Source organism: Paenibacillus sp. FSL P4-0184 (assembly GCF_038004625.1).
Taxonomy (GTDB): Bacteria; Bacillota; Bacilli; order Paenibacillales; family Paenibacillaceae; genus Paenibacillus_AQ.
On the sequence record NZ_JBBORN010000001.1, the window covers coordinates 1 to 57,671 of the forward strand.

Genomic DNA, 57,671 nt, shown 5'->3' on the forward strand with positions numbered 1-57,671 from the left:
GCGCTCTCCCAGCTGAGCTATGGCCCCAAACGTAATTTTCAGATGTATGAAATCACACATTCTAAAATTTAGTTCGGTGTATTTAAGTCATTCTGACAAATCCAAGCGCCGTAGGCGACTCCTATATAATATAAAAAATCGCCTTCGCTGTCAACACTTTTTTTAGTCATTAGACTAGCCACAACCCTACAATCTGTCCAGATCCCCAGTGCTCTTAGATAACAGACCCTTCAGTTCCTTCATAAACATGTTAATATCCTTGAACTGGCGGTATACGGATGCAAAGCGAACGTAAGCGACCTCATCTACTGGATAGAGCTGCTCCATAACCAATTCACCGATCTGTTGGCTCTCTACCTCAGCTACGGCGATGCCGCGTAGGGATTTCTCCACCTCAGAGACGATCTTCTCTAGACGTTCTACAGAGACGGGGCGTTTCTCGCAAGCACGGATAAGACCACGCAGTATTTTATCACGGCTGAACTCCTCGCGGCTGCCGTCTTTTTTGATCACGATTAACGGTGTTTCCTCGATCATTTCAAAGGTTGTAAACCGTTTGCTGCAACGCTCACATTCACGCCTGCGGCGGATTGACTTATTCTCATTCGCTGGTCGCGAGTCGAGCACTTTAGTATTTGTGTGATCGCAGTAAGGGCATTTCATAAGCTTCATCACTTCCTATTACATAATGTTTTTAGTCCCGGTATGTTAAACATCCGGCTTTTAAAGGGCTATTTCATTTTTTCCAGAAATCACCGTTTTTTTATTGTAATGATTATGGCAAGTCCGGCACATAATACAGTTACCAACAGAGGAGGTGAACAGCAATGAGCCAAAACAACAGCTCCAATAACCTTGTAGCTCCAAATTCCCGTGGTGCTTTGGAACAACTTAAATATGAAGTTGCCCAAGAACTCGGAATCACGCTTTCCCCAGATGGTTACCAAGGCAATAAAACTTCTTATGAAAATGGTTCGATCGGTGGTTACATCACTAAACGTCTTGTAACCCTGGCAGAACAACAATTGGCAGGTCAATACAAATAACCTGTCCACATAAGCTTACTGAAGAAGTATTAAACGATCGCAAGATCGTTTAATGCTTCTTTTTATACATAACACGGTTTTAGAATTCGTTGTAAATATCCGTGTACTGATCATAGTAATAGTTGACGCGCTGTACATAATGGCGGGTTTCACCAAACGGAATATCCTTAATCGTAGCATCCGTTCCATCCCAGATCCCCTCATCCAGCCATTTTTGAACTTTACCCGGTCCAGCATTATATGCAGCGATAACCGCTGTACGTTTACCTTCGAATTGACGGGATAATGTTGAAAGATACCAGGTACCTAGTTCAATATTTGCTGATGGTTCATGCTTTAGCTCCTCCATAGAAACATCAGGAAGCTTGGCTTTTTCAAGGGCCCATTTGGCGGTATCCGGCATAAGCTGCATTAAACCTATAGCACCTTTTCTGGATTCTCGTCCAGTTTTGAAGTTCGTTTCCACTCGGATAATCGAAGCCACTAGAAATGGGTCAATATCGTACGTAACGCTGTGCTTACGGATCTCATCTTTATAATGGATCGGATAAAACCAGGACATCCAGTTCGTACTCAGAAACAATATCGCAGTAAAACCAATGAATAACAGAAGAAGGACTCTTTTTTTACGTAACCATTTCATGATAAGCCCAGCCTGTCCCAAAGAACAGCAACCTGTTGCTCAGTGTGCGCAAGTTCGCCACTGTTGTCAATGATATAGTCCGCTTTGTTACGCTTCGCTTCAATATCCATCTGTGCATTTAAGCGTGCTTCTGCTTGTTCTATAGAAAGTCCGTTACGTTCCATTAATCGAGCGATTTGCACTTCACGAGGCACGTAGACCACCAGTATTTCATGGAACATGTTCTCGAGTCCTGATTCGAAAAGAAGAGGGATATCCACAATGGTTAACTTCTTTGGATCTTCTTCCTCCATGCTGTTCATACGTTCTTTAATCTCCCGCCGGATTGCGGGATGCGTCAGATTGTTCAGGGCTTGCAGGGCCGCCGGGTCTTGAAATACAATGTCCCCCAGCTTGCCCCTATTCAGTGTGCCATCCGAAGAGAGGATCTCGCTTCCGAATTGTTTCACAGCCGCAGCCAGCACCTCATGACCGGGGAGCATAACTTCTCTGGCGATCACATCCGCGTCAACCAGCCTCGCTCCCTTGCTCACAAGCAGTGCGGACACCGTGCTTTTTCCGGATGCAATGCCTCCGGTTAAGCCAATAATCATGTACTCACCTCATAATAGCTTCAGTATTCCCATTGTAATTAATAATAACGCGGGTAGTGCAGCAGCATGCTTCATCCAGTAGTTCCCGGCGAATCTTAATCCAGTCTTCATGCCCAGCAATAGAAATGTACCACTAAACAGAGCAATTGTAAGTGATGTCCATATCGGATTGAACCCCAGCAATGCTGCGCCAAGTCCAGCTCCAAAAGCATCTAGAGAGAGGGCAATCCCGAGCAGCATAGCCTCCATCGAAGAAATACTCCCGGAATCATCCATATCTGCAGAAGACGGAGTACGTAAGATCTGTACAACAATCCCCAATCGTCGTAACTCAAGGGAAAAGACAGCCGACTTTGCCTGCTCAGGAGCCATGGTAACCTGTTCTACAACATCTTCAGTATCAACAGCTACCTCTGCCCGAGCTTCTGTGGATAGCACATTTTCTTCACTACCTACTTTACGCTCACCTGTCTGTTCCTTCTCTTTCTGCATTAACATCTGGACGAGCGACCAGCACCCCATTAGCACGAGTATAACAGCGCCAACCTCAGAAGCTGCATGTGGAGACACTACCTTGGCAAGCAGAACGCCCACTTGCATAGATACACAGATAACTACCCCCGAACAAAGCGAGATAATCAGAATGGAGAGCAATGGTATTTTCATTTTACGCAGTCCATATGTAATACCAACGCCAAAACCATCCAAACTCAAAGCAAAAGCTAGTAATATTAGTGAAAAAAATGGGCTGAGCACCCGCAATCCCTCCTGTGAAGAACCGGAACACTGAAGAATACACTTCATTCAGCTTCCGTTCTCTATTAAGCATTCTTCACACAGTATATGGGCGGGACAAGTAGTGGGTGCCAACCTAATTACTTCTTCAGTTTTCGACCTTACGCTGACAGCTTGGACAATAATGCGTGCCGCGGCCACCTACAACCGTTTTCTCAATCATCGTTCCACAGTGGTTACACGGCTGATCTTTACGACCGTAAATCAACAGCTGTTGCTGATAAGTGCCGCTCTCACCTTGACCGTTCACATATGATTTTACAGACGAACCACCAGCGTTTACCGCTTCCGTCAGCGTACTGACAATAGCGTGATGCAGCTGATCAAGTTGCTCATCCGAAAGATCTTTGGCGCTGACTTCAGGATGTATCCCTGCACGATGTAACGACTCATCTACATAAATATTACCTATGCCAACGATATATTCCTGATTCAGCAGCAGCGATTTAATTTTTGTGCTTTTGCCTGATACAATCTGCTTAAACCTCTCCGGCGTAAAGGATGGCTCCAGCGGCTCCTGTCCTAGCTTATTAAGAGGAGGCAGCTGGAGGTCTTCACCAATCTGAAAAAGATGCATTGTACCAAACTGACGAACATCCGTGTAACGCAGCTCAGTGCCATCGGTAAAATGGAATATTACATGCGTATGCTTGTCCAGTGGATCTTCGTTCGAAAAAAGTCCGTAACGGCCCTCCATCCGTAAATGAGATACCAGCACCAGACCGTCTAACACGATGCGCAAAAATTTCCCTCTTCGTTCAACATTAACAATGCTATGACCTGCGAGCAGGTTGGCAAAAGCCTGAATATCATCCGGCCGCTGAATAATCCGGGCCAGCCGGACGGTTACACTCTCTATCTGCTTTCCATTAACTAAATCATTCAGTGTTCTCTTGACTGTCTCTACTTCCGGTAATTCCGGCATGATGTCTTCACCTCAACTACATTATAGCTGATATGCACACCTTAAAGGGAGCCTATTTCGCTTCGTACCAGTTGCTGCCAAAACTTACCTCTGCTTTAAGCGGTACAGATAACTGCAATGCTCCACCCATTACTTCCGGCAAAAGCGTCTTCATGAGCTCCATTTCATCCTCTGGCACCTCGAATACAAGCTCATCGTGCACCTGAAGCAGCATACGGCTCTTTAGCCCACGCTCAAATAACGCCTTGTCCATATGCACCATCGCCAGCTTAATAATATCAGCGGCAGTACCTTGAATAGGTGTATTCATTGCCGTACGTTCCGCAAAAGAACGTAGATTAAAGTTCTTCGCATTAATCTCAGGCAAGTAACGACGGCGTTCCAGCAGCGTGGTTACATAACCATGTTTCCTTGCATCAACTACGATATCATCCATATATCGACGTACACCTTGGTATACCTCGAAATACTGCTCAATAAATTGAGCGGCTTCTTTGCGAGGAATATTCAAGTTCTGCGACAGACCATAATCACTGATTCCGTACACGATACCAAAGTTAACGGCTTTAGCAGCACGACGCATATTGCTATCAACCTGATCGGCGGTAACTCCAAATACATCCATCGCTGTCTTCGTGTGAATATCCATATCATGGAGAAAAGCTTCCTTCATCCGCTCATCACCGGAGATGTGCGCAAGTACCCGTAGTTCAATCTGCGAATAGTCCGCCGCCAGAATGGACCAGCCCGGTTCGGATGGAACAAACACTTTACGGATTTTACGTCCTTCTTCTAAGCGGATTGGAATGTTCTGCAGGTTCGGAAATTGGCTGCTAAGACGTCCTGTCGCAGCAATCGTCTGCCGATAGAAGGTATGCACCTTTCCTGTTTTCGGAGAGATTTCTTTAAGAAGTCCTTCTACGTATGTAGACTGGAGCTTCGCAATCGTGCGATATTGCAAAATCAAACGTACCACGTCATGATAAGGCGCTAGTTTCTCAAGCACCTCAGCATCGGTGGAATAGCCTGTCTTCGTCTTCTTAACAACAGGCAAACCTAGCTTAACGAATAAAATTTCACCCAGTTGCTTTGGTGAATTCAAATTGAACTCCGTGCCACTTAATTCGTATATTTCAGTGACCAGCTTAGAAATTTGAGCTTCGAATTCTTTACCTAGCTCTTTAAGATCCTCTTCGTTGACTGCGATTCCTTGTTTCTCCATATCCGCGAGAATACGTGATAAAGGCATCTCCAAATCTTCGAACAGTCCGGTCATCGCTGTCTCGACAAGCTCCTGCTGTTGCTTCTGAGCAATCCCAAGTACCGCAGCACTCTTACGTGCGACGTGATTTCCTAAGATTTCAAGCTCAGGAATCTTATATTTGGCGCCTTTACCAAATACATCTTCATCAGGTGACAATCTTGGCAAGCCGTATTTCGTAGCGAGATCGTTTAGGTTCTGATTAGCTTCCGTCGGATCCAGCAAATAAGCCGCCAGCTGCACATCATGGGCTGCACCTGCAAAAGCAATCCCCTGCCAATGCAGTGCCAAATCAGCACGGTGAAGATCATATCCGCTCTTCGGAGCCTTCTCATCTCCTAACCAGTCGCGTAGCTTCGCAGCCGCTGGTTTCTGTAGTAATTCAAACGGCACATAATAATGTCGCTCCAGAGTAGATAGCCCTACCCCGATCACCTCGGCACGATGCGGATTATCCCCATTGGATTCTACATGCAGCGCCGAAATACTAGGGAGCGCTTCATTTAGCGCCTCAAGTTCATCTTCACTCACGATCGAAATATCAAGTGTAGCAGCTTCTACTTCCGCTGCACCCTCTTCTCCATCAGCTACTGGAGCATAGGCACTAAGTGACAACCTTTCCAGAAGTGATTTGAATTCTAATTTTGCGAGAGCGGGTCCTGCTGTATCCGCAGAAATTCCGTTAAAGATCATATCTTCCCACGAATGCTCAAGAGGCACTTCACGATAGATGGTTGCCAGTTTCTTACTCATGACAGCGTCTTCCGCGTGAGCTTCCAGCTTTTCTTTCATTTTACCTTTAAGCTCACCGGTTCCTGCTAATACACCTTCAACCGATCCGAATTGATGCAACAGCTTGAGTGCTGTTTTCTCACCAACACCCGGAACGCCCGGAATGTTATCACTCGCATCACCCATCAGTCCCTTAAGGTCGATGATCTGCTCGGGTGTTAAATCATATTTCTCACGAATTTGTTCTGGTCCATAAAGCTCAACCTCAGTAACTCCTTTGCGGATCAACGCAACGGTCGTATGTTCGGAAGCCAATTGAAGCATATCCTTGTCTCCCGACACGATCATAACCTGCCGGCCTGCTTCATCTGCTTGGCGAGAAATGGTTCCAATAATATCATCGGCCTCATAATTGCCAATTTCAAACTGCGGTACACCCAGATTTCTGAGCAAATCTTTCAGCAGTGGAAACTGCTCGGAGAGCTCGGGAGGTGTCTTTTGCCGACCGCCTTTATAATCCTCATAACCTTCATGCCGAAATGTGACTTTCCCTGCATCGAAAGCAACAATCATATGTGTCGGCTTGTGTTCTTCAATTAAACGGAGCAGCATCGTTGTGAAACCGTACACCGCGTTCGTCTGTTGCCCTGCTGTATTCGTTAGCGGGGGCATCGCGAAGAATGCGCGGTAAATAATATTATTTCCATCTATAAGTATCAACTTGTCCATAGTGCACCTCGCCTTTTTCATGCTTACTTCTTACATCTTAACATATGGCCTGTCCAAGTAGAAACGGCTATACAACAAGTAGCCGTCCTAATATAAGGACGGCTACTCAATTTACCTAAAAATAAACAAAAGATGTGAAGGTGCAAGTAATGGAGGAGAGGTTTGGAACTGTAGGAGCAGAGCGCCCGCCTTTGTCTCTGGATTTACACCACTAAAGGTGGTTAAAATAAAATAAATCTGGAGACAACAGCGGCCGAAAGTCCAAACACTCTCTGTAATTACCAGCCACTGAACATCTTTTGCAAAACACTACTCATTCAAATCTGGACGACTACCGGTAACCAGGTAAACTACGCTTTCACCAATGTTAGTAGCGTGATCGCCAATCCGTTCGATATAACGGCCTACCAGTGTCAATAACATAGCTTGGGATACTGTCTCCGGCTTTGTTACCATATAAGAATACAACTCATTGATCATTGCACCATATAATTGATCGACCTGATCATCATCCTGTGCCATTTTATAAGCCAGATCAGTGTTCTCATCCAGGTAAGACTGGATCGCCTCATCGATCATAATTGTCACGATTTCAGCCATACGAGGAATGTCTACAAGGGGCTTAATCAGCTGTTGGCCTTGAAGACGCATGGTCGCCTTAGCTACATCAATCGCCAGATCCCCCATGCGTTCCAAATCGCTTGATATTTTGAAGGCAACGATAATGCGGCGCAAATCCTTAGCTACGGGCTGCTGCGTAATAATTAAGCGTGAGCCAATTTCCATGATTTTATCTTCCATGGCATTCAGCTGTAAATCCGCTTCAACGACTTCCTGTGCGAGCGTTGTATCTAGATTTTGTAATGCATTAATTGCACCTTCAAGAGCATCCTTAACATGCTCACCCATCTGCTGCAGCAGACTGCGCAGCTCTTCCAAGTCTTTATCAAATTCTTTTCTGCGAATCATAATAAGAGCGATCCTCCTCATTAACGTATGGTCAGCTTGCCATTTCCAGGGACGAACACCCTTTTAAATCTGATCAGCCGAAACGTCCGGAAATATAATCTTCAGTGCGGGAATCTTTAGGGTTCGAGAAAAGCACCTCTGTGTCCGCCGCCTCTACAATTACACCATTTAAGAAAAACACGGTTCGACCGGATACACGTGCGGCCTGATGCATGTTATGAGTTACCATAACAATGGTATACTCACTTCTTAGTTCCTGAACAAGCTCTTCTATCTTGAGAGTGGATACAGGGTCGAGCGCAGAGGTTGCCTCATCCATTAGCAGAATATCCGGCTGTACCGCTAGCGCTCTAGCAATACAAAGCCGCTGCTGCTGTCCACCAGACAAGCTAAGGGCAGATTTCTTCAGAAAATCTTTCACTTCCTCCCATAGGGCGGAGTGACGCAAGCTTTTTTCTACGATCTCATCCAGTTCACTTTTGGAACGGATGCCGTGTAAACGGGGACCGTAAGCTACATTGTCGTAAATCGACTTAGGAAAAGGATTCGGCTGTTGAAACACCATACCGACCTGCTTACGCAGGCTTTCCACCTCTACCTCATCACTATAAATATTTTTGCCACCGATGTTTACAGTTCCTTCTATACGTGTGCCAGGAATCATATCATTCATACGATTCAATGTGCGAAGCAACGTGGATTTCCCGCAACCGGAAGGTCCAATAAAAGCGGTAACCTGTTTCTCCGGGATTTGCAGATTCACATTCTTCAGTGCGTGGAACGACTCATAGTAGAGATCAAGATTCTCTATGTCAATGATGGATTTCATTAGTGTTTACGTCTCCTTCTCATCATCTTCGATCTCCATGATAAGCTTTTAGTGTAAATACAGTTGGAGAGAAATGTTAACGCAATGTAAAATCAGTGAGATGAATGGGTCCACATCACAGTATTTCCCCAGAAGCCAACTAGTACTCCGAGCATTTCTTATTTATGAAAAGTATAGAAAAAATAGAACTCCAGTCACTCTAAATGACCGGAGCTCTTTTTTTATTAACCACTAATTTATAGCCTACGCCTCGAATCGAATCGATATGAACGGATTCTGGATCCAGCTCAAGCTTTTTACGAAGTGAACTCACATGCACGTCCACCGTACGCTGCCCACCAATATAATCAAAGCCCCATACAGCATTCATGAGATCATCTCTCGTCAACACAACCCCTGGCTTACGAGCCAAATATAATAGCACTTCGAACTCTTTAGGCCGTAAGTTAATACTATGACCACCGAGGGAGACTTCATATCTCTCAGGGTAAATCTCTAATTGACCTAAAATAATGGTAGAAGCAGAGATAGGTGTTTCTGTCGGTGCTTCCTCAGCAAGCCCAGAAATCCTCCGAAGTACAGCACTTACTCTAGCGAGCAGTTCAGAGACGCCGAATGGTTTGGTTATATAATCATCAGCACCTGATTTCAGCCCTCTAACAACATCTTCTTCCGCATTTTTGGCGGTCAACACAATAATAGGTGTTCGGATACCTTGTCCACGCAATTTATCAAGGATGTCAATGCCATTCATACCTGGCAACATCAGATCTAATACGATCAAGTCAAAAGGTTCCCTCGTCGCACGATCATATCCTGCCGTACCATGATCCTCTACTGTTACCTCGTAACCTTCCTGCGTTAAGTTATAGGACAGCAGCCGGGCCAGTGTCGGTTCGTCTTCAATGACAAGCAATCGTTGAGCCATAGGTTCCCCCGTCTTCCATATAGTTTGATTTTTACAAAGCAACAACAAAACAATCATATCACCACAATGTTAACTTGGTGTAAAATCAATAAGATGAATTTACAAAAATCTAATCCACCTTTTCTTCCTGCAAGAGCGGCAACTCAATAATAAATGAACTTCCGATCCCCAGATCACTTTTAACCGAAATCACACCATGGTGCAGATCTATCAAGTGCTTCACAATAGACAGTCCCAGCCCCGTTCCACCGGAACTTCTTGATCTTGCTTTATCCACTCGATAAAAACGTTCGAAAATGCGCGGCAGATCCTTTTTGGGAATCCCCATCCCTGTATCGGTAACGGTAAATTGGACATTCTCTGAACCATCTGGCTTCAGTATATTCTTAACGTAGACTTTTACGCTACCCCCTTCATGCGTGTAATTAATCGCATTGGAGAGCAGATTCATAAAAATTTGACGTAGTTTATCTTCATCGGCCTCAATGAACAGCTCCTCAGGAACCTCTACGTTAAGACTAATACTTTTCTTCTCAGCCACTTTGCTAATGGTTCCCAGCACGGAATCAAAGAATTCAATGATATGAACAGGTGAGCAATCGAGCTGCACACGTTTAGATTCGATTTTAGATAATTCCAGAATATCTCCAATCAATCGATTTAAGCGTTCGTTCTCATCATAAATAATTTGCAAGAAGGAACGGGCTGTCTTCTCATCCTTAACCCCACCACCCAGCAAGGTCTCGGCAAATCCTTTAACAGCGGCAACCGGCGTCTTCAATTCATGGGATACGTTAGCGACAAATTCACTTCGCATCCGCTCCAGGCGACGAATCTCTGTTACTTCCTGCAGCAGGAAGAGCATGCCTCTATACGTCCCATCCTGGATCATAGGTACTGCGTCCATACGTACAATCCGCTCTCTCGGATTGTAAATACTTCGTTCTTCATGGAGCGGTTCTTTATTCGATACCCCTTCTTCAAGCAGACGTGTTAACTCATAATGACGCTTTAGCTCCTTGTACGAATGACCCGCCATTTCACTGTTGCTAACATCCAGCATCCGCTCTGAGGCTCGGTTCAGCAGGGCAATTTCTTCGTCCGCATTGATCATTATGATGCCGCCAGTCATATTGTCCAGTACGCTCTGCAGCAGATCCTCATTATCACGAATGGTCTTAAGCTGAGCTTGAAGACTGTCAGCCATGGCATTTATCGCTGTCGCCAGCTGCCCGACCTCATCTTTACGCTTCAAATGGACTCTTGCATCATAATCAAGATCTGTAATACGCCGCGCGACTCTCGTGATTTGTTCAAGCGGTGAAGTCATGCTCGATGCCACTTTGTAGCTGACAATAGTTGCTGCCAGGAACAAAACAACTAACCCCCCTGCCATAATCATCCAAGCACGGTTAAGCCCTTCCGTTACTGCATCCAGTCCCATTGAGACCCGAATGTAACCGTCAAAACCATGATCTGAGGTCACCCGCTCAGCTACATATAACATCTCGCGATCTAAAGTTTCGCTGTAACGAATGGCTCGTCCAGTCCCCTCTTTAGCCGCAACAATCTCCTCTTCACGATTGGCGTGATTATCCATCTCCAGAGGATTTTTCTCTGAATCCCCTAAAACTTCACCTGACTTACTGATAAAAGTAATCCGGGAATCTAGAAGCTCGGCGACATGCTCTGCCTGCTCCGTGTAATACGGAATGGCATTGGTGGCGTTCATATCTACAAATTCCAATGTGCCTGCAAGTAGATTTATTTCCCGGGACATGTTCTCTTCGAGAGCAGCTATATGGGAGCTCTTAAACAGATGAGCCATCGTAAATCCAGTGCCAATCATGGAAATACCGATTAAGGCCATAAGTATAAACGTAAGACGAGCGCGAAACGGTTTCATCTGAAGTGTGCCTCTCCCTTTTTCATTGTATCTTTTATCCTAACTTCATTTTCATCAAAAAACCAGGGCTACTATTTTCGTGACATAAATCCCTACTATAATAGATTATATAAAAATAACAGCCCAAGTTGATTATCTCTGGACTGTTACTTTGTATTACTTTTGTAAAATATCATGATTTCATTCTATACAGGTTGCAAGAAACCACTGATTGCCCTGTGTATCTCTAATACCCGCTCCTCTTTCTCCATAAGGCTTATCTAATGGTTCTTCAATGATGGATGCCCCGGCATCCAAGCACTTACGAAAGGTCTCATCCACATTTCTTACATATAGATGAATAGCGAGCTGTACTGGTGAATATTTCTCATTAGCCTCGGAAACCTCGATGATCGAATCTCCTATTCTAAGTTCTGCATGTCTAATCTTGCCTTCATCATTCCGCAGCATATCATTAATTCTTGCATCAAAGCAGTTCACAACAAAATCAATCAATTGATCTGCACCAGCCACGATAAAATACGGAGTAACGTTAAGAAGACCATTTCTAATATAATGTGGTACCATTCGTAAACCTCCTTTAGACAAGCATAAACACCTTCGGCGTCCCTATCTATATGGACGCTAAGTGATTATACGAGGAATATAAGGATAAATTATAGCGTGGAACATATAAATTCTTATATTTTCGATAAAACCGGAGAAAAAGCCATAGCAGCGGATGTCCCCACTTTATGACTAATTCACCGGACTGTACCCGACTTATTTAAATACAGGTTCTTTAAACTGAGTTAATTTTGCTGCGGAATCTTTCTCTACATCTGCGTGCAGACTGTTACCATGGGCATCCATCGTTACAATAGCAGCGAAACCATCCACATCCAAATGCCACATTGCTTCAGGAATGCCAAATTCCATAAAATCAACAGCATTTACCTTCTTGATGCATTCCGCATAATACTGTGCAGCGCCACCAATCGCATTGAGATATACGCCTCCGTGCTCCTGAAGTGCTTTTAACGTTTTTGGACCCATTCCACCTTTTCCGATAACGGCACGAATTCCAAATTTTTTGATAATATCGCCTTGATAGGGCTCTTCACGGATACTAGTAGTCGGACCCGCTGCTTTAACATGCCAGCCTTCCTCGTCCTTCATCATTACAGGACCACAGTGATAGATAACTGCACCGTTCAAATCCACCGGAGCCTCATGATCCATTAGATATTTATGAAGTGCGTCGCGGCCCGTATGCATTTCACCGGATAAAATCACTACATCCCCAACTCGTAAACTACGGATATCCTCTTCACTAATCGGTGTAGTCAGGTGGACTTCGCGAGATCCAGTAGCTGCATTGTCTTCACCTGCATCCTCCACTTCCGTTTCCGACGCCTGGTCCCGTCCATCATCAACCGAAATCCCTGTACCACTCTCGTACAACCAGTCCTCTATATTGCCTGTTGACGGATCAACCAGCACACCTTGGCGACGGAAAGCCCAACAGTTGTAGGCAACAGATACGAAAAAGCTGGCTGGCAAACGATTCATAACGCCAACCTTACAACCAAGCAGCGAAACTTCCCCACCAAAGCCCATCGTTCCAATACCCAACTTATTGGCATTCTCCATGATGTAGTCTTCCAGTTTGCTGAGATCCTCTATTGGATTAACATCCTCCACTTTGCGGAACAGCTGCTTCTTAGCCAGCTCATAGCCAGTTGTGCGGTCGCCGCCGATACCAACACCAATAAAACCAGCGCTACAGCCTTGCCCTTGTGCCTGATAAACAGCATGTAAAATACATTTACGAATTCCGTCCAGATCACGGCCTGCCTTGCCCAATCCTTCTAATTCTGCTGGAAGGCTGTATTGAATATTCTTATTCTCGCAGCCGCCACCCTTCAGAATCAGTCTGACATCTATTTTTTCCTCTTCCCATTGTTCAAAATGAATGACCGGTGTACCTGCTCCCAAATTATCTCCGCTGTTCTCACCTGTCAATGAATCTACAGAATTTGGACGAAGCTTACCATTCTTGGTCGCCCGTACAATGGCGTTGTGAATATCTTTTTTCATCTCAATCTGATTGATTCCCACAGGTGTGTGAATGATAAATGTAGGCATTCCCGTATCCTGACAGATTGGTGATACTTGCTGCTCAGCCATTCCGATATTTTGAGCAATAGTAGTTAACGCAAGACCTGACCGGGTAGCTCTGTCCTCTAGTGCGCGACCCTTGGCGACCGCCCGGCGTACATCACCCGGCAAGTTCGTGGACGTTTCAACAATTAGATTATAAATGCTGTCTTCAAAATGCTGCATATTCATTCAAGCTCCTCTCAGCAGATCCAGATTATCAAAAGTCTGATACAATTAGTATAATAATATCATACCTAGCAGCTCATGAAAGGGGTTACTTTAAAATTGAACTACCATTTTTCCGCCTATTTATATCGGCTTCAATATATTCAGCGCTGGAGCCTAATGCGCAGCACCGCACCTGAGAACGTTGCCGAGCATTCTTTCCATGTAGCTCTGCTCACACATATGCTCTGTTCCATTGGTAATATTCATTATGGACGTTCATTAAACGCTGAAAGAGCAGCAACTATGGCCCTGTTCCATGATGCCAGCGAAGTATTCACGGGTGACATTGCCACACCAGTGAAATACAATAATCCTCGGCTACTTACCAGCTTCCGCGAAATGGAAAGAATTGCTGCGGAACGCTTGACCGGTATGATTCCTCCCGAGCTTCAGGGCATTTACACGCAGCTCATGCAGCCAGAAGACAGTTCTCCCGATTCGGAGGACGTTCTGCTGCACAGCTATGTTAAGGCAGCCGATCGACTGGATGCTTACCTAAAGTGTGTCTGGGAGGTTGCTGCGGGCAACCGTGAATTCGCAGCGGCGAAAGAGCAGACAGGTGCGAAGCTACGCGGACTCGGCTTACAGGAAGTAGATTATTTCCTCACTCATATGGCTCCGAGCTTTGAAATGTCGCTCGATGAGCTGTCTGCTGGAAACTAAATCCCAAGATCAATACAAAAAGCTCTAATTCGGCTAACCCTGAATTAGAGCTTTTTAAATAAGTATCTAGGTTTGGTTGGCTGAGCGTCTACCCATTTACGACCTCGCCACCATTTACATGGATAACTTGTCCGGTCACATAACTCGAATCGTCGGAGGCTAGATATACATAAGCTGGGGCCAGCTCCTCCGGTTGTCCCGGTCGCTTCATAGGCTGCGTACCGCCGAACTCACTAACCTGCTTTGCATCAAAAGTAGATGGAATAAGCGGTGTCCAAATTGGTCCCGGAGCAACGCCATTTACCCGAATGCCTTTCTCTGCCAGATTTGTAGATAAGGAACGCGTGAAGCTCAGAATGGCTCCTTTCGTTGACGAATAGTCCAGTAATTGTGGACTACCACGATAAGCGGTAATCGAAGTCGTATTAATGATAGCTGATCCTGCTTTTAGATGAGGCATAGCCGCTTTGGTCAAATAAAACATTGCAAAAATATTCGTACGGAATGTACGCTCTAGCTGCTCGGACGTAATATCCTCGATCTTAGCTTGTGGATGTTGCTCCGCCGCGTTATTGATGAGAATATCCAGTTTCCCGAGGCCCTCTACCGTCTGTTTAATGAGATCTTTACAGAAGGTTTCTACACCAATATCTCCTGGAATCAGAATGCATTTGCGACCTTCCTGCTCCACCTGGCGTTTCGTTTCCTCTGCATCAGAGTGTTCATTCAGATATGAAATAACTACATCGGCGCCTTCTTTTGCAAAAAGAACAGCCACTGCCCGTCCGATCCCGCTGTCTCCTCCAGTAATAAGTGCCGCCTTGCCCTGCAATTTACCTGCCGCCTTATAATTAGCCGGTTCATATTTCGGCAACGGCTTCATTTCGCTCTCAATTCCTGGTTGATGATGCTGTTCTTGCGGGGGTAAGGTTTTCGTAGCTTGTTTGTCGTTTGACATAATCCTAGCTCCTCTCGTTAAGTAATTAATAGTTAACTGATCGTCTTAGGATGGCTCAAGCGTATACGTTTATACGCCGGCTTTATCATTTTTTTAAAATTACTGTATGAAAAGTTACTTACCACATGGCTGAGAGAATCAAACAATCCGAAGTTTTTTTGAACACAAAAAAACCCGCTCTCCATTACGGAAGCGGGCTCATAGTGCTACAGATTAAATAATATCGTTAAATACCATGAAGAATACCATCAGCAGCAATGACACGGACAGTAGCGCACTAAGCGTACGCAATTTGCCTGTTTCTGCTTTGACATCACGGTTCTCACGAATTCCAGCAGCAGCAAGACGCAAAGGCTTGCTCATAATACCACCAAGCGCAAACATTGCTAGCAACAATACAACGATAATGATCATCCATGCTACAGAATAATCACCTTTGGTCATCATGTAACCACCTGTAAGTAGTTGAATCACTAAACCGTACTGTGCAAAGCGGTTAAATCCAGTAACTGCACTTAACGTACCTTCTTTTGCTGCAGGCGACAATTTTTCAGCACGACCGATGATGAAAGGCAGTACAAGGTAAAATCCTAGTGCCAGCGTCCCGATCATATGTAAGAAAAACAAAACGTTCCAATCCATATCATATCTCCTCCAATTTAACTGTGATAATAGTTACATATAATTATACCCATAATATTAGAATAAGAAAAGCAACTTAGGTGTCCATTCTTTGAAGTTGTTGATATAAAAAAAGAGAGCGCCCTTAAGCCATTTCACAGCCTTAAGGACCCTCCTTTTTCATCTGACACAATCTACACAGATAATATTGCTGTTACGTTACGTACGGACTCTGCGGACTTATCTAAAGCCGCTTTCTCCTCAGCCGTAAGCTCCAGTTCAAAGATCTTCTCAATCCCATTCGCACCAAGAAGAGCTGGAACGCCTAGAAACAGATTGTCATAACCATATTCGCCTTCAAGCAAGGCAATAACCGGAATGATCCGTTTCTTATCCTTCAAGATCGCTTCCGTCATCTGAACTAAAGAGGCTGCAGGAGCATAATACGCACTACCATTTCCTAAAAGGTCAACGATTTCCCCGCCACCCACACGTGTACGCTTCACAATCTCCTCGATACGATCCGTAGGAATCAATGTATCGATTGGAATGCCTCCGACACTAGAATAACGAACGAGCGGTACCATATCATTGCCGTGTCCGCCTATTACGAAACCACGTACATCTTCAACGGATACGTTCAGCTCTTGTGCAATAAAAGTGCAGTAACGCGCTGTATCCAGCACGCCGGATTGTCCAATTACGCGGTTTTTCGGAAAGCCTAACGCTTCAAATGCAGCATAAGTCATCGCATCTACCGGATTACTCAAAATAATTACGATGGATTCCGGTGCTACATCTCTTACGTTCTCGCATACCGACTTTACAATCCCTGCATTGATATTCACAAGATCGTCGCGGCTCATCCCAGGTTTACGGGCAATCCCTGCAGTGATTATTACAATATCAGAATCTACAGCATCTTCATAACTTGAGGTTCCTATAATATGACTGTCGAATCTCTGCACAGGACCTGCTTCTTGCATGTCAAGCGCCTTACCCTTGGTTGGGTTTTCCATTTGTGGAATATCGAGCAGCACAACGTCTCCAAGTTCCTTTTGAGCTAACATAAGAGCTGTAGTAGCGCCGGTAAAACCGGCGCCTACCACTGTAATTTTATAACGCTTGATCGCCACAGATTCGCCTCCTAGAAATGATAAAGGTAAGGCTAATGTTATCTGGCTAATCTAACCTATAGGTGGTTAATAATTTCGTCTGCAAATGCGGAGCATTTCAGCTCAGTTGCACCTTCCATCAGACGGGCAAAGTCATAAGTCACGGTCTTATTGTTGATAGCAGTTTCCATACCTTTATAAATCAGGTCCGCTGCTTCCTGCCAGCCCAAGTGCTCCAAGAGCATTACGCCGGACAGAATAACAGAACCAGGATTCACAACGTCTTTGTCTGCATATTTAGGAGCTGTACCATGGGTAGCTTCAAAGATGGCGTGGCCAGTAATGTAGTTAATGTTCGCTCCAGGAGCGATGCCGATGCCGCCGATTTGTGCAGCCAGTGCGTCGGACAGGTAGTCCCCGTTCAGGTTCAACGTAGCAATAACATCGAAATCAGTTGGACGAGTCAGAACTTGTTGCAGTGCGATATCCGCAATTGCATCCTTGATAATGATTTTGCCAGCAGCTTCAGCATCCTTCTGAGCAGCATTAGCGGCAGCCTCACCGTCACGTTCCTTAATCACATCATATTGACTCCACGTGAAGACCTTATCTCCGAACTCTTGCTCAGCTACTTCATAACCCCAGTTTTTGAAGGCACCTTCAGTGAACTTCATGATGTTTCCTTTGTGAACAAGCGTTACGCTCTTACGTCCGTGCTTGATCGCATATTCAATTGCAGCGCGCACCAAGCGCTTCGAACCTTCGGAGGATACCGGTTTGATACCAATACCAGAAGTTTCAGGGAAACGGATTTTGTTAACTCCCATTTCTTTTTGCAGGAATTCGATGACTTTCTTCACTTCAGCAGAGCCTTCTTGATATTCAATCCCTGCATAGATATCCTCTGTATTCTCACGGAAAATAACCATATCCACCAGCTCAGGACGTTTAACAGGAGAAGGAACACCTTGGAAATAACGAACTGGACGCAGACATACGTACAAATCCAATTCTTGACGCAAAGCTACATTCAATGAACGAATACCGCCTCCGATTGGAGTAGTAAGTGGTCCCTTGATCGCCACAAAATATTCGCGGATTGCTTCCAACGTATCATTTGGCAACCATTCACCATATGTATTGAAAGCTTTTTCGCCAGCAAATACTTCGTACCAAGCGATTTGCTTAGTGCCACCATAAGCTTTAGTTACTGCTGCATCAAGTACGCGCTTGGAAGCTTTCCAAATATCACGGCCTGTGCCGTCACCCTCGATAAAAGGAATGATTGGATTATTCGGAACTTGTAGTTTTCCTTCTTTAATCGTGATTTGTTCGCCTTCTGTAGGTAGATCGAATTTTTCTAGTTTCAACATTTGAGTGTATTCCTCCTAAAGTTTTGTGGGATTTAAATAGCATTGACAAGCATCGAACAAAACTCTCATCATCATTAAAATCAAAAATTTAAAACACTATTGCTAGGGTTCATTCTACTAAACTTTAGGAGCAGCCCGCAAGGCTGCTCTTCTATCTTTCGTCTACTGGAACGTATTTCTGTTCAACCATACCCGTGTATTCTGCACGTGGACGAATAATGCGGTTATCTGTATATTGCTCCAGAATATGCGCAGTCCAACCTGAAGTCCGGCTAATTGCAAAAATAGGAGTGAACAGTTCACGATCTATGCCTAGCTGTGTATAAACAGAAGCCGAATAGAAATCAACATTCGGTCTTAATCCCTTTTGCCCGGTAATCAATTGTTCAATATTTACGGACATGTCGTAAAGGGTGGTGTCATTTTTCATCGTGCCAAGCTCCAGCGACATTTTCATCAAATGTTTTGCACGTGGATCACCATTCTTATATACTCGATGACCGAAGCCCATGATTTTCTCACGGTTATCCAGTTTCTTACGGATAAACGGTTCAACCGCTTCCAAACTTCCGATCTCCTCTAGCATCTTCATAACTGCTTCATTCGCCCCACCGTGAAGCGGGCCTTTGAGCGCACCAATAGCGGAGGTGACCCCAGAATAAATATCGGATAATGTCGCAACTGTAACCCGGCCAGCAAAAGTTGAAGCATTCAGCTCATGGTCCGCATGAAGAACAAGTGCGGTATCAAGTGCTTTGACAGATACGCTGTCCGGCTCTTTTCCCCACAGCATATACAGGAAGTTCTCAGCAATAGAAACGCCTTCTTTCGGAGCCACTGGTTCAAGCCCCTTGCGAATACGCGACAGTGCCGCCACAATTGTTGGGAGTTGTGCCTGCAGTTTTACCGCCTTAATCTCGTTCGCTTCTCTGCTCATATCGTCAGCCGCTTCATCATAGAGAGCAAGGCTTGATACAGCCGACCGCAATGCTGCCATGGTGTTGGCGTCTTTTGGATAGAGCTTCATTTGCTCGATTACCTGTTCAGGAATCTGTGCGAAGGCACTAAGATCCCGCTTGAGCGCTTCCAGCTCTGGCACCGTCGGCAGACTGCCGAACCATAACAAATAAGCTGTTTCTTCGAAGGTAGCATGTTCTGCAAGTTCATCAATATCATAACCGCGGTAAGTGAGTACACCATCCACAATAGAACTAATGGATGAAGTTGTTGCAACGATACCTTCCAAGCCTTTGGTAGCTGTCATAGCATATCTCTCCTTTGCCAACAAGGTATAAAAACAATCTTAGTTCCATGAAAACATTTCCAATTCAAAGCATTAAAAAATCTAATAAGTGCGTGTAAGAACATTTCCGTCAGGAATGCTGTATGACCAACATGCTTCGTATCTTTATTCATCATACTGGATTTTGTCGGTTATGTGAACAATGTGGAAGCTTTGGAGCGCATCAAATGATTTTATCAGAGAGATAGAAAAAAACTTCTAATCCTCTGATTCAATTTTTCCATTTCAGTTTAGAGATTCCGGCCCATTCTAATATTTATCCCGCATTCTAGTCTTTAAATCGATCCTATGAATATATATGAAGACGAGCTCTTATTCCCCTGTCTATGCAGGAATGAAGAAGGTGTGGTCTCGGTATGGATCGTTTGGTATTAAAAAGACTGCTGCGCGGCCTGTGGGTCGTTCTGGCAACTTCCATCCTCCTGCTCGCAATCTATTTATTACTTCCGCTGTTATACCCCCTGTTGCTCGCTTGGCTGCTCGCATATATCATGCATCCATTAGTACTTATTCTTAAAGGCTTTAAATTACCAAGCTGGCTTGCGGTATCACTCGCGCTGCTATTTTACATAGGCGGAATTACACTAGTCTTAACCGCGATGATTACAAGACTCGTAAAAGAATTGATCGTCTTGCTGCAAACCTTTAATCTCCACACCGACCAATGGAAGGATCTTCTGATGTCCTTAAGCCAGAATGCAAGCATTCAGAACATCATCAACCAGATTAATCAATTCTACCGAGATAATCCTGACTATCATGCTACGATTGACAGCAATATCAGCAGAACAACGGAAACTGTAGGTTACGCAGTCACGCAAGTGGTCACGGGATTTTTTAATGTAATATTGAAACTGATTTCCGCACTTCCTAGTATGGGTACGATTCTTATCGTGGTTGTCCTTGCTGCCTTTTTCATTAGTACGAGTTGGGAGCGTCATAATGATAAGCTTACAGGCTGGCTGCCGACAGTATTCCTAAAGCCTGTGTCAGATATCTGGAGAGATTTACGCAGGGCGCTCTTCGGTTATCTTCGCGCACAGGTCATCCTGATCTCCATCACAGCGATCATTGTAGTAATCGGGCTGCTGCTGCTGGGTGTGAAGTCTGCATTTGCTATCGGCTTAATGATTGGCTTTGTGGATCTATTGCCTTATCTCGGTGTGGGAATTGTGATGCTGCCTTGGGCGTTATATTCTTATATGACGGACAATCTGGCACTAGGGATAGGACTATCCATACTTTACGCTGTTATTCTTATTACCCGGCAGGTGCTTGAGCCGAAAGTGCTCGCCAGCAGCATCGGGCTCGATCCCCTTGCCATGTTGATTGGCATGTTCGCCGGTCTGCAGTTGTTCGGTATGCTGGGGCTGATCATCGGTCCCGTTGTCCTAGTAGTCCTTGTTGCCTTTAACCGAGCGGGCGTATTCCGAGCTTTGCACAGCTACATTGTTAGCGGCAGATTAAGGTAGGAACCGATAATCATCATTTCGTAAAATAGCAAACAGAGCGGGCCCTTCAGCAATGACAGGGGTCCGCTCTGTTATCGTTGTAAACAGGATACTAACGACGGTAAAAGGTGAAGGTGCCATTCTTCATCTTCTTCTCAATCCACTTCAGCAAAAATATACGGTACAAAGGCCGAGTTAATGGAAATACTAACGTGAAACCGACAATATCGGTTACGAAACCCGGCAATATCAGTAGCAATCCTCCGAAAAAAATACATAAACCATCCAGCATCGTCCGACCAGGAACGCGGCCCTCCTGCATATGTGTTCTGCTGTCCTGCAGCACTTTCTTACCTTCAAATCGCATCATTAGTAGACCGATTACTGAAGTGGTCAGCATAAGCAGCAACGTTTTAAATGCTCCAAGTTGATCTGCTACGTAGATAAAACCGAATAATTCCACAGCAGGAATAATAAATAGTCCAGCCCATAACCATTTGCTTCTAATCATACTGAACCCCCTTCTTCCCGCAGCGCCTCTTTTATTGCGTGAAAGAGCTCTGGAAGGGCTCTATCCAGCCTAGCAGGCCTCCATTCCTGGTTCACCCAAACATGACTTGTCGTGCCGGTAACCAGCAGCTCCCCAGGTGGATCCATCGACCGCAACTCCCCTAGAGTAGCCAATAAATCTTCTGAATTTCCACCTTCTTCTTCCGAAAGCCTCCGCACTTGATACTCAAATACGACTCGTAACGCTGAGAAGGTAGTCATTCGCGCATACACGGAGATAAGATCATCATATCGCGCCGGACTTTTAAATTGCAAATCTGCTGAGGTGACAGGAAGTAAGACGCCTTGTTTCTCAAGTTCGCGATAAGTAAAACCAACCTGACGAAACATCTCCGTACGACCAGACTCAAACCAGTTCAAATAATTCGCATGATACACGACACCCATCTGATCACTTTCCTGATAGCGAACACGCAGGGTCGACTTATACCATCGGCTGGGCAAGCCAGCTCGTTCTAATTCCATCTATAAATACTCCTTTCAGCATAGCAGCAAGGAAGCGTTAAGCCTGGGCCCCGCCTGAAGATAGCGGCGTCGATAATTTGCGCCGAGAGCTTCTGGCAACATAGAACAGCAGCATTGCTCCTGCGATAGAGCTCAACATACAAGACAGATTCATTACTTCTACCCCGCCTTGATTGAGCAAGAATCCATTCAGTAAATTACCGACAATGCCAGAAAAACCTGCAAACACCATATTAAATACACTTTGGCCAGTGGCCTGCATCTCGTTAGACGTGATCTGAGATACATATTCGACTGCAGCAATATAAAAGAACCCAAATGAAAGACCATGCAGCACTTGCACTCCGATCATTACCGTTGGATAAGGAAAGGCAACCTGAATACCCCACCGCAAAACATAAATAAGAGCCCCAAGGAGCAAGGTCCGCTCACGACCCAACCTCTTAATCACCTTAGAAGCAAACAGCATGGAAGGCACATTCGTCACCGATGCGAGAAAGAGCGCAATCCCTGCATAGCGTGTAGACCCTCCAACCGATTGAAAAGCGATTACAAAGTATGTACCAAAAGCTGCCATCGTCTGGTTCACAAGAAAGCTGCCACCCAAAAACGCAAGGAAGACCCGATTCCCCAGCAGTTGTCTTACCCCCTGAGTAAATGATTGCCTCATCATATGATTCTCTTCCGCCTGCTTCGGCAATGTAAACGCAATAAGGACTGCAATCAGATTAAAAAAGAGAAAAGGTAGCCATATCGTGGATACAGAGAAGGTAGATACGTATACCCCTCCTGCATAAGCTCCCAGAGCCGCTCCAATGCTCATCATAAGCCGGATGCTACCGTAAGTGGCTCCAGCTCTATTCGCCGCCGAGATCGCGTAAGAATCGGCTATAGGAGCCTGTGTAGAGGAGAAGATCGTTGAGCACGTATACACCAGAAGAAGTACAATGAAATATTCCGAACGATAAAAGACGGCTAGTAAGGCCGGAACCGCCACACTTAGGATTAGTACTAAACGCGTCTGATTATACCGATCAGAGATAATCCCCCACATCGGCTGAATGGTAATTGCAACTAGTGTGCCTGTTGCCATTAGTATACCTATCTGTCCACTATTAAGTCCATTATGGACCAGCAGCAGCGAAAGATAAGAGCCAAATGAACCGCCGGCCAATCCTAAAAATAGATAAAAGCCGCGCAGCTTCGATAATTTTTCCATTTGTACTATGAGTCCTCCAACTTTATATTTTTATATTTTAACAGAACACCCGTACTTCATATGTAATCATCGCATTTAATATAGCAGTACTATAAAGGCGGTGGACAAGTTGAGCATAAAATATAACTCTCTCATGGTAAATCATCCTTGTCTAACAGACAAATCTAATGCGAGCAATAGACAAAGCTCTGCCTTTGGCTGGTCATCTAAGAACTGGAGTGGCTACACTGTTACTGGTAGAAAAGGCGCTTTCAATCGCATTTCCGGCGAATGGACCGTCCCATACGTAAGACCAACCCATAAATCCACCTATTCCTCCGCATGGATTGGCATCGACGGCTTCAAGAACAGCAGCCTTATTCAGACGGGAACAGGTCATGAATTCGTAAATGGGATTGCCCGTTATTACGCCTGGTGGGAAATACTACCTGACGTCGAGACCGTAATCCCTTTTCCAGTATACCCCGGAGATCATATGAAGGGTACTATCACAAAAATAAGCCACACGAAGTGGTCTATCACACTCCTGAATTTAAGCCGAAATTGGACCTTCCGAACGCTTCAGCGATATACTGGTCCGCAGACCTCCGGCGAATGGATTATGGAGGCTCCTGAGGTCGATGGTTCCATCGCAAAGCTGGCCCGCGTGGGCACTACCTGCTTCAACTGCTGCCGAATCAATGGAAAACGACCTAGGTTAACTCTTTCTAATGGAGGGATCATGGTCCAGAATAGCACCACCGTTGCGGTTCCTTCCAGTCCAAGCCCTCGAGGGGACTCTTTTAGCGTCAAACGTATATACTAACAGCATAAATGGATTCAGCACAAAAAAAAGAGCTGCCTCATTTGTAGATTTTCACTACATCTGAGACAGCTCTTCTATTTTGCGTAAAATCTACGAATCAGGCAAAGCTCAGTCGAGTACTACTCGATTGTGCTTACTTTTACCAAGTTAGTGGAACCGGAACGTCCAAGTGGAATTCCTGCAGTAATCACAACTAGGTCGCCAGCTTGAACCAGACCGGAGTCCTTACCACCTTGGATTGCTGTTTCAAGCAATTCATCTGTGGAAGTAGCTACTTTACCGAATACTGGCGTTACGCCCCAAACGAGGGACAATTGACGCATAGTTCTTTCTTGTGTCGTAACAGCAATGATTGGTGCTTTAGGACGGTATTTGGAAACAACGCGTGCAGTATGACCTGTAACAGTCGAAGAAAGAATAGCCTTAGCGTTCAGATCCAAAGCGGAAATTGCAACGGATTGGCTGATAGCTTCTGTAACTGTAGTTTCTTGTAAAGTTTGTTGTTTTGAGAAAATTTCACGGTGGTCCAGAGCGGACTCCGCTTTCTCAGCAATACGGGACATTGTAAGAACGGATTCTACTGGATATTTACCAGCAGCAGTTTCTCCGGAAAGCATGATTGCATCTGTTCCGTCGAAAATAGCGTTTGCTACGTCACTTGCTTCAGCGCGAGTAGGACGTGGGTTACGTTGCATAGAATCCAGCATTTGTGTAGCTGTGATTACTGGTTTGCCAGCAACGTTACATTTTTGAATCATCAATTTTTGAGCCAAAGGTACATCTTCAGCTGGAATTTCAACACCAAGGTCACCACGAGCAACCATCAGGCCATCGGAAGCTTCTAAAATTTCATCAAGGTTGTCAACACCTTGTTGGTTTTCGATTTTGGAAATGATTTGAATGTGAGAAGCGTTGTTTTTCGAAAGCAGCTCACGAATTTCCTGAACGTCGCTAGCTTTGCGAACGAAGGAAGCGGCGATAAAATCGATGTCCTGTTCGATACCAAAAAGAATATCGTTGGTGTCTTTTTCCGTAATACCCGGCAAGGAGATGTTTACTCCTGGTACGTTAACGCCCTTCTTGCTCTTGATCGTACCACCGTTTACAATACGGGTCTTGATTTCAGTTCCTTGAATGTCGACAACTGTCAAACCAATCAGACCGTCATCAATAAGGATGGTGGAGCCTACTTGAACATCATTAGGAAGCTCGCTGTACGTGATGGAAATACGTTCTTGGGTGCCAAGGATTTCTTCCGTAGTTAGTGTCAGGTACTCGTCCTGAACTAGTTCAATCGGTTCTACTTCCAACTTGCCTGTGCGAATCTCCGGTCCTTTTGTATCGAGCAGGATAGCAACAGTTTTGTTCAGTTCCTTAGATGCTTGACGGATCGTTTTAATCCGAGCACCATGCTCTTCAAAATCGCCGTGGGAGAAATTCAAACGGGCCACATTCATACCAGCCAAAATCAATTTTTTGATATTCTCCAACGATTCACTCGCAGGTCCGATCGTACATACAATTTTACTTTTCCGCATTAGGTTTTCCTCCGTTTTTTCGTTCTCTCTGTCTCACTTTTTCCAACTACAAAATCTACTACAAGGCTAACTAATTAAATAGGAACTTTGTCACATGTGCCTTTAACTACGCCCTTATGAATATTACTGCAACTTAGACACAAAATCAATGTTGTAGGCTCTTTTAGATGTAATTTGAGCTCGAATTATCTGAACGCACAAAAAAAATTAAAATAATCCCGGCATAACGTCGAGATTATTTTAATTCCAATAAAATGTATAATTTACACTTAATTCAAAATGGTCTACTAAGTATGGTTATATGTCTTAAAGTGCAAATGGAAAGGCACGATTCACACTTCAGATTCCACTTCTTCTTCAAGGAAAATCTGCTCCTGCTGGACTTCAGCAAACTCACCTATTTTACGGAATTTACGATAACGATCTTCTTTCAATTCCGCTCTATCCAGAGGAATCAGCTCCTGCAAGTGACGCCATAATGCATCCTTAATTGCAGCTGCCGTAGCTTCATAATCACGATGAGCGCCACCTTTTGGCTCAGGAACAATCTCTTCGATGACTTCCATTTCAAGCAGATCAGATGCCGTTATCTTCATGGCCTCCGCGGCTTGATCAGCCTTCGAAGCATCCTTCCATAGAATTGATGCAGCACCGTTAGGAGATATCGCCGAATAAATGGCATGCTCCAGCATAAGCACTCTATTACCAACTGCCAATGCCAGTGCGCCACCACTTCCGCCTTCACCGATGACCACACAGATTACAGGGACACCAAACTGAGACATCTCGCGTAAATTACGTGCAATTGCTTCAGATTGTCCTCTTTCCTCAGCTGTATTGCCTGGATATGCACCTTTCGTATCTACAAAGGTTATAATGGGACGATTGAACTTGTCCGCTTGCTGCATCAGACGCAGTGACTTACGGAAGCCCTCAGGGTGTGCACTGCCGAAAAAGCGTAAAATATTCTCTTTCGTATCTTTACCGCGCTGCTGGCCAATGACCGTAACCGGGACGCCGTTAAGTTTGGCGATACCGCCTACAATAGCAAGATCATCCCCAAACATTCGATCCCCGTGAAGCTCGATAAAATCTGTGAAGATCTGCCCCATAAGATCAAGAGAAGTCGGACGTCCTTGATGTCTAGCTAGATGCATTTTTTGGGAAGGGGAGATATTAGAATACACTTCCTCCTCAAGTACACGGTACCGTTCTTCCAGTCTTGCTACCTCATCCGTAAAATCAATACTTTTCTCTTCGCCAAACTGCTTTAGCTCGGCAATTTTCTTTCGCATTTCAACCAGAGGCATTTCAAAAGGCAACTCTCCTGCCAACCTAAAATCCCCCTTTCACATCATGCAATTCCAAAATTTTGGTCAGTGTGGCGCGCATTTCTTTACGGTGCACAACCATATCAATCAAGCCATGTTGCAGATTAAATTCAGCCGTCTGGAAATCATCCGGAAGCTTCTGGCGAATTGTCTGTTCAATGACTATACGTCCTGCGAAACCGAATACCGCCCCAGGCTCAGCAATAATAATATCGCCAAGACTAGCAAAACTCGCAGATACTCCGCCAGTTGTCGGATCCGTAATTATAGAAATATAAAGGCCGCCCACTTCGTTGAAACGAGCAAGCGCTGCACTTGTCTTCGCCATTTGCATAAGACTTAGAATACTCTCCTGCATTCTCGCTCCGCCAGAAGTAGAGAAAATAAGGAGTGGAAGCTGCTTCTCCGTGGCTTCTTCAATCGCCCGGGTAATCTTCTCACCAACTACAGATCCCATACTGCCGGAGAAAAATTCGAAATTCATCACAGCTACGATCACTGGATGTCCGCCAATAGATCCCTGCCCCGTAATCACGGCATCAGTTTGTCCCGATTTTAGTTGCTGTTGCTCCAGTTTAGAGGCATAACCCGGGAATTTCAGCGGATCTATAGAATACATTTCACTATCAAACTCAATAAAGCCCTCTGGGTCTAACGTCATAGCAATACGCTCTACGGCGTTCAAGCGCAAATGATGACCACAAGTAGGACATACTTTTAGATTCTTTTCCAATTCCTTGCTATACTGGATCGTTCCGCATTTATTACATTTACTCATTAATCCTTCTGGAATTTCCCGTTTGGGGCGTTCGCCTTCTGCAGGCACGCCGCTTCGCTCCAGACGTTCTGAAGGAATAGTCGCGTACTTCCGTTTCTTCTGAAATAAATCTTTGAACACACCCGCACCTCTTCAGCCGTTTATTTGCGTTATGCAGCTTGCCGCTGTCATGACTTTTCTCTTGATAGAAATTCAGGGATGCAGAATAAGATTAAGGACTTCCTGTACTTCCTCCAGTTCACCCGAAGGAACCAATATCTCAAACTGCTGCTTGGACATATTGATTGGACGGCATTTTACTAAAAAACCTTCTTCAGTCAGCTTACTCTTAATCATATCCGCCACTTTGGCGGTCGGCGCGATATATATTACCGTCCACATGCCTTGCAAGGCCTCCCCAATCTTAATTCCCAGCCGTATCCCGTATAATGGAATTATGATAACACAGTTTTCTTTTTTCCCGCAACAGGCGTAGGGCAAAGGAAGCAAGACTGAGGAACTCGTTCAAACGAAATGAATCGGGTCATTTATTCCGTGTCCGTGACTAGAGGATATACTTTTGCCCCTTCCTGCCGATGAGCGATTCTAGCAGAAGCAGCTGCAGCGATACCCGCTACTAAGTCATCCAAGAACACGTGAATCCTTCCCTTATCATCGTTCAATTCACCAATGATTCCAAGCTTTATTTTGTCCAAGTACCCAAATCCTGTAAGTCCGATCATCCCATATACCCCTGTGATGCCAAGGGCTAGAGTCTCGTCCGCTCCATAAAGTGATTCATCCGCTTCCATTACTGCCTGGAGCGGCTGCGGAAGCAGTCTTTTCTCTGCCAGCTCATCAAGTGCGATCCCCGTCATTAACGTGTACTGCACTTCTCTTTTTCCCAATACAGATTTTACACTGGAAAGGCATTCTTCCTTAGATAAACCGGGATAATAGACCGATTGTAAAATATATACGATTTCAGCAATGGAAGAAAGTGATACGCCTCTACGTTCCAACAGATCAACTGCCATTTGATAGGACATGATGTGATTCCCCTTTCCGCCCAGGGATTCGCCCTGTGGTTTCCTAATGTATGCGGAAAAGGGTGGAATTGTTCTTATTTTATTCTTACGGTACCTGCCCCCAGCATAGACTCGATAGCCGCGATTAGCTCCTCAGTAGGCTTAATCCGATAATTATCGCTAAGGGCCAGGAGCTTCTGATCCCGTTCGTAGAACAGAATCGTCGCTACTGGGCCTGGATGATTCTGCAGCAGCTCCTTCAGGCGCGACAGCTGCGCAGCATTCTCGGAGGCCGGCGTGATCTTGATAAAGACACGCTGGCCTGAGCCCGGCGCTGGCGCAGCGGCCGGTGCAGGTGTTGCAGGCGCAGCTGCGCCGCCTGCAGGTCTGCCAGCGGGGCCAGTGGCGGCCCCGCTAGCCCGCGAAGCAGGAGCCGCGCCACGCGGCGGCGCTCCTGCTGAGGCCGAGCGTCCCGCGCTATACGGGCGGGATGCGGCGGCACTACGGCGCTGCAGCAGGCCGCGGAGTGTCTCCGCGGATAGCAGCGCCACTTCCTCGGCCAGCAGCTTGAAGCCTTCGTCCTCCTGCTGCACCTTGGCGCGCAAGGCCAGCAGCGCGCCCTTGGCAATCAAGCCGCGGCTTCGCTTCCACACCTCGGGGAAGAGCACGACTTCGCAGCGCTCGATCTGATCTTCCCATTCGATGAAGGCCATCGATTTTCCTTGCTTCGTCGTAATTTCCTTAACGGATACGACCATGCCGGCCGTAACCGTCTGGCTCTCATCTGCGGCTTCGCCGAGATCCATCAGCCGCTGTATACCCGGCTCCTCAAGCAGCTCAGCGCTATCGTCGAGCGGATGACCGGATAGATACAGCCCCAGCAGCTCACGTTCCATCTCCAGCTGCTGTCCTACTGAGAACTTAGGGATATCCGGATAGCGAATCTCCCAATTCGGCGTCTCCACCAAATCGTCGAACAACTGAATTTGCAGTTCATCCCGCTCCTTGCGCCATTTCGTCGCGGCGTCAACGGTCTCGTCCAGCATAGCCAGCAGCTGGGCCCTATGACCCGGCAGACAGTCAAAAGCTCCTGCCTGCAGCAAAGACTCCACTACCCGCTTGTTGCAGACCCGCAGATCCACACGTCGACAGAAATCGAGCAGGCTGTCGAACGGCCGCTCCTTACGGACCGACATAATATTCTCCACTGCTAGCGTGCCGACGTTCTTAATGGCTGCGAGTCCAAAGCGGATATGCCCTGTTTCCGTTTCTTCGCCTGGAACAGGGGTAAACAACACGCCGCTCTCGTTCACATCCGGCGGTAACACGCCGATGCCCGTACGGCGGCAGTCCAGTACATATTCCGCCACCTTACGGTGGGTTCCCATCACAGCGGTCAGCATAGATGCCATAAACTGTACCGGATAATGCGCCTTAAGATAAGCCGTCTGAAAAGCCAGCACACCATAAGCCGCCGCATGCGCACGCGGGAAGCCGTAATCGGCAAACCGTACGATCATATCATAAACAGCATTCGCATCCGTTTCGTTATATCCTTGCTGCAAGCTCCCCTGTACAAAATGACTGCGTTCCTTATCCAACGTCTCGCGCTTCTTCTTAGAGACCGCTCGGCGGAGCAGATCCGCTTCACCAAGCGAGAATCCAGCCATAAGCGAAGCAATTTGCATGATCTGTTCCTGATACACAATTATCCCATAGGTATCCGCTAATATAGATTTCAAATCAGGATGCGGATACTCTACTTCGATCTGACCGTGCTTACCTGCTATATATTTCGGGATAAACTCCATCGGACCCGGACGATATAGCGCTAGAACCGATACGATATCTTCAAAACCATTAGGCTTCAAATCCTTAAGCACACGTCTTACACCCGCCGACTCCAACTGAAAGACTCCAGTCGTCTCACCAGCACCTAGCATTTCATACGTGAGCGGATCATGATCTGGTATGATTTTAAAATCTGGAACACTGCCACTCATTTCTTTAATCGAATTCATACAGCGCTCAATAATAGACAAGGTGCGCAGTCCCAGAAAATCCATCTTCAGCAGCCCAACACTCTCCAAATGCTCCATAGAGTACTGAGTTAACGCTGTACTTTCGTTGCCCTCTTGAAGGGGTACAGCATCTGTTAACGGACCTTTGGAAATAACAACCCCGGCAGCATGTGTCGAAGCATGACGAGGCATACCTTCCACTTTCATTGCCATATCCAGCAAACCTTTGATCTTCGGATTACTATCATACAGCGCTTTTAGGTCTGGAGTAGTCTCTAGTGCTCTAGCAAGGCTGATACCTAGTTGTCCTGGGATGAGCTTGGCAGCCTTATCTACCTCGTTATAAGGTAAATTCAGTACCCTGCCCACATCACGAACTGCAGCCCGTGCAGCCATGGTTCCGAACGTAATGATCTGTGCCACATGTTCTTTGCCGTATTTCTCCACCACATAAGCGATAACCTCATCACGACGCTCATCACTAAAATCGATATCAATATCCGGCATCGTGATCCGTTCTGGATTTAAGAAACGTTCAAAGAGCAAGTTATACTTAAGCGGATCTACATCCGTGATTCGTAGGGAATAAGCGGTAAGACTCCCCGCGGAAGAACCCCGGCCCGGACCAGTAGCAATCCCCTGACGATGACAATAAGCGATAAAATCCCACACAATTAGAAAATAATCGCTAAAACCCATATTCTCGATGACGCCAAGCTCATAGGCAAGACGCTTCTCAGCGGTCTCTCTTTGCTCAGTCGATGCCCAAAGCGGTGTGTCTATATACCGTTCTTCAAGCCCTTTAAAGCACAACTCTCGCAAATAAGCAGCGGAGTCCTTACCTTCTGGAATTGGTGAATACGCAGGCAGAATATGTTGACCAAAGGTAAGCTCCAAATTACATTTTTCTGCGATCAATAGCGTGTTACTGATAGCTTCAGGCACATGCGGGAACAACGCCGCCATTTGATCACTACTTTTTAGAAACAGCTGATCTGTTCCGATCTTGAGCCGTTCCTCATCATCCACAGTTTTACCTGTTCCAATACAGATCAGAACATCCTGTACCTCTGCATCTTCCTTGGCCAAATAATGGACGTCATTCGTAGCTACAAGTGGGATCTCACAGGCCTTGGCAAGTGCGATCAGCTTCGGGTTTACTCGTTTTTGCTCGGAAATTCCGTGATCTTGAAGCTCCAGGTAGAAGTCTTCGCCAAAAATCTCCTTATATCGCAGCGCAGCTTTTCGCGCCTCGTCATCTCTTCCATGCAACAAATGCTGCGGCACTTCGCCGCCAAGACAGGCACTGAGGCATATGATCCCCTCCGAATGAGCGGCCAGAACCTCCATATCAATACGAGGTTTATAGTGATGACCTTCCAGATGACCGATAGAGATCAGCTTCATCAGGTTCTTGTAGCCGGTTTCATTCTTGACGAGCAGAATCAGGTGATAAATCGGTTGATCTTTACGACTGCCTCGCTCACGGCGAGAGCCCGCGGTTAAATAAGCTTCACAGCCGATAATCGGCTTGATTCCATTCTCTTTACACGCTTTATAAAAGGGGATCGCCCCATACATCACTCCATGATCCGTAAGCGCCAGCGACTTCATGCCGTATTCGCCGGCCCGGCGCACGAGATCGGTAATGCGCGCCGCCCCGTCCAGTAAACTGTATTCGCTGTGCACATGCAAATGCACGAAAGGGCTCATTATCCCACTTCCTTTCAACTACAAAAATCAAACATAAATAGTTGTTCAAAAAATCCGCTTTTGATCACGAAGTAACCCAAGAAGCTTACTCGACATCGAAGATTGAATTCAGGCGAAACTTCCGGTGCTCACAAAAGCTTCCACTACGCTCCGCTCCTCATTTTCTACCTTCTTTCAATCTTCTCGGTGCTGAAAACCGTACTTTTTGAACTCGCACTATAAGATGAAACTATTTTATCATATTAAAGGGGGACCCGCCCATAGAATGGATTAAGAGCACATGGACAGGCAACGTTTATAGATGCCTCGTCCGGGAAGGGGCCTTTATGAGCATTTTTATGAGCAAAGCCATCCTCGATTTCTTTATCGCCTTCGGCATCGTACTTGGCGGAGCTATGGTCGGCGGAATCGGCGCCGTAGTATCCCTGCAACCACCGACGCAAACGATGCTAGATGTAGCAGACCGGATTAAAATATGGGCACTTGCCGCCGCTGTAGGGGGTACTATGGACCCTTTACGGGTCATTGAAAGCAACATGATTGGAGGCAACCTCTCTCCCGCCATCAAGCAAATCATGTATCTTGCCTTCGCTTTTCTCGGAGCTCATATGGGCAGCGAGCTAGTAAAATGGGTGTGCGGCAGGGGGTAACGCCAGTGAGAGTTCCACCATTCAGTCGTTTTCGTAGATTCACCCAAATTTCCGCTATATTCATGCTGGGGATCGTCGTAGGAGCCGTCATATACAACGCTATATACCATGTTGGATTCAACGTGTTATGGCTGAATAATGTAGACCTGCGTGCACAGATCGAGCAATATCAAGAGGATATTAAAACACTCAAAAAATACAATAATACCTCGACGGTAATCAGAGAAATCAAAATTCGATCAGAGGAAAGCAAAGCCCAAGCAGAAGGCTCACCCTCAGTTGACCCCGTAACTTTAAAATTAATACTTAGTGAAATACGATCAGATCTGGAGCCCATGCGTGGCCGCAGCATGTTCGATATTGACACAGACAGTAAACTGGTTAGACTGCTGCTGGATGGAAAACTTTACATTGTGCGTGATAAGGAATACTCTGTCAAAATCCGGACGATGCTCGTCATGGAAGGTGTTCTGCAAATCTGGGTGGAAATCACTCCTTTTAAGCGCAACTAACAACAATCGTGTGATACAATAATGGACAGACAAAAGTGGAAATTACTTCAAGGCTTTTGCACGACATGATAAAGGAGCTGGCTGTCCATGGTTTTATTTATCAAGTACTTATTGTTTATCCTGCTGGTGATCTTTGTAATCGGCGCCGCTGTGTACAGCTTATCCTCTCGCCGTGCCTTAAATCCCCAAGATAAGGGGCTAAAACGCTCCGTCATGAATGTGATGCTGGGTTGTATGCTCGTAACGCTTTCCCTGATTTCCATGTTTCTATTTCGCGGCTCCACCATTAATATCATTGTTGAAGCTGCCTTTCTTCTAATCGGTGTGTTTAACATCTTCTCAGGAATACGCAGCTATAGTTATTACAGCCGTAGCCGTAGCCAGGAACAACACCAGTCGAAAGCCTAGACTACCCCTCTGATAGGATTACAAGAATAAAATAGACTACCCTCTCTATCATCGTTGAGGGCAGTCTATTTAGCATGTTTGTGATTCATTATCTATTAGCCGTGATCAATGGATTGCAGCATCAGAACAGCTTTCGCTACCAGGGTATCCGAATAGCTGATCTCTATTTCAAGCTTACATGTACGGCGACTAATCTCGAGCAGTCTCGGCATTACAATAATCGCGTGTTCGATCTGTACCGGCCGGATAAAATAGGTGGACATATTATCTAATACATAGTCATTTCCTGTAATATCCTTAGCTGCCTTAAACGCAGAGAGCGTCATTAGCGTAGACAATACACCTTCAGAAATGGTACCAAGGTCTGTGGCCATCTGAGGCGTAATAAAGCCGTGAAAAAACAATCGTCCCTCTTCATCCCGCTCATCCGCAAAACCGTTCCAGATGAGATGATCGAAGGTCTCCCCAAGCTGTGGAGTGTTACGGACATCTCGCAGACTTTGCAGCACTTCTTTACGGGTTAGGGAGCCCACCAATTTGCGGTTACGGTCTACAATGGGGAGGAAATCGACACCTTCCCACATCATGATCTGCGCAGCTGAAGCTAGTGAGGTATGCAGCGCAGCGGTAACCGGACTCCGAACCATAGCCTTTTCAATACTTTGCCCTTCTGCCAGGTCCTCTACTTCGCGTCGGCCGATAATCCCAATCACTCGGTTCCATTCATCTGTAACGGGAAAACGTTGCTCTCCAGTTTCCTCAGAAATCTGTCGTAGCTCACCTACGGTGCTTGAAATTTTCAACGTAATCATACGCGGTTTGCTGTCGACAATATCTTCTACCAGCATAATTTTTTTCTTAATCAATCTATCAAAAATCGCTCGGTTAATCATTGATGCCACGGTAAACGTGTCATGTCTTGATGAAATGATGGGGAGATCCAGTTCGTCGGCTAATGCCTTCACTTCACGACTCGTCCCGAAACCACCTGTAACCAGAACTCCGGCACCCTGCTCTAGCGCTAAGGAGTGAACATCATCGCGGTTACCCACAATAAGCAGACTGTCTGCGTCTATATAACGAATCATCGCGTCGACCTTCATCGCACCGATTACATATTTATGTAGATGTTTACCCAGTCCGCTAGCCCCACCGAGAACATGACCTTCCACAATATCAACCACGTCACCAAACGTCAGCTGTTCAGAAATGTTACGAGGCTTCTTTTCTACACGTACTGTACCAATCCGTTCCTTCGTAATGACAATCCCAAGATTCTCAGCTTCCTTGACGGCACGATAAGCCGTTCCCTCACTGACCAACATTTCTTTTGCAAGCTTACGAACAGATATTTTGGAGCCTACCTTAAGACTTTCAATATGCTGCAGCAGTTGCTCGTGTTTAGTAATTGCATCGCCTTGACCTTCCAACTGTTACACCCCCGTACTCCGATCTGTACTATACTGTACTCATTATACACGGAGAGAATGGCACAGTACAACCGATTCATATGCATCGAATTCGAATTTAATTGCCCGTTATTTAGCAACCTTTTCCTCTTTTTTATAGTCTGAGAGTTAAAGAAAGAGGAAAGGAGCATTGTGGATATGAACAAGACCACGTTAATAATATTTACCATTACTTTGCTTTTCATAGGACTGATCGGCTGTGGAAATACGAGAACCGAAGTAAAACAATCAAACCAAATAGAGCTGGATGCACAAAATATAGTTTCTATTAACTTAATAGAAAAAGACCAGCCGGTGACGACTATTTCTGAAGCATCATCCTTGAAACGTTTCGTTCAAGCCATAACTGCTGCTGAATATGATAAAGGACAACTAGATATTGCTCCAAGCGATTACAGAACCACCGTAAACATGAAGGACGGCATAAGTTATGAGTTCTCTTTTTGGATCGTCGGAAGCAACAGTGGGTTACTCATTAAATCGGGACAAACGGGTCACTATCGTCTTTCGGATATCAGCAAAAAAGATCTGTTGGACTTATTCCAATCGACTGTTAAAGAAGATAAGAATTCTCCAGCAGACACTACTAACCCACGGCCCCCTAACGTTCAAGTTACTGTTGGCGATGAGCAATTCGATGCCATTCAAGGCTCTTATTGCTGGAATGACAATGGCAAAGGCGTCTGTGTAGATATGGCTTCTTATGATCAATTAGTTACCAAACAGAAGGTACATCCCAAAGCCATCAGCCGTGATCAGGTAGAACTCAAATTCTCATCTGCACCCAAGGAGATAGAGGTTGTGGCTTCATTTCCTGGTGAGGAACGTCCGGACGAAGCTCTTTCCGTAGAAAATAACAGTTTTCAGCTCGCAGCAGGTAGCGGAAAACATCTGTATATAATCCAAGCAAGATGGCCTCAGGGGAGCGCCAGTTATGTATTTGAAGTAGAATGCTCTGTCAGTAAAGAGTAACCCGTTTGTTAGACAAACGGGGTAGTGGGTAGGCGAATAGAGAATAGTCCCTTAAGAAAAAAGGAAAAATATGTTATGATGGAGAGGTGAAAGGGGATGGCTTTATGCAATTTCTTTTTATACTCGCGATTCTCGTTCCTGCGTTGTGGTACTACGCGGCTCTAGGTAAACGGATATCTGCAGAAGAAAAGAAAGCTGGAAAAGATCTCTCGGATGAGATCAATCCTTTTACAGGTGCAAAATAACTTTAATCCCCCTGCTTTGCGGGGCAATTTTAAAGCCCACTGGCTTAAGCTAGTGGGCTTTTCTGTGAATCTTGGGGATTTATACCCTTCTTTTCGCCATTTCAGCGTTTTCCACGGGAATATTTAAATCTAGTTACTTAAGGAAGCTACCCAATTCTATGATCTTTGTGTAACTCTAGTTTCTTCTTTCCATTTGGACTGCCATTGCTCCAATTTTGCTTTTCGCACAGCTTCCAAACGCTTGGTCTTCTCCTCATCAACACCGATAATAAAATGCAGATGTGCTGCAATAACCATAAAGGCAAAAAGTGACCAGACCACCCCAAAGCCAAATACCCAGCTAGGCCCATTCGCAAGCGATAACTTCGGCAGAGCATACAAAAGCATGGCCAACGCCAGCAACAGATAGACACCATGTTTAAACTTGTTTCTTTTTCTCATAACCAACAGCTCCTCGTAGACAAGATATTCGATTAAATCTATATCTCTACTCTATGAACATGAAGCCCGTAATATGAGACAAGTCCATAAAAATATACTTCTATTCAAAAAATTATATAAAATAATACGCATTTATATAGCTAGCATAGCTTATATATGAGATGATAATTTCATTTAGGGGGCGATTTAGAATTGAATGCAACTTATACTCATACCGAATACATAATTCGAAAAAAGGTATTTTCCATCATGGGTGCGAAGCTTCATATTTATGATAACGCCGAGCAGCTTGTACTCTATTCACAAATGAAAGCATTCAAGTTGAAAGAGGATATTGCACTGTACACGGATGAGTCTATGCAAAAGGAGCTTCTGCGTATAAAAGCCCGCAATGCCATCGACTTTAGTGCCGTTTATGATGTGCATGATTCGGAGACTGGCGAGCATGTTGGTGCTCTCCGGCGTAAGGGACTCAAATCGATTTTGAAGGATGAATGGACGATTCTCGATCATCATGATCAGGAAATCGGAAAAATCAAGGAAGATAGCACCGCAATGGCTATACTCCGCCGCTTCATCTCTATTATCCCTCAAAAATATAATATCGAGATGAATGATACAACGATCCCGACTTTCAAACAAAATTTTAATCCATTCGTTACTAAAATCATCGCTGACTTCTCTGAGGATCCCAAGGGAATGCTTGATCGCCGCCTAGGTTTGGCTGCTGGTATTCTTCTCTGCGCAATCGAAGGAAAACAAGATTAGCGAGTTTACTCATGTGCTAGTCACAAGAATAAATAGGGTGTTCCCAATGCCAAACGGCTTCGGGAACACCCTATTTAGATTGCACTGATCAAACTTTTCAGGTGAATACCCGCTTACTAAAAGCGTTTATTCGCCATACAATTGCGACAAGCTCTCGGTAATGATCTTGTTTACATCCTCGATTACAACACTCAGACGGCGTTCTGCATCAAACAGACGGCGAATCCCAAGATTCATGTTAAGCACCTCGAATAACTTCTCCATTTTCTCCATTTCTTCCTGCGGAGGCATGTCTCCGCTCATCATCCGTTGTTGAAGCTCCAATTGACCATTGCGGAAGTTGTCGAGCATCGCCTTGGCTTCAGGATCTGTTTCTACCAGTTTCATCGCGTTGGTGATATCCGCTACCTCAGTGCTTTCTTTAATGGCTTTCGCCAGTTCATGTGCTTTGTCGTGAATACTCATTATGATTCCTCCTAAAAGTTTTGTAAGTCACTACTTCTCGATTCGTCTTCGTACAAAACTCACTTCGAAAGCGTTGCTTAAGTTTTGTTAGCGTTCGCTTCCTAGAGTTACTTCGTACAAAACTCGCACCGGAAGCATACGCTTAAGTTTCCAAATATTGATTCATCCCATGCTTGTTTCGCTTCTTGGGTCAGACTTATGAAATGATGCGGCAAGGTTTTTAAAGAGTAGGTCAATCACCAAGGGTCATATGTCTCCATATGATGAATGATATGTAACCCTTAGCTACCAAATTGCCGGCATCATGCTGCCTACCGGAAGGAGATCCACGATGTCCCAATTCAAGATCCCGGTCCATACGGTCCACACGGGCATCCTGCAGGAAAACGCTATAATGCTTGGCGAACGATCCATGAAAAGACTCAAAATCCCGTCTCACGGAACGCTCCAGCTGGCTTTCGGCTCTTTCCGGCAGGAGGTTACCATTATCCCGGCTCCCAAATCCGAAAGCCTGCGTGTAAGCGAAGGACTGGCGCGGCGGACCGGATGGAAACATCGGCAAACCCTCAACGCTTCATACAGCTCTGTAAGTCGTACCTTGCGACTTGGACCGTTGATCGGTGTACTCGTCAGCCGTGACCATCCAGATAATCTCGACAGGCTGTTTGGACCCATTACCATGTTCTGTCGAGAATTAACAAATGCCTGCCACTCACAAGGCGCCTATGTATATTTCTTTACCCCGGAAGCGCTGGAAACAAGCAGCTCTTCCATCCAGGGCTGGGTATACAACGAGGGTTGGAGGAAAATGAGTCTGCCCATCGCCGATGTAATCAACAATCGGCTAACGACGCGAAAGGTGGAGAATAAACCTAGCGTACAGCATTTTTTGGCGGATGTAAAATCACGGTATGGAACGCATTTCTTCAACGAAAAATTTCTTGACAAGACAGAAGTATTTGAAGCTTTAGCGCAAGACCCTTCATTGAAGCGGTATTTACCGGAATCGCATGCTTTAAACGGTTTTGCCGTTGTAAAGAAGATGTGCAGCCAATATCCAAGCGTGTTTCTAAAGCCTGTACGAGGCAGTCTCGGCAAAGGCATTCTCCGAATCTCCAAAGATGAAGGCGGAGGATACCGTTTGTTATCTACTACTTCTATAGGTACACGCAAGCAAAGCTACCCAACATTAGCTAAACTGTATCAGTCCATTGCTCCCAAGATGAAGACAACGCGCTACCAGATTCAACAAGGATTACCTTTGATGGAGCTCGGTAAGCGTCCTGTAGATTTCCGAGCACTTGTACAGAAGAATGGTACCGGAAAATGGGGCGTTACCTCCATTGTCGCTCGCACCGCTGGAAGCAATCATTTCGTCTCCAATCTAGCAAGAGGTGGCAGTCTCAGTACTGTCCGTGAAGCCGTAAGCAAGAGCAGCCTTCCTCCAGGTACCAAGGATAGCGTACAGCTTCAGCTTCCAAGAGCAGCACTAGCCATTGCAAGAGGAGTAGAAACCTTTATCCCTGCTCATTTCGGAGAGCTCGGAATCGATCTGGCACTGGATCAATCCGGACGAATATGGCTCTTGGAGGTTAACTCCAAACCTTCCAAGAACGATAATACACCGCTAAACGATCAAAAAATCAGACCGTCCGTCAAGCAAATGATTCTGTATTGCCGCTATTTGGCCGGTTTATAAGGAGGACACAATGACTGAAACAGCTATGGGGTTCCTCGGCATTATGACGGGCCGTCGCCATGGGAATCCTCCGATTGCCGAGCCAGAATTTTGCAGTCATTTATGCCGTGCAGCTCCGCGCTATAACCTTAAAGTCCTCGTGTTTCATCCGGACGGAGTAGCGGCAGACGGGTCATCTATAACCGGTTATACATGGAAAGACGGAAGCTGGCACAATACGACCTCTACACCACCAGATATCATTTATAATCGTTGTTTTTACAATAGTCCGAAAGAAAGAAAAGAAGCTTCGTCTGCACTCTCTTTCCTTCACCGCTCACTACCTTGGTCAAGAGGTTTACCTGATAAATGGGGCGTATACGAGATCTTGAAGCGCAACCGAAGAGCTGCTATTTTACTGCCGGAAACTGTTCTCTATACCGGTACACGCAAGTTAAGCAATATGCTCGCTGAAAGAGAATACGGGGTCTTCCTAAAACCCAAAGCAGGCTCTCATGGCAAACGTACATTGCATGCCATACTGCAGAACAGACGCTCTGGAGGAGGCATAAGAGTACGAGGACGTGATGGGACAAATACACCCTTTCAATATGTATTCAGCTCGCAGGATGAAGGACTGAACTGGATTCATGAATTTATCGGCACACGCCGCTATATTATACAGCCTTATCTGCACCTAACTAATCGTAAGGGGCAACCGTTCGATGTGCGTGTATTGATGCAAAAGAATGGCCTCGGTCGCTGGGATCTTACTGGCATGGCCGTTCGGCTGGGTAATCATGGTTCACTGACTTCGAACCTGCATGGCGGTGGAACTGCGGTTCCTCCTTTGCCCTTTTTGCTTGCAGAATATGGTCAGGACGGAAAAGACATCATGCAGGAGCTTGCTGCAGAAGCTGCATACTTGCCTCCTCTTCTGGAGGCCGCATGCGGTAGGCTTGGAGAACTCGGCCTAGATTTCGGTATTGATTCGAGCGGTCGGATTCATTTACTTGAAGCAAATTCCAAGCCAGGGCGCACGGTATTCCGGCTGACGGGCGACCGCCGGGCTGCTAAGCTCGCCGCCGAGAATCCACTGTCTTATGCGCGCCATCTGCTACTCACACAGCGACGGATACCATCCCTATCTACGGACAGCTCCGTTATAAACGGGAGAATGATAACAATGGTTCCTAAGGAGGATTCATAAATGAGTCTCACTTTTTGCAATGTGCATTTTACTAAGCAGCCCCAAAGAGTTGTATATGTATCAGGTGCACTGATGAAAAGCTTGAAATTAACCGGGAAGAAGAACATTCGCCTTAGACTCGGTAAAGATGCCATCCCGACCATGATCAAGCCCATCAAGCGCGCCGGAAATCATCTATTCCTCGCCACTGGTGTAAAGAGTGCTATCAAGGTTCCGAAATCTGGTGGTATCTATTTACGCAATCTTCAAAACGACGAGGTACAGCTTGGACCTTTAGTCGGTGTATTGACCGATGGGCCAGCATCTTCAAATCAACCCTTCGGTTCTCGCACTGGCTTTATAAAGCAATTACTGCGGGAAGGCAGTAACAAATGTTATATATTTGCCTTTATGCCGCGTGATATCAATTGGCAACAGGAGCAGGTCTATGGTTATTTCTTAACCGCAGGCGGCAAATTCGAACGTAAAATGGTTCCTCTGCCTGATGTCGTCTACAATCGGCTACCCAGTCGGAGAGCGGAGACTTCACCTTATATCAACCAGCTTCGCGAACGCTTTATGCGCAAGAAAATCCCTTACTTCAACTGGAGCTTTTTCAATAAGTCCGATATTTATCGGTTGCTAGAGAATGACGGAGCAGCAAACCGTTACGTACCTGAGACACACAGCAATCCCTCCTCCGAAAAAATGAGAGAAATGCTGGATCACCACCATTTTGTATATTACAAACCTTCCGCAGGCAGCCTGGGTCACGGGATTTACCGACTCACCTATCTGCCGAAAAAAGGATATTTTGCCCGCTACCGCAAAGGTGGAAAAAACGTACTTCTGCGCTTCACTACCTTTGAAAGCCTCATGCGTATGCTTCGGTCACGACACGGTCAAGGCCTGCAAAATTATATCGTCCAACAAGGAATACGTTTGATTGAAATTGATGGCTGCCCCATTGACTTCCGATTCCATATGCATAAAAACGGCAGTAATCAATGGATTGTAGTCGGTATCGGCGCTAAGAAAGCCGGCCGGGGCAGTGTCACCACTCACCTCAAAAACGGGGGGGCATTGCTTACACCTGGGCAGGCGCTCGGGCGTGTATTCGGCGCCAGAGCAGATGAAGTATTACAGCGTGCGAAGAGTACAGCCATTAAGCTGGCAGAATCCTTAGAAATCCAGCATCGTCATTTGCTCGGTGAAATTGGCTTTGATCTCGGCATTGATCAGGATGAAGACATCTGGATGTTCGAGGCCAACGCCAAACCAGGACGTTCCATCTTCCGTCATCCTTCCCTGCGCGCTGAGGGCAAAGCTTCCATCGAGCACATTCTGGAGCATTGTCTATACCTCAGCAAATTCCGCAGGAGGGATGAGATGTGAACACCCATATTCCGGATGAAACAAAACCCGTTATTGCCATACTGACAACCAGCGATAAAGTAAGGCATTTTAATGGCAACCGTAATAATTTTCGGGACATCATTCGCACAGGCAAGGAACTGGGATTTCTTGTCTACGTCGTCACTGTCCGTGACTTGAAGCTCGAGGAACGGATGGTGAACGGTTATGTCCCATCATCCAGCGGAAGAATATGGTACAGCATTCCTGTACCTCTTCCACAAATCATATATAACCGAATTCCTACCCGTGAGGATGAGGAAAAACCTGCTGTCGTACGCAAAATAGCTCAATGCCTGGAACATCCAGGCATTAAGCTATATAATCCATATTTTTTCAATAAATGGAGTCTATTTGAATGGTTGAAAGGCTCGTATGCTACCTCGAAGCATGTTCCAAAAACCAGACGTTTACGCAGTGCAAATACGCTTATCGCCATGCTAAATAATCATACCAGTCTCTATCTTAAACCTGAGAATGGCAAAGCAGGTAAAGGAATTATGCGTTTAAAATACCGTGCAGATACCACATTACCCTATCGGCTGCAAATTCAAAGCGGCAAAAAAAATGTGACCTACAAAGCTGCCTCAGTAGAACGCCTCTGGGCACGGATAGGCAAAGAAAAGGGAAACTCGCGCTACATCGTACAGCAAGCTATTGAACTAGCGACTCACCGAGGACGACCATTTGATCTACGTGTACTTCTGCAGAAAAACGGCAGAGGCGGCTGGGCAATGACCGGCATAGGTGCACGTCTAGCTGGTGCCCGCAGCATCACTACGCATGTACCTCGTGGCGGAAGTATCGAGGAGCCCTCCACCATGCTGGAAAGCACATTTGGAACCGAAAGAGCAGCCTCTATCTTAAAAAGTGTACCTACAACTGCTCTGTTAATTGCCAGACAAATTGAAAGAGCCTCTGATTCTATGCTCGGGGAGATGTCGATGGATCTCGGTGTCGATGAGAACGGCGGACTCTGGTTCTTTGAGGCAAACTCCCGGCCGATGAAATTTGATGAGCCTGCGATTCGCAAGCTTTCTTTGGAGCGAATCTTTCAATATGGCCAGCACTTAGCACGCCATATCAAATAGAATCCATTAAAGGATGTGACACAGCATGCAGATATCCTCTATCTACGACACTGATGCTAAAAAGTGGAAATCGCGGCTAACCGGACTGCTTGAGTTTATAAGAGAGCATGGGGAGCGTCGGATTACAAACCAAGCTTGCAAGGTAATGGCCCGATTAACTCCAGAACAGTTGTCAGAGCCGGGTGTCTCGCTGCTTGTCGCCACCGTACGCGGTCAGAATGGGCGCCAGCTAGCAGGAGTAAGCTTCGTATCCGGTTTCGGTGAAGAGGCTTGTCTCGTTGCCGTGCATCCCTTATACCGAAATAGGCATACCGGCACCGCCCTTATGGCCGCCCAGTTAAAGCGTTTAGGCCGTCTGGAATGCAGTGTTGCCAGCGATAATACAGCCAGTCTGAAAATGTGTTTCAATGTTGGTCTTGCCGCAGTGGCGCTTACTAGTGGCCCTACTGGCAAGCCAACTTTATTGATCCGGTCACCACAGAATACCGTCAGTACTACAAACTCTCCACAAGAAGGTGAACTCCTGTGCCAGAGCCCGTCTTAGGCATTCTTACTTTGTATATAAATGAAGCCAAGCAGCTTGAAGAAAAGGCCGTGTACCGGAGAATGATCATTGAGGGCAATCGAATGGGCTTGGATGTTTTTGTGTTTACCCCCATGGATGTCCATCCCAGCAAAGAGCAGATCCATGCCCTTGTCTTTGATCCAAAGAGCGGGAAATGGTCACGCAAATGGCGTTCCTTCCCGAACATGATTTATGACCGTTGCCGCATCCAGCGCAGCACGCGCTTTCAACAATTGCTTCGTTTCCGTGAACGCTATAAACATCTGCTGTTTCTGAATCGTCCACTGCGCAACAAATGGACCATTCACCAAACGTTCTCACAAAAGAGTCGCTTCCGGCAGCATATGCCAGAAACATTACTGTATAACTCCTCTGCAGATCTGCACCGAATGTTAAAGCAGAGCCCGGTCCTCTATATCAAGCCTGCAAACGGCACAGGTGGACGCGGTATCCTTAGAATTGAGCGGGTAAAGAACACTAAAGGGGTATTTGATATTCAGGGCCGCCGCCAAGATCGCCGGATTATTCCACCCCGAAAGGTCTCTGCCTCCCGATTGGATTCCATCGTTCGACAATGGTGTATTGGTGGACGTTTCCTCGTCCAACAGGGGATTCCACTACGTCTGCCTGGTGGACGTTTCCATGATTATCGCATGCTCGTTCAAAAGAATGGGCAAGGCGTCTGGGAGCTGACAGGTATGGCAGCAAGGGTCGGTGCCGCCCGAAGCGTAACCTCAAATCTTCATGGCGGTGGGCACGCCGTTCGAGCTGAAACGCTCCTGAAGGAATGGCTGGGTAGTCAAGATAAGACCGATAAGGTTATGAAAACTGCCGAAAGGTTAGGTCTTGATGCCGCTGCCTTCTTGGAAGAAAGTTTCGGAGCCTTATGTGAACTTGCACTGGATCTTGCCATTGATCGAGAAGGAAAAATCTATGTGCTGGAGGTTAATCCAAAGCCTGCACGTGAAGTGTTTGCCCGATCAGGGGACGGCAACACCTATCGCAAAGCACTAGTGCGACCTTTAGAATACGCGTTATGGCTATATAATAACAAAGGTGCCCCAACCACAGCTAAGACTACTGAGGAATAAAATGATACTCAACAACAAAACGACCGCCTCTCTGCAATATGCAGAAAGTGCGGTTGTTGTATGACTTCTGATGTTCTGAGGAACTTATATTAGAAAAACTCGTTGTATTGAAGATTTTGATTAGCTGAGCCAAGGCGTTAGAAAAAAGAAGAGCGTAGTTGTACCCACACAAATATAGAGCAAGAGCTGTAAGTCCTTCTCTAATAGATGTTTTATAAACAAAAGATAGCTCACGATACACAACAAAAAAACAGCAATATAAAAAAATAAGGAATCATAATGAGTAACTATAAATAAGTCTCCGCCACCAATAGAAAAGACTATACCTATTACTAAAAACCACATGCCCACTCCAAGTGCAGCGCTTAAAGCAATAAAAAGGAAGCTCATTATCATTTTTTATACTCCTTTAACATGCTTCTCGATTCCTTATCATCACATAGGAATAACCCCTTTCCATGATCTATCGGATCATTCCCTTTGTTTATGTATATCTTTTTAGCTTTGAGCTATTCCTGCATCTGCATTTAGAACCTTAACATTAAAAAAGGCAACCCTCTGCTTAGATGAGGTTTGCCTTTTATTCGTTTACCAAATATAAATCGCGATATTCCTATTCGCTAACCAATGCGTTGTCGTAAAAGTCTATCAACTCATCAAAGGAAGTGATAATTACATCGGAGCCCTTCAGCTCATCCTGACGGCCAAAACCTGCATACGCACAGCCGATGACGGTTTGAGCATTTCCCTTACCTGCCTCCACATCGGACGAGCGATCGCCTACCATCCAGGCACTCTTGATTCCATGATTGTCCAGCAAAATGCGTAGCAATTCTGTCTTCGTAGCAGTGCCTTGACCACCCGCACTATACAATCCTTCAAATAACTCTTTAAGCTCATGCACCACAACTATACTGTGAATGTATTCCTCCAGCCCATTACTAGCCACAAACAATCGTACTCCACGCTCTTTTAGAGCAGTCAGTGTTTCGACCACCTGAGGATACAGTAACGTCCCACCTGCTTCAAGTCCTTCGACCTCAAGCTGCAATAGCAGCTCATCTGCACGGCGGTGCACTGCCTCATCGGCATCAGGCATAACCTTCTTCCAAATATCTGCCAGCAGCATCCCTAAGCCGCTTAGAATAAGCTCTTCCGGCGGTGTTGGTCCTGAGTATAATCCCTCTTCCCGCAAAATATCGAACATTTTATGATATGCAGGTAATAAAAGACTTTCAGTCTGGAACAGTGTTCCATCCATATCAAAAACAATCGCTTCCGGCTTGTTCAACTCCGAGTGAACCGCGTTCAGTTCTGTTCCTTGTACCTCTTTACTCATCTGTTGTTCCTCCCCATTCTCTTTTGCTTCAGGTAAGCACATTCATCTGCACGAAATTTCCAGTACAAGCCCTATGATATATGATATCACTTCGGAATGTCCATGCTCTCCACTATTCTTGTTGCAGTTTATATTTCAACATGTTATATTACAACTTGTAATATAACATGTTGAAATATAAAGGAGAGATAACCATGTCACGTCCATTAATCATGCGCTTCCTCAAGCAGCCTGCTACCATCGTCGGGATTATAACTGCACTGTTGTTCCAAGTCTTTTTCAGCTTAATCTGGATTACAGGGTATGATCATGTAACTGATCGGGTAGATCGGTTGCCCATTGCTATTGTGAATGAGGATGGTGCGAATGCTCAGCCTGTAGTCGATGGCATTACCCAGTCCCTTCAGTTCGTAACCAGACAGGACCTTCCACTAAAAGCTGCCAAGGAAGCCCTTGAGCATAGAGAAATCCGCATGATTATCAATATTCCACAAGGGTTCACCGGAGCGGTTAGTAATCCATCCGGAAAGACTGAACTCCGTTACCTCATAAATGAATCTAATCCTCAAATGGTTAGCAATGTTATGCAGACTGTAGCACTTAAAGTCACGGCTGTCATGAACACTCAAAGCAGTAATACAGCACTAAACCAAACCCTCGAAGCTATGAAGCTGCCGCAAGCACAAGCAGAGATCATCAAAAGTGCAGCAAGCAGCCGAATCTCCGCAAACGTTGAAGTCATCCATCCCACAACTAATTTCGCACAAACTATGGTTCCGTTAATGATTGTTACTGCCTCCTTTACCGGAGCTATGTTACTCGCCTTGAATCTGCAAAAAGCCTCTTCCAACTTATCGGGTCAATTTGGTAAATGGGATCGCCTTGCAGCCCGGTTTGCCATTATGAGTGCAACGGCTGTACTAACCTCTCTAGTGGGGACTATCATGGTTAACTCACTCGGTATCCACTCCAGCCATGGCTTTCTGCTCATGTGGCTGTTCGAGTTCACTGTGATTCTCTCCTGCATGATTCTTGCACAGTTCAGTCTGCTGCTACTCGGCGACGCTGGCGCCTGGCTAAATATCGCACTTCTCTCCATACAAATGTTAGCTTCCGGAGCAACAATTCCTCGCGATGTGCTTTCTCCTTTTTATAGCTGGATCGGTCCCTTCTCACCTGCTTACTACGCGGTAAATGGCATGCTCGACCTGGTTATCGGAGGTACTGGTATATGGAAAGATATGTTCTATCTACTCTGCATTGGTGCAGCAATAGCTGGATTAAGCATTATCCTAACCTTCATTCGCAAGGAAACTCAGTTATCACAAGAACAAGAGCCCGTACCAGCAAATGCGTAATTATTTAGTTTGCCTCCTTGGTTATGCCTTTTCAAATTGAGAGCGAAATGCAGTTGTGATATGGTAGGAGGTGAAAGAGAGGAGCGACAACGATTCATGAATATACAAGATGTCATTCTAGGGATATTAAGTGAAAAACCTCATTCGGGTTATGAGATAAAACGACATTTCGAGGAATACTTTTCTTTTTTCTTTGATGCCAGCTACGGCACCATCTACCCAACCCTGAGCAAGATGGAGAAGCTGGACCTAATCACCAAAGAATCCATACGGCAGGAAGGCAAACCTGACAAAAATGTATTTACCATTACCCGTGCCGGCTTGGATCAGTTCCATGCTTACTTGCAAACACCGGCAGAAAAGGAAGTTCTGCGTTCAGACTTTTTTATGCATCTGTATTTCGGAGATAAGACCGATAAAGAGAACATAGATAATCTACTTCGGCAAGCATTGATAGAAAAGCAGGCAATGTACGATGATCTTGATCAGAAATTAAAGCAACTAGATTGCAAACTGTCCCCTTACCAAAAGCTGTGTATGGAATTGGGCCTTGTGCAATATGAAGCCTTTATCAAAAAAATTCAAAGTGTGCTGGAGTCTGAATAAGGATCGTGTGGGCAGTAGGTTTCCTATTATTCTAGGGGATTTGCTGCTTTTTTTGTTGTGCTATCATAAAAAAGAACCGGCAGCATGCACAAATTGTGCTTGCTGTACCGGTTCTTTTTTAGCAAAAATGTGTAATCTATCGACTACACTCTGTCAAAGCTAGAAATCAGCTCATCGAGAACATCTTTGCTTACCATTTTACCTTTGAAATTGATGAGGTTCTCTGCGCTTCCGGAGAAGATACAAGTTGGCTCGTATTTTCTAAGAATAATTTTCTCTCCATCTACAAAAATCTCGAGCGGGTCTTTTATGTCAATTCCCATCGTTCTACGTAGTTCAATAGGAATTACGATACGTCCCAATTCATCTACTTTTCTTACTATGCCTGTCGCTTTCATCATCGTACATCCTCCCTTGAATTCACATTAATAATCATTTTTGCTAAAAGCTATGTAGGCTTCTAAGTGATAGTAATGATTACGCTATACTCTAATATTAAAGTGCTATTCATTCCCTGTCAATTTTATTTCTACAAAATATGATATTTATCGACAATTATTCGACAAAAATATGTACACTTTCGACAAAATGCTGTAAAGTGATCCAAATTATTTGTCTTGAAATTAATAAATATCCAACATTGCGATTACAAATCAGCTTGCAGAGTATCCCAATTGATACCATCATTTACCCAATACATCAAGTCTGGAAACACTCCGACGTATATCAGAGCAAAGAAACGTTTAGTAGAATTAATACAGACTATTTATGCTTTATGCATCTACTTTTTTCGACAATCCAACTTTCTACTATGTACTGATTTAATATAAGTATTACATATTATTAATAGAAAGATCAAATATTGGATAAATTTAGCATAATTAATTGAATTTAATTACAAAAAAAACCGACCAGTGATCTCTGGTCGATCTATTCTATCGTTATAATGCCTTCTCCGTAACCCTGCCATTCGCATCAATAATTGCATTATAAGAAAGGTTATTCATTAGCTTGATCGTCTTCCTATTGTAAGAATCATCCATAAAGTTGGGCTGTCCCCCAATAATCTTTACTGGCGTAATCTTACTCGTCACCTGGGCATCATTAATCTCAAAATTCACTAGCATCGAGTGAAGCGTCTTTTCTCCACCACGTGTTGAACGATTAAACACAAAGTTTCCAAGTGAATAATAGATCGGTTTATTTTTGTAGTATTCGATGCCCATCAGGCAATGGCTGTGTGCGCCGAGTATGATATCTGCACCACTATCAATCATCTGTTTGGCTAGCGTGCGGGCGTATTGTTCAGGATAATCCTTAAACTCTTCATTCCAGTGAATGTACACAATCGTGTAATCATTCTCCTTAGACATCTTCTGAATAGCCGTAAGCATAGGCTGCGAGGTGTACGCTGAGGCAGCTCCCGATTTATTGTTGCCGGCATACCAAGAAGGCCCTGAAAGCACTCGACTTACACCTAAGATAGCGATCTTCTTCCCCTTTACCGTCCTTGTATACGGTTTGAACGCTTCCTCTACATCTTTGCCAGCTCCTGTATGGCCAATCTTGTTTCGATCCAGATGCACCAGTGTGTCGAGCATAGCGTCTGTTCCGAAATCTAAAATGTGATTATTAGCCAAAGATACGCCGTCAATCCCAGCATAGGTTAAGCCACTAAGCACTGCTGGTTTGGACCTAAAGGCAAAGGTTTTCTCTGCTGCCTTCCCTCGAATAGACACTGGCGTTTCCAGATTCGCGAAGGCGATATCTGCCTTTTGCAAGGTAGGTGCGACTTTTACAAACGGAAAGTTCACTCCGTATTTCGCGATCTGATCACCCACAAAACCGTCCAAGAGAATATCACCAGCAAAAGCAAGTCTGATAGGTTCTGAAGATGGCGAAGCTGCACTAGATGCAATCGTCGAAGGGAGGATCAGTGATAATAGAAGTGTAGTAAGTAGCATGCTGCGCAGTACATTCGACCCTAATCTCAAAAAATACAGCCTCCTATCCTCATTATGGAATCTATATTAGCTATTATTCTAGCTTACTGGAAATAGATTATTAATTTAAGGGTAAGAAGACCTGTTATGCCTTTGTTTTTTTCAAAACAGCCCGGAAGCATTGTAACCCACCCCACAAATCTGTGGACACAGCATCTGCAGGCAACTCAAAATCCGTCTCCCCCCAATATTGAAAACCAGCCTGCAGCAGCAAATCATTCATAAGATTTAAGTTTACCGTCGGGTAATCAAACGTTAGCACGAGCAGCCCTTCTTCATTCAACGTTCGGTGAAATTCCCGTAAAGTGCCGACCGTATCCTCTAAGGTCAAATGCTCCAGCACTGATATGCAAAAAATAGTGTCAAAGCTCTCATCCTCATATGGAAGAGCCGCAAGATTGGCCTGAGCAAGATGCAAGTTGTTCGTTCTTCTAGCTATAACCTGCTTTGCCGCTTTTTCCCCGATCTCATCAGTAATCGCATCTAGGATGTCCTCCCGGTAAATAACCCTGCTGTCCATATCGCAAGCATAAACCTCTGCACATACCCCAGCTAAATAAAATTTCAAGGGATGAGGAATTCCACAAGCAGCATCCAGCACCACACCATGTGGAGAAATAAAGTTAATACACCACTCATATTCAAAGGGACGGCTCCACCAGGATTCTGGCAAATCATAAATTAACTTCTCACGGCTTGCATCTGAGTTTACAAAAAAACGCGAGACAAAGGGATGTGTTGGCATGGCCAGGACTCCTTTTTAACGGAATTTAAGGTAGTGAGAGTATATTCATGATTTGCTGATTCATTCCATAACCTTACATTGAGCGAGACAAACCCAAAAAAAACGGTTGCTCCCTTAGGAACAGACCGTCTTTAAATATTAACAGTACAAATTTTATGAGTAAAAGGATAGAGGCTTGGCCTCAACTCCATGTTTCTCGATCAAATGATCTAGTAAAGCAGACCATTCCACATCAACCGTGCATTGATCTGGGTGAGCCTCGAACCAAGCAATTGACTGCTTTATCCCTTCAGAGAAAGGAACGGCAGCCTGGAAGTCAGGCACGAGACATTTGATTTTACGATTGTCAAAAACACTGCTGACCGCTTGATCGCCGATCAAGCCATCCGCCGTCCCTGGAGGGGAGAAGGCTGTGATAAAGTCTGTAGAGATATGAACCACTTTCGGCTCCACACCTGCCGCTTGCCCAATGGCCGCATAGATCTGATTCCAGTTCAACACCTCATGGGAAGTAATATGAATGGCCTCCCCAATCGCTTCCGGATGCCCAAGCAATCCGACGAACCCTTTGGCAAAATCTGAGTTATGCGTCAGTGTCCACAAAGATGTTCCATCTCCATGGATGACTAAAGGCAAGCCACGACGGATACGATCAATCAAGGACCAAGGATGCTGTCCGCTCGTGAGTGCCGCAGGGATAGCAGTATTTCCGTAAGTATGGGAAGGACGAACAATTGTAACCGGGAATCCGCTGCTCTTGTGTGCCTCCATCAATAATTGCTCGCAGGCAATTTTATTTCTCGAGTACTCCCAATAAGGATTTTCCAGGGGTGTCTCTTCTGTGATTATATAATTACGCTGTGGCTTCTTATAAGCCGAGGCCGAGCTGATAAAAATGTACTGCTTCGTTTTACCTGTAAACATGTCAATATCTGTCTGCACATGTTCCGGTGTAAAAGCAATCCAGTCTACCACTACGTCAAATTCATAATCTCGCAATACTTCGGCAGCCTCCGCCGGATTACGAATGTCACCTTGAATCACCTTCGCCCCATCCGGAACGAATTCACCTCTTTGTCCTCTGTTGAACAAATACAGCTCTATTCCTTGTTCTACGGCGAGCGGGGATACAGCCTGACTAATCAGTCCCGTACCTCCGATAAATAATACCTTCATTTGACACGCTCCTTATAGAGGATGTTCAAAAACCGTACTTTTTTAACTCTCATTTATAGTAAAAGTAAACCTGACTCGTCATTTAATCGTTAACGTAATCTCGCCATAAGTGCTTTGGCTGCCAATTCAGCAACTTCTTCGCCTTCGCATTGCTGAGTAACGACTCATGGCCTTCCAGCGGCTGGCGGAAATCCGTCACCTCTGGATAACGTGCGGCCATTAACTCTCTGCTAGGAACAGCCATACTGGTCTCATCTGCGCATATATTAAGAGCAACTGCGCCTAATCCGTCCGTTTCAATCGCCAATTGGCAAGCTGTCGCTACATCCCGTGTATCAATATAGCTCCACAGAATCCGATCACGCTGCGCGGGATCATGAATGAAGGAAGGGAAACGTTCATACGTCGATGGGTCAATGACATTTCCGATTCTTAGGGAAACGACTTGTATACCCGTTCTGCGCTGGAACATCTCTGCTGTCTTTTCATTCACAACTTTAGATAGACCGTAGCTGTCTTCAGGAAGTTGTGGATGATCTTCATCCATCGGTACATACTGGGGTCCCAACGGGTTAACCGCAAAACAGATGCCGTAAGAGGATTCACTGGAAGCAATAACTACTTTGCGAATGCCTAGTCCAGCAGCAGCCTCCAGAATGTTATAGGTGGATACTACATTATTTTGAAAGGTGACTTCACTCGTCTTTATATTTGCGGCTGGGATCGCAGCCAGATGCACAACTGCATCAGCGCCTGCTAGTACGCCGTACACTTCACCTAAATTATTCAAATCAGCAATGATCGTTTGGCACAAGGAATCTGGAGATTTTTGCGTATCCACATTCACAACCTCATACCCTTGCTCAACAAAATGCCGGACCACCCATCTGCCGAGCATCCCACTTCCGCCAGTAACAACTACTTTCGCCATGATCATATCTCCTTTTTTATGAATCTATCTCTAATTAAGAATCTCTTCAATTTTCTTAAGCATATCCTCGGAAAGTTCTATTCCCGAAGCCTTAACATTCTCTTCTACCTGCTGCGGACGACTGGCACCCACTAGCGCACTTGCTACATTAGGCTGACGCAGAATCCAAGCCAAAGCCAAATTTCCCACAGAAATATTCAGCTCCGCAGCTACCCCGCTTAGTTGGCGAACCTTTTCAATCTTCTCTTCTGTAATCGCCTTTTTCAACCGATCCAGCTTAGCCGCACGGCTATCTTCAGGGATATCCGCGTTATACTTACCAGTTAACAGCCCTTGAGCCAGTGGAGAAAAAACAACCTGTCCAATGCCACGTCGCTCGCCTAGCGGAATAATTTCTTTCTCAATATAACGTTCGAACATATTATAAATTGGTTGGTTAACCACGATATGATCCAGTAAATAGCGGTCTGCTACAGCTAACGCATCTGTCATTTGCGCCGCAGTCCACTCACTTACACCGACATAATATACCTTACCTTGACGAACCAGATCATCCAGCGCACGTAAGGTCTCTTCAATTGGAGTTTCCGTATCGAAACGATGGCAATACATAATATCCACGTATTCTACGCCGAGACGCTGCAAGCTTGCGTGACATTGTTCCGTAATATGCTTGCGGGATAAACCACGATCGTTAGGCCCCGTCCCCATTTCGCCAAATACTTTAGTGGCCAGCACATAGGATTCTCTCGGATAGTTACGCAAGGTCTCGCCTAGCACTTTCTCAGCAGCACCCTTTTCGTAAACATTTGCCGTATCAAAAAAATTAACGCCTAGGTCGTAAGCGGTTTCAATGGCTTTAACAGCATTATCTCTTTCTACATAGCCTCCGTATGTCAGCCAGCTTCCCAGACTAATCTCGCTAACTTTTAGGCCTGTTCCACCTAATCTACGATATTTCATAATAACTGCTCCTTTCCATAGTTCCGTGTTATGATTTCGGCAGTTTGCCTAACGCACATATTCATTCTAGAATAGTTTGTATATAATAGGAAGAAGTGAAATTTAGTTTACTATATGATCTCTAGAGTAGTTACTATACAAGAGTATAGTGGCACCAAAACAGGAGGAGATTCCTTGACAACAGCTAAATCTAGCAATAATTATATCCCTAAAACCCCACTTACTATTGAATGTAATGTAGAAAAAACACTTGAAGTATTGGGCGGAAAATGGGCTTTTCTCGTACTAAGAGAGTTATTCGACGGTACCCAACGCTTTGGAGCGCTTCAGCGAAAAATTACTAATGTCAGCCCTCGTGCTTTGACTAGTACTCTTCGCCATTTAGAGGAACACGGTGTACTAGAACGCCATGTGTTTCCTACCGTACCGGTGACAGTGGAATATTCTTTAACTCCAAAAGGTGAGGATTTGCATCAAATTTTGAAGGAAATGAAGCTATGGTCGGCCAAATGGACGTAGCATAAATGGTAGGTTGTGATATGATCAAAATAGCCCTGGGATCATAGTTCCCGGGGCTTCTTTTTTACTATACGATCTAGTATTTATCCACAACTGCGCCGAGTACTGCCGTATTTACATACGGTTTTCCTCTAAGGCTTTGCAGCTCCTTAGCAGTTCCTGTAACAACAACTCCCAATAGCTGTACGTCACTGGCATCCGGTGCCGCTTTATCCTTTTTCAAATAGTTCGAGATTCGCTCAAATTCTCCGTAATACTTGCCCTCTTTCTGAAGCCCATATGCTAGTGATTGTAAAAAATCCTCTGGTTTCGGTTTAAATAACCCTTCCCAATTGACACCGTAACCGTATACTTGTCTCGCTGATTCCGGTAATGCATATTTATTCGGGCTGCTGTCATTCGTAATAAACTCAAGCTTCTTTTTATTGTCATACGTATCTACCCAATACCACTTCTGTGTCAGCTCTGTTGGCAGCATCTTCTCTACTTCTGCTTGTGTATAGCTTTTATCAAATGAAACTGCCATTTCTACCAGCTTACCAGGTTCCATTTGTTCAAGTGCAGGTAGGTCATTCAACACCTTTCCGTTATAATTCACCCCAGGTACATAGAACATCATTTCCCGCTGTCCATTTTGACTGTTATATCCTCGGTAATATTCATAATTTTGGCTTGTCATTATTGGATCAGGAACATTAATACTAGAGTATCCCCTGTAAAGTAGAGAAAAACGGCTGCTCATACTGAATTCCAGCTTTTTAGTATCCCACACGACAGGTACACCCTCAACAACCTTGTACGTATTCAATTCAACTTTGCCCGATAAAAAGCCTAAATCCAGCTCAGTTCTCAGCTCATGAAGATTAGGACTGCTAATTCCCATCATAATCCTCTCCTCATCCAGACCACGCATCGCTAACCAGCTTGTCAGTTGAGTGATACCGAGCATGCCGCTAAGCAATACAATAATGGTCACGATCAGAGAAATGACCGTATTACGGATCATTGTTTTTCGTTTTGCTCTCTTAATTATTTTTGAAAGGTTTTGATCATCCTTTTGTTCCCATGGAGCCGTCATTCCGCTTCACCTCTGTATTTTTTTTGAAATTGCTTGCGGGCACGAAACAATGCCGATTTGACCGTATCCGTTGTGATCCCAAGGAGCTCAGCTATCTCCTGATAGGACAGCTCCAGCTCGTACTTCATAATAATGAGCTGTTTGTGGAGAGGAAGAAGCTCATCTAGTATACGTTCGATGTCCTCTCGTTTCTCTTTTAACAGCACATGATCCTCCGGCAGTTCCATATCAGGCACATCCACATAATCAATAGGAATGACTATCCGCTTGCTGCGGCGGCACAGATCATAATAACGATTAATCGCCACTTTATATAGCCATGCACTGAATTTGTTCTCATCAATGGAATCGATATACAAAAGCGCCTTATACACCGTATCCTGTACAATATCTTCAGCATCGGCTGCAGGTGCCCCGAGACGAATCAAGTATTTTTGGATTTCTTGCATTTTCGGTTGAAGTATCTGATGTAGCTGCCCGGGCTTCATCCTGCACCTCCCTTCGTATGTATAACGGTTAAGTTCTCGAAATGTTAGCTGATAGTAGAAAAAACTTATAAAAGAAAAGTTACAAAAAAAAATCCCCTTACCGCTAACAGTATATAGATACCGTATAGCGTAAGGGGGTTCTCTTTTAAAAAAATATTTATTCACTTATAAAAGATTCATTTATTTTACCTCAGGAATGTATTGCTCTCCACCAATTTGCTGTCTCTCAAAGGAATGGTTCATACTAGCTTCCTGAATGTGTCCGTACGCCCAGTGTTTATCGCTGACGTCTTTCCACTTCTGCTGTGCTCCATGCAATGGTCCTCTGCCCAAAAGTCTGTTAATCATCACAACGGCTTCTGCACGAGTTAATGTCTGATTCGGACGGAATGTTCCATCCAAACATCCGTTGATAATACCAGCTGCTTTGGCCCCATCAATCGCATTTTTTGCCCAATGTCCACTATTAATGTCTTTAAAGCTGCCGGTCCCACTTTGTGCATTATCCAGCAAGCGCTCTACAATGATAGCCATTTCTGCACGAGTAATTAGCTGATTCGGCTTAAAGCTGCCATCTTCATACCCCTTCATTAATCCTTGTGCTGTAACTATACTAATAGACTGCAAAGCCCAATAAGTTGTATCTACATCTTTATAAGATGAGGAAACTTGTGCTTCATTCTTACCCCATAACCGTGCCAAAATCGTTGCCATTTCCGCACGGGTAATCATTCGTTCCGGGTTGAAGCTGCCATCCGCATAGCCTAAAATATATCCTTTATGCGATTCATGGACTACATTTGGATTGTTAGGTTGTTCCTTGTCCGTGCCACTATTTTTAGTAGGATTAG

59 protein-coding genes (1 of these 59 running past the window's edge) are annotated in these 57,671 nt (G+C 45.2%); 19 read left to right on the plus strand and 40 right to left on the minus strand.

Annotated elements, in window-relative coordinates:
* Positions 1–186: 186 nt before the first annotated feature.
* Positions 187–663, minus strand: a complete 477-nt coding sequence (gene nrdR, locus MKY52_RS00005; RefSeq protein WP_042126015.1) for a transcriptional regulator NrdR — start codon at positions 661–663, stop codon at positions 187–189.
* 164 nt (positions 664–827) lie between these two features.
* Between nrdR and MKY52_RS00010 the strand changes: the two genes are divergently transcribed.
* A complete protein-coding gene (locus MKY52_RS00010) occupies positions 828–1,046 on the plus strand; it encodes an alpha/beta-type small acid-soluble spore protein (protein ID WP_042126012.1) in 219 nt (72 codons plus the stop codon).
* Between the two features lie 79 nt (positions 1,047–1,125).
* On the opposite strand, the gene MKY52_RS00015 is transcribed toward MKY52_RS00010, so the two are convergent.
* The 11 genes from MKY52_RS00015 to MKY52_RS00065 form a co-directional block, all read right to left on the minus strand.
* Positions 1,126–1,689: a lytic transglycosylase domain-containing protein gene (locus MKY52_RS00015; protein ID WP_076283312.1), complete on the minus strand. Its 564-nt coding sequence runs from the start codon at positions 1,687–1,689 to the stop codon at positions 1,126–1,128.
* Entirely contained in the window at positions 1,686–2,282 is a 597-nt protein-coding gene (coaE, locus tag MKY52_RS00020; protein WP_076300911.1) for a dephospho-CoA kinase, read from the minus strand. The genes MKY52_RS00015 and coaE overlap by 4 nt, the downstream gene beginning before the upstream one ends.
* Positions 2,283–2,291: 9 nt before the next feature.
* Positions 2,292–3,038, minus strand: coding sequence for an MntP/YtaF family protein (locus tag MKY52_RS00025; protein WP_076283314.1), 747 nt, complete (start codon positions 3,036–3,038; stop codon positions 2,292–2,294).
* Between the two features lie 127 nt (positions 3,039–3,165).
* Complete coding sequence (gene mutM, locus MKY52_RS00030; RefSeq protein ID WP_042186551.1) at positions 3,166–4,002, minus strand: DNA-formamidopyrimidine glycosylase; 837 nt, start codon at positions 4,000–4,002, stop codon at positions 3,166–3,168.
* A 52-nt stretch (positions 4,003–4,054) separates the two neighbouring features.
* A complete protein-coding gene (gene polA / locus MKY52_RS00035; RefSeq protein WP_341049178.1) occupies positions 4,055–6,724 on the minus strand; it encodes a DNA polymerase I in 2,670 nt (889 codons plus the stop codon).
* Between the two features lie 309 nt (positions 6,725–7,033).
* Positions 7,034–7,693 carry a phosphate signaling complex protein PhoU gene (gene phoU, locus MKY52_RS00040; protein WP_042186547.1) on the minus strand — a complete coding sequence of 220 codons (660 nt, stop codon included), beginning with the start codon at positions 7,691–7,693 and terminating at the stop codon, positions 7,034–7,036.
* 73 nt (positions 7,694–7,766) lie between these two features.
* On the minus strand, positions 7,767–8,522 hold the full coding sequence (gene pstB, locus MKY52_RS00045; RefSeq protein WP_042186541.1) for a phosphate ABC transporter ATP-binding protein PstB: 756 nt from the start codon (positions 8,520–8,522) through the stop codon (positions 7,767–7,769).
* 199 nt (positions 8,523–8,721) lie between these two features.
* On the minus strand, positions 8,722–9,450 hold the full coding sequence (locus MKY52_RS00050) for a response regulator transcription factor (protein WP_042125998.1): 729 nt from the start codon (positions 9,448–9,450) through the stop codon (positions 8,722–8,724).
* A gap of 109 nt (positions 9,451–9,559) precedes the next feature.
* Entirely contained in the window at positions 9,560–11,356 is a 1,797-nt protein-coding gene (gene pnpS, locus MKY52_RS00055; protein WP_076300910.1) for a two-component system histidine kinase PnpS, read from the minus strand.
* 180 nt (positions 11,357–11,536) lie between these two features.
* Complete coding sequence (locus MKY52_RS00060) at positions 11,537–11,923, minus strand: VOC family protein (RefSeq protein ID WP_042186537.1); 387 nt, start codon at positions 11,921–11,923, stop codon at positions 11,537–11,539.
* Between the two features lie 195 nt (positions 11,924–12,118).
* Complete coding sequence (locus MKY52_RS00065) at positions 12,119–13,681, minus strand: fumarate hydratase (RefSeq protein ID WP_341053308.1); 1,563 nt, start codon at positions 13,679–13,681, stop codon at positions 12,119–12,121.
* A gap of 102 nt (positions 13,682–13,783) precedes the next feature.
* On the opposite strand from MKY52_RS00065, the gene yfbR reads away from it, so the two are divergent.
* Positions 13,784–14,389: a 5'-deoxynucleotidase gene (yfbR, locus tag MKY52_RS00070; RefSeq protein ID WP_143764010.1), complete on the plus strand. Its 606-nt coding sequence runs from the start codon at positions 13,784–13,786 to the stop codon at positions 14,387–14,389.
* Between the two features lie 88 nt (positions 14,390–14,477).
* Here yfbR and MKY52_RS00075 read toward each other — a convergent pair whose 3' ends face one another.
* The 5 genes from MKY52_RS00075 to MKY52_RS00095 all read right to left on the minus strand — a co-directional run bounded on the left by MKY52_RS00075 (position 14,478) and on the right by MKY52_RS00095 (position 19,720).
* On the minus strand, positions 14,478–15,347 hold the full coding sequence (locus tag MKY52_RS00075) for an SDR family oxidoreductase (RefSeq protein WP_042186532.1): 870 nt from the start codon (positions 15,345–15,347) through the stop codon (positions 14,478–14,480).
* A 213-nt stretch (positions 15,348–15,560) separates the two neighbouring features.
* Positions 15,561–15,989, minus strand: a complete 429-nt coding sequence (locus tag MKY52_RS00080) for a hypothetical protein (protein ID WP_042125989.1) — start codon at positions 15,987–15,989, stop codon at positions 15,561–15,563.
* A 173-nt stretch (positions 15,990–16,162) separates the two neighbouring features.
* A complete protein-coding gene (mdh, locus tag MKY52_RS00085) occupies positions 16,163–17,104 on the minus strand; it encodes a malate dehydrogenase (RefSeq protein WP_341049179.1) in 942 nt (313 codons plus the stop codon).
* A 56-nt stretch (positions 17,105–17,160) separates the two neighbouring features.
* Positions 17,161–18,456: an NADP-dependent isocitrate dehydrogenase gene (gene icd, locus MKY52_RS00090; RefSeq protein ID WP_042125986.1), complete on the minus strand. Its 1,296-nt coding sequence runs from the start codon at positions 18,454–18,456 to the stop codon at positions 17,161–17,163.
* A gap of 151 nt (positions 18,457–18,607) precedes the next feature.
* Entirely contained in the window at positions 18,608–19,720 is a 1,113-nt protein-coding gene (locus MKY52_RS00095; protein ID WP_042186527.1) for a citrate/2-methylcitrate synthase, read from the minus strand.
* 395 nt (positions 19,721–20,115) lie between these two features.
* On the opposite strand from MKY52_RS00095, the gene ytvI reads away from it, so the two are divergent.
* Positions 20,116–21,231, plus strand: coding sequence for a sporulation integral membrane protein YtvI (ytvI, locus tag MKY52_RS00100; protein ID WP_076283318.1), 1,116 nt, complete (start codon positions 20,116–20,118; stop codon positions 21,229–21,231).
* Between the two features lie 91 nt (positions 21,232–21,322).
* On the opposite strand, the gene MKY52_RS00105 is transcribed toward ytvI, so the two are convergent.
* The 3 genes from MKY52_RS00105 to MKY52_RS00115 are packed head-to-tail and all read right to left on the minus strand — an operon-like array spanning position 21,323 to position 23,464.
* Positions 21,323–21,721: an FxsA family protein gene (locus tag MKY52_RS00105; RefSeq protein WP_042186523.1), complete on the minus strand. Its 399-nt coding sequence runs from the start codon at positions 21,719–21,721 to the stop codon at positions 21,323–21,325.
* Positions 21,718–22,245 (minus strand): acyl-CoA thioesterase, encoded by a 528-nt coding sequence (locus MKY52_RS00110; protein ID WP_042186522.1) that lies wholly within the window; start codon positions 22,243–22,245, stop codon positions 21,718–21,720. Before MKY52_RS00110 ends, MKY52_RS00105 begins: the two co-directional genes overlap by 4 nt.
* Positions 22,246–22,282: 37 nt before the next feature.
* On the minus strand, positions 22,283–23,464 hold the full coding sequence (locus tag MKY52_RS00115) for an MFS transporter (protein WP_341049180.1): 1,182 nt from the start codon (positions 23,462–23,464) through the stop codon (positions 22,283–22,285).
* Positions 23,465–23,573: 109 nt separating this feature from the next.
* Here MKY52_RS00115 and MKY52_RS00120 point away from each other — a divergent pair, with 109 nt between their 5' ends.
* Positions 23,574–24,269 carry a G1 family glutamic endopeptidase gene (locus MKY52_RS00120; RefSeq protein WP_341049181.1) on the plus strand — a complete coding sequence of 232 codons (696 nt, stop codon included), beginning with the start codon at positions 23,574–23,576 and terminating at the stop codon, positions 24,267–24,269.
* A gap of 119 nt (positions 24,270–24,388) precedes the next feature.
* Here the strand turns inward: MKY52_RS00120 and pyk are convergent, their stop codons facing one another.
* The 6 genes from pyk to MKY52_RS00150 all read right to left on the minus strand — a co-directional run bounded on the left by pyk (position 24,389) and on the right by MKY52_RS00150 (position 32,657).
* A complete protein-coding gene (gene pyk, locus MKY52_RS00125) occupies positions 24,389–25,807 on the minus strand; it encodes a pyruvate kinase (protein ID WP_042186514.1) in 1,419 nt (472 codons plus the stop codon).
* 332 nt (positions 25,808–26,139) lie between these two features.
* The gene (locus tag MKY52_RS00130) at positions 26,140–27,141 is read right to left on the minus strand and encodes an acetyl-CoA carboxylase carboxyltransferase subunit alpha (RefSeq protein WP_042186511.1); all 1,002 of its coding nucleotides are present in this window, start codon (positions 27,139–27,141) and stop codon (positions 26,140–26,142) included.
* 1 nt (position 27,142) lies between these two features.
* Entirely contained in the window at positions 27,143–28,036 is an 894-nt protein-coding gene (accD, locus tag MKY52_RS00135) for an acetyl-CoA carboxylase, carboxyltransferase subunit beta (RefSeq protein ID WP_042186509.1), read from the minus strand.
* 72 nt (positions 28,037–28,108) lie between these two features.
* Positions 28,109–28,297 (minus strand): hypothetical protein, encoded by a 189-nt coding sequence (locus MKY52_RS00140; RefSeq protein WP_042125966.1) that lies wholly within the window; start codon positions 28,295–28,297, stop codon positions 28,109–28,111.
* Positions 28,298–28,443: 146 nt separating this feature from the next.
* Positions 28,444–28,944: a phosphatidylglycerophosphatase A family protein gene (locus MKY52_RS00145; RefSeq protein WP_042186505.1), complete on the minus strand. Its 501-nt coding sequence runs from the start codon at positions 28,942–28,944 to the stop codon at positions 28,444–28,446.
* 74 nt (positions 28,945–29,018) lie between these two features.
* On the minus strand, positions 29,019–32,657 hold the full coding sequence (locus MKY52_RS00150) for a DNA polymerase III subunit alpha (RefSeq protein ID WP_341049183.1): 3,639 nt from the start codon (positions 32,655–32,657) through the stop codon (positions 29,019–29,021).
* A 326-nt stretch (positions 32,658–32,983) separates the two neighbouring features.
* Here MKY52_RS00150 and MKY52_RS00155 point away from each other — a divergent pair, with 326 nt between their 5' ends.
* The 3 genes from MKY52_RS00155 to MKY52_RS00165 all read left to right on the plus strand — a co-directional run bounded on the left by MKY52_RS00155 (position 32,984) and on the right by MKY52_RS00165 (position 34,227).
* Positions 32,984–33,307, plus strand: a complete 324-nt coding sequence (locus MKY52_RS00155; RefSeq protein ID WP_094874151.1) for a YtrH family sporulation protein — start codon at positions 32,984–32,986, stop codon at positions 33,305–33,307.
* 5 nt (positions 33,308–33,312) lie between these two features.
* Positions 33,313–33,819, plus strand: a complete 507-nt coding sequence (locus MKY52_RS00160; RefSeq protein WP_341049185.1) for a hypothetical protein — start codon at positions 33,313–33,315, stop codon at positions 33,817–33,819.
* A gap of 87 nt (positions 33,820–33,906) precedes the next feature.
* Positions 33,907–34,227: a YtpI family protein gene (locus MKY52_RS00165; protein ID WP_076283324.1), complete on the plus strand. Its 321-nt coding sequence runs from the start codon at positions 33,907–33,909 to the stop codon at positions 34,225–34,227.
* A gap of 95 nt (positions 34,228–34,322) precedes the next feature.
* On the opposite strand, the gene MKY52_RS00170 is transcribed toward MKY52_RS00165, so the two are convergent.
* Positions 34,323–35,657, minus strand: a complete 1,335-nt coding sequence (locus MKY52_RS00170) for a DRTGG domain-containing protein (protein ID WP_341049186.1) — start codon at positions 35,655–35,657, stop codon at positions 34,323–34,325.
* 177 nt (positions 35,658–35,834) lie between these two features.
* Between MKY52_RS00170 and MKY52_RS00175 the strand changes: the two genes are divergently transcribed.
* Positions 35,835–36,668 carry a hypothetical protein gene (locus tag MKY52_RS00175; protein WP_341049187.1) on the plus strand — a complete coding sequence of 278 codons (834 nt, stop codon included), beginning with the start codon at positions 35,835–35,837 and terminating at the stop codon, positions 36,666–36,668.
* A gap of 104 nt (positions 36,669–36,772) precedes the next feature.
* On the plus strand, positions 36,773–36,913 hold the full coding sequence (locus MKY52_RS00180; protein WP_341049189.1) for a hypothetical protein: 141 nt from the start codon (positions 36,773–36,775) through the stop codon (positions 36,911–36,913).
* A gap of 156 nt (positions 36,914–37,069) precedes the next feature.
* Here the strand turns inward: MKY52_RS00180 and MKY52_RS00185 are convergent, their stop codons facing one another.
* Positions 37,070–37,354 carry a hypothetical protein gene (locus MKY52_RS00185; RefSeq protein WP_042186490.1) on the minus strand — a complete coding sequence of 95 codons (285 nt, stop codon included), beginning with the start codon at positions 37,352–37,354 and terminating at the stop codon, positions 37,070–37,072.
* Between the two features lie 192 nt (positions 37,355–37,546).
* Between MKY52_RS00185 and MKY52_RS00190 the strand changes: the two genes are divergently transcribed.
* Positions 37,547–38,122, plus strand: coding sequence for a hypothetical protein (locus MKY52_RS00190; RefSeq protein ID WP_042186488.1), 576 nt, complete (start codon positions 37,547–37,549; stop codon positions 38,120–38,122).
* 126 nt (positions 38,123–38,248) lie between these two features.
* On the opposite strand, the gene MKY52_RS00195 is transcribed toward MKY52_RS00190, so the two are convergent.
* Positions 38,249–38,587 (minus strand): YlbF family regulator, encoded by a 339-nt coding sequence (locus MKY52_RS00195; protein WP_042186485.1) that lies wholly within the window; start codon positions 38,585–38,587, stop codon positions 38,249–38,251.
* 331 nt (positions 38,588–38,918) lie between these two features.
* Between MKY52_RS00195 and MKY52_RS00200 the strand changes: the two genes are divergently transcribed.
* From MKY52_RS00200 to MKY52_RS00225, 6 genes are read left to right on the plus strand one after another with little or no spacing between them, the layout of a single operon-like run.
* A complete protein-coding gene (locus MKY52_RS00200; protein WP_341049190.1) occupies positions 38,919–40,286 on the plus strand; it encodes a YheC/YheD family endospore coat-associated protein in 1,368 nt (455 codons plus the stop codon).
* Positions 40,287–40,296: 10 nt separating this feature from the next.
* Complete coding sequence (locus tag MKY52_RS00205; RefSeq protein ID WP_052404216.1) at positions 40,297–41,475, plus strand: YheC/YheD family endospore coat-associated protein; 1,179 nt, start codon at positions 40,297–40,299, stop codon at positions 41,473–41,475.
* Positions 41,476–42,849 (plus strand): YheC/YheD family endospore coat-associated protein, encoded by a 1,374-nt coding sequence (locus MKY52_RS00210; protein WP_341049191.1) that lies wholly within the window; start codon positions 41,476–41,478, stop codon positions 42,847–42,849.
* Positions 42,846–43,958 (plus strand): YheC/YheD family endospore coat-associated protein, encoded by a 1,113-nt coding sequence (locus MKY52_RS00215; RefSeq protein ID WP_339269949.1) that lies wholly within the window; start codon positions 42,846–42,848, stop codon positions 43,956–43,958. The genes MKY52_RS00210 and MKY52_RS00215 overlap by 4 nt, the downstream gene beginning before the upstream one ends.
* Positions 43,959–43,983: 25 nt before the next feature.
* A complete protein-coding gene (locus tag MKY52_RS00220) occupies positions 43,984–44,502 on the plus strand; it encodes a GNAT family N-acetyltransferase (protein WP_076283330.1) in 519 nt (172 codons plus the stop codon).
* On the plus strand, positions 44,484–45,614 hold the full coding sequence (locus MKY52_RS00225; protein ID WP_341049193.1) for a YheC/YheD family endospore coat-associated protein: 1,131 nt from the start codon (positions 44,484–44,486) through the stop codon (positions 45,612–45,614). Before MKY52_RS00220 ends, MKY52_RS00225 begins: the two co-directional genes overlap by 19 nt.
* Before the next feature lie 120 nt (positions 45,615–45,734).
* Here the strand turns inward: MKY52_RS00225 and MKY52_RS00230 are convergent, their stop codons facing one another.
* Positions 45,735–46,010 (minus strand): hypothetical protein, encoded by a 276-nt coding sequence (locus tag MKY52_RS00230; protein WP_341049194.1) that lies wholly within the window; start codon positions 46,008–46,010, stop codon positions 45,735–45,737.
* Positions 46,011–46,227: 217 nt separating this feature from the next.
* Positions 46,228–46,953 (minus strand): HAD family hydrolase, encoded by a 726-nt coding sequence (locus tag MKY52_RS00235; protein ID WP_341049195.1) that lies wholly within the window; start codon positions 46,951–46,953, stop codon positions 46,228–46,230.
* Between the two features lie 194 nt (positions 46,954–47,147).
* Here MKY52_RS00235 and MKY52_RS00240 point away from each other — a divergent pair, with 194 nt between their 5' ends.
* Together MKY52_RS00240 and MKY52_RS00245 are read left to right on the plus strand one after the other, a co-directional pair.
* The gene (locus tag MKY52_RS00240; RefSeq protein WP_341049196.1) at positions 47,148–48,311 is read left to right on the plus strand and encodes a YhgE/Pip domain-containing protein; all 1,164 of its coding nucleotides are present in this window, start codon (positions 47,148–47,150) and stop codon (positions 48,309–48,311) included.
* A gap of 96 nt (positions 48,312–48,407) precedes the next feature.
* On the plus strand, positions 48,408–48,917 hold the full coding sequence (locus MKY52_RS00245; protein WP_042186461.1) for a PadR family transcriptional regulator: 510 nt from the start codon (positions 48,408–48,410) through the stop codon (positions 48,915–48,917).
* Positions 48,918–49,060: 143 nt separating this feature from the next.
* Here the strand turns inward: MKY52_RS00245 and MKY52_RS00250 are convergent, their stop codons facing one another.
* From MKY52_RS00250 to MKY52_RS00275, 6 genes are all read right to left on the minus strand, one after another.
* Positions 49,061–49,318, minus strand: coding sequence for an AbrB/MazE/SpoVT family DNA-binding domain-containing protein (locus MKY52_RS00250; protein WP_042125931.1), 258 nt, complete (start codon positions 49,316–49,318; stop codon positions 49,061–49,063).
* A 540-nt stretch (positions 49,319–49,858) separates the two neighbouring features.
* Positions 49,859–50,881, minus strand: a complete 1,023-nt coding sequence (locus MKY52_RS00255) for a CapA family protein (protein WP_445671003.1) — start codon at positions 50,879–50,881, stop codon at positions 49,859–49,861.
* A gap of 124 nt (positions 50,882–51,005) precedes the next feature.
* Positions 51,006–51,665, minus strand: a complete 660-nt coding sequence (locus MKY52_RS00260; RefSeq protein ID WP_341049199.1) for a class I SAM-dependent methyltransferase — start codon at positions 51,663–51,665, stop codon at positions 51,006–51,008.
* 153 nt (positions 51,666–51,818) lie between these two features.
* Positions 51,819–52,841 (minus strand): SDR family oxidoreductase, encoded by a 1,023-nt coding sequence (locus tag MKY52_RS00265; RefSeq protein ID WP_341049200.1) that lies wholly within the window; start codon positions 52,839–52,841, stop codon positions 51,819–51,821.
* An 82-nt stretch (positions 52,842–52,923) separates the two neighbouring features.
* The gene (locus MKY52_RS00270; protein WP_341049201.1) at positions 52,924–53,772 is read right to left on the minus strand and encodes an NAD-dependent epimerase/dehydratase family protein; all 849 of its coding nucleotides are present in this window, start codon (positions 53,770–53,772) and stop codon (positions 52,924–52,926) included.
* Positions 53,773–53,802: 30 nt separating this feature from the next.
* Complete coding sequence (locus tag MKY52_RS00275) at positions 53,803–54,735, minus strand: aldo/keto reductase family protein (protein WP_042186453.1); 933 nt, start codon at positions 54,733–54,735, stop codon at positions 53,803–53,805.
* Positions 54,736–54,909: 174 nt separating this feature from the next.
* Between MKY52_RS00275 and MKY52_RS00280 the strand changes: the two genes are divergently transcribed.
* On the plus strand, positions 54,910–55,254 hold the full coding sequence (locus tag MKY52_RS00280; protein ID WP_042186450.1) for a winged helix-turn-helix transcriptional regulator: 345 nt from the start codon (positions 54,910–54,912) through the stop codon (positions 55,252–55,254).
* A gap of 76 nt (positions 55,255–55,330) precedes the next feature.
* On the opposite strand, the gene MKY52_RS00285 is transcribed toward MKY52_RS00280, so the two are convergent.
* The 3 genes from MKY52_RS00285 to MKY52_RS00295 form a co-directional block, all read right to left on the minus strand.
* Complete coding sequence (locus MKY52_RS00285) at positions 55,331–56,332, minus strand: anti-sigma factor (protein WP_341049202.1); 1,002 nt, start codon at positions 56,330–56,332, stop codon at positions 55,331–55,333.
* Positions 56,329–56,820 carry an RNA polymerase sigma factor gene (locus MKY52_RS00290; RefSeq protein WP_341049203.1) on the minus strand — a complete coding sequence of 164 codons (492 nt, stop codon included), beginning with the start codon at positions 56,818–56,820 and terminating at the stop codon, positions 56,329–56,331. The genes MKY52_RS00285 and MKY52_RS00290 overlap by 4 nt, the downstream gene beginning before the upstream one ends.
* Before the next feature lie 180 nt (positions 56,821–57,000).
* On the minus strand, positions 57,001–57,671 hold the final stretch of the coding sequence (locus tag MKY52_RS00295; protein ID WP_341049205.1) for an Ig-like domain-containing protein. 6,571 nt of this gene lie beyond the right edge of the window; only the last 671 of its 7,242 coding nucleotides appear in the window; its start codon lies beyond the right edge, outside the window; it ends in the stop codon at positions 57,001–57,003.

Excerpts from the sequence above, each read along its gene's own strand:
- nrdR (WP_042126015.1), bottom strand. The coding sequence starts at position 663 with ATGAAATGCCCTTACTGCGATCACACAAATACTAAAGTGCTCGACTCG.
- MKY52_RS00010 (WP_042126012.1), top strand. The coding sequence starts at position 828 with ATGAGCCAAAACAACAGCTCCAATAACCTTGTAGCTCCAAATTCCCGT.
- MKY52_RS00015 (WP_076283312.1), bottom strand. The coding sequence starts at position 1,689 with ATGAAATGGTTACGTAAAAAAAGAGTCCTTCTTCTGTTATTCATTGGT.
- coaE (WP_076300911.1), bottom strand. The coding sequence starts at position 2,282 with ATGATTATTGGCTTAACCGGAGGCATTGCATCCGGAAAAAGCACGGTG.
- mutM (WP_042186551.1), bottom strand. The coding sequence starts at position 4,002 with ATGCCGGAATTACCGGAAGTAGAGACAGTCAAGAGAACACTGAATGAT.
- polA (WP_341049178.1), bottom strand. The coding sequence starts at position 6,724 with ATGGACAAGTTGATACTTATAGATGGAAATAATATTATTTACCGCGCA.
- phoU (WP_042186547.1), bottom strand. The coding sequence starts at position 7,693 with ATGATTCGCAGAAAAGAATTTGATAAAGACTTGGAAGAGCTGCGCAGT.
- pstB (WP_042186541.1), bottom strand. The coding sequence starts at position 8,522 with ATGAAATCCATCATTGACATAGAGAATCTTGATCTCTACTATGAGTCG.
- MKY52_RS00050 (WP_042125998.1), bottom strand. The coding sequence starts at position 9,450 with ATGGCTCAACGATTGCTTGTCATTGAAGACGAACCGACACTGGCCCGG.
- pnpS (WP_076300910.1), bottom strand. The coding sequence starts at position 11,356 with ATGAAACCGTTTCGCGCTCGTCTTACGTTTATACTTATGGCCTTAATC.
- MKY52_RS00060 (WP_042186537.1), bottom strand. The coding sequence starts at position 11,923 with ATGGTACCACATTATATTAGAAATGGTCTTCTTAACGTTACTCCGTAT.
- MKY52_RS00065 (WP_341053308.1), bottom strand. The coding sequence starts at position 13,681 with ATGCAGCATTTTGAAGACAGCATTTATAATCTAATTGTTGAAACGTCC.
- MKY52_RS00075 (WP_042186532.1), bottom strand. The coding sequence starts at position 15,347 with ATGTCAAACGACAAACAAGCTACGAAAACCTTACCCCCGCAAGAACAG.
- MKY52_RS00080 (WP_042125989.1), bottom strand. The coding sequence starts at position 15,989 with ATGGATTGGAACGTTTTGTTTTTCTTACATATGATCGGGACGCTGGCA.
- icd (WP_042125986.1), bottom strand. The coding sequence starts at position 18,456 with ATGTTGAAACTAGAAAAATTCGATCTACCTACAGAAGGCGAACAAATC.
- MKY52_RS00095 (WP_042186527.1), bottom strand. The coding sequence starts at position 19,720 with ATGACAGCTACCAAAGGCTTGGAAGGTATCGTTGCAACAACTTCATCC.
- ytvI (WP_076283318.1), top strand. The coding sequence starts at position 20,116 with ATGGATCGTTTGGTATTAAAAAGACTGCTGCGCGGCCTGTGGGTCGTT.
- MKY52_RS00105 (WP_042186523.1), bottom strand. The coding sequence starts at position 21,721 with ATGATTAGAAGCAAATGGTTATGGGCTGGACTATTTATTATTCCTGCT.
- MKY52_RS00110 (WP_042186522.1), bottom strand. The coding sequence starts at position 22,245 with ATGGAATTAGAACGAGCTGGCTTGCCCAGCCGATGGTATAAGTCGACC.
- MKY52_RS00115 (WP_341049180.1), bottom strand. The coding sequence starts at position 23,464 with ATGGAAAAATTATCGAAGCTGCGCGGCTTTTATCTATTTTTAGGATTG.
- pyk (WP_042186514.1), bottom strand. The coding sequence starts at position 25,807 with ATGCGGAAAAGTAAAATTGTATGTACGATCGGACCTGCGAGTGAATCG.
- MKY52_RS00140 (WP_042125966.1), bottom strand. The coding sequence starts at position 28,297 with ATGTGGACGGTAATATATATCGCGCCGACCGCCAAAGTGGCGGATATG.
- MKY52_RS00145 (WP_042186505.1), bottom strand. The coding sequence starts at position 28,944 with ATGTCCTATCAAATGGCAGTTGATCTGTTGGAACGTAGAGGCGTATCA.
- MKY52_RS00150 (WP_341049183.1), bottom strand. The coding sequence starts at position 32,657 with ATGAGCCCTTTCGTGCATTTGCATGTGCACAGCGAATACAGTTTACTG.
- MKY52_RS00155 (WP_094874151.1), top strand. The coding sequence starts at position 32,984 with ATGAGCATTTTTATGAGCAAAGCCATCCTCGATTTCTTTATCGCCTTC.
- MKY52_RS00165 (WP_076283324.1), top strand. The coding sequence starts at position 33,907 with ATGGTTTTATTTATCAAGTACTTATTGTTTATCCTGCTGGTGATCTTT.
- MKY52_RS00175 (WP_341049187.1), top strand. The coding sequence starts at position 35,835 with ATGAACAAGACCACGTTAATAATATTTACCATTACTTTGCTTTTCATA.
- MKY52_RS00180 (WP_341049189.1), top strand. The coding sequence starts at position 36,773 with ATGCAATTTCTTTTTATACTCGCGATTCTCGTTCCTGCGTTGTGGTAC.
- MKY52_RS00185 (WP_042186490.1), bottom strand. The coding sequence starts at position 37,354 with ATGAGAAAAAGAAACAAGTTTAAACATGGTGTCTATCTGTTGCTGGCG.
- MKY52_RS00195 (WP_042186485.1), bottom strand. The coding sequence starts at position 38,587 with ATGAGTATTCACGACAAAGCACATGAACTGGCGAAAGCCATTAAAGAA.
- MKY52_RS00200 (WP_341049190.1), top strand. The coding sequence starts at position 38,919 with ATGTCCCAATTCAAGATCCCGGTCCATACGGTCCACACGGGCATCCTG.
- MKY52_RS00205 (WP_052404216.1), top strand. The coding sequence starts at position 40,297 with ATGACTGAAACAGCTATGGGGTTCCTCGGCATTATGACGGGCCGTCGC.
- MKY52_RS00210 (WP_341049191.1), top strand. The coding sequence starts at position 41,476 with ATGAGTCTCACTTTTTGCAATGTGCATTTTACTAAGCAGCCCCAAAGA.
- MKY52_RS00220 (WP_076283330.1), top strand. The coding sequence starts at position 43,984 with ATGCAGATATCCTCTATCTACGACACTGATGCTAAAAAGTGGAAATCG.
- MKY52_RS00230 (WP_341049194.1), bottom strand. The coding sequence starts at position 46,010 with ATGATAATGAGCTTCCTTTTTATTGCTTTAAGCGCTGCACTTGGAGTG.
- MKY52_RS00235 (WP_341049195.1), bottom strand. The coding sequence starts at position 46,953 with ATGAGTAAAGAGGTACAAGGAACAGAACTGAACGCGGTTCACTCGGAG.
- MKY52_RS00240 (WP_341049196.1), top strand. The coding sequence starts at position 47,148 with ATGTCACGTCCATTAATCATGCGCTTCCTCAAGCAGCCTGCTACCATC.
- MKY52_RS00245 (WP_042186461.1), top strand. The coding sequence starts at position 48,408 with ATGAATATACAAGATGTCATTCTAGGGATATTAAGTGAAAAACCTCAT.
- MKY52_RS00250 (WP_042125931.1), bottom strand. The coding sequence starts at position 49,318 with ATGATGAAAGCGACAGGCATAGTAAGAAAAGTAGATGAATTGGGACGT.
- MKY52_RS00255 (WP_445671003.1), bottom strand. The coding sequence starts at position 50,881 with ATGCTACTTACTACACTTCTATTATCACTGATCCTCCCTTCGACGATT.
- MKY52_RS00260 (WP_341049199.1), bottom strand. The coding sequence starts at position 51,665 with ATGCCAACACATCCCTTTGTCTCGCGTTTTTTTGTAAACTCAGATGCA.
- MKY52_RS00265 (WP_341049200.1), bottom strand. The coding sequence starts at position 52,841 with ATGAAGGTATTATTTATCGGAGGTACGGGACTGATTAGTCAGGCTGTA.
- MKY52_RS00270 (WP_341049201.1), bottom strand. The coding sequence starts at position 53,772 with ATGGCGAAAGTAGTTGTTACTGGCGGAAGTGGGATGCTCGGCAGATGG.
- MKY52_RS00275 (WP_042186453.1), bottom strand. The coding sequence starts at position 54,735 with ATGAAATATCGTAGATTAGGTGGAACAGGCCTAAAAGTTAGCGAGATT.
- MKY52_RS00285 (WP_341049202.1), bottom strand. The coding sequence starts at position 56,332 with ATGACGGCTCCATGGGAACAAAAGGATGATCAAAACCTTTCAAAAATA.
- MKY52_RS00290 (WP_341049203.1), bottom strand. The coding sequence starts at position 56,820 with ATGAAGCCCGGGCAGCTACATCAGATACTTCAACCGAAAATGCAAGAA.